This window comes from Spirochaetota bacterium (assembly GCA_040756435.1).
GTDB lineage: Bacteria > Spirochaetota > UBA4802 > UBA4802 > UB4802 > UBA4802.
In genome coordinates this window covers 1-42,779 of record JBFLZD010000033.1, presented here as the reverse complement: position 1 = coordinate 42,779, position 42,779 = coordinate 1, and the positions used below count along the sequence as shown (strand labels likewise).

The window sequence follows — 42,779 nt, the reverse complement described above, 5'->3', positions numbered from 1 at the left end:
CTACAGACTCCCCGTAGGAAAACTTCCCCGCTAATAGGGGATTGAGACTTTTTATCAAGCTTATTAATCTTGTCTTTGCTACCATTTATGGTAGGAAAACTTCCCCGCTAATAGGGGATTGAGACCAACCCTGCTTCTAACATACATATTTCTGGATATTGCGTTATCGTAGGAAAACTTCCCCGCTAATAGGGGATTGAGACCGATAATTCATTTTACAACCTCCGTTAGTTTAGTATGGTAGGAAAACTTCCCCGCTAATAGGGGATTGAGACTTTTCTTGTTTAAATTTATGATATAAATATAATAAAATTGGTAGGAAAACTTCCCCGCTAATAGGGGATTGAGACAAACCCTTTTTAGTGAATTCCAACTTATAAACATAATCGTAGGAAAACTTCCCCGCTAATAGGGGATTGAGACACCTTACCCCTTACTCCACCCTTTCCAGGAACAAAATTACTAGTAGGAAAACTTCCCCGCTAATAGGGGATTGAGACTTAGATTTATCCAGTCCATTTATCTTTGCTACATTGCCTTTGAGTAGGAAAACTTCCCCGCTAATAGGGGATTGAGACTGCGTCCAGTCATTCTCACATATGGTTTGCTCTCATAAAAATGTAGGAAAACTTCCCCGCTAATAGGGGATTGAGACTTGGTATTAACGTCGGTCACTATCGTACCGACTACAGACTCCCCGTAGGAAAACTTCCCCGCTAATAGGGGATTGAGACTTTTTATCAAGCTTATTAATCTTGTCTTTGCTACCATTTATGGTAGGAAAACTTCCCCGCTAATAGGGGATTGAGACCAGGGATAAGAAAGAGGACGTTGAGGACGGTTTACTCACTCGTAGGAAAACTTCCCCGCTAATAGGGGATTGAGACCTCTTACTTTAATAAAGAAGTTTTTCATATTATCTTTATCGTGTAGGAAAACTTCCCCGCTAATAGGGGATTGAGACGAAATCTTTTTTTACCTTTTTCACTTTCAGAAATTACAAAAGTAGGAAAACTTCCCCGCTAATAGGGGATTGAGACCTCTTACTTTAATAAAGAAGTTTTTCATATTATCTTTATCGTGTAGGAAAACTTCCCCGCTAATAGGGGATTGAGACGAAATCTTTTTTTACCTTTTTCACTTTCAGAAATTACAAAAGTAGGAAAACTTCCCCGCTAATAGGGGATTGAGACGTTGATAGCATATTCACAGAGTTTTTAAACTTTGAAAATTCTGGTAGGAAAACTTCCCCGCTAATAGGGGGTTTACAATAATGTCACCCCGCTGGGGTTCAGTGGGGTGGTGATTTTCCGCTAGGTGGTTACAATAATGTCATCCCCTCCAGGGATTTTGTTGTATTTCACTACTACGGGGATTTACAATAATGCCACCCCTCCGGAGTTGTGATGGTGTGTCATTCCGCTAGGTAGTTACAATAATTACACCCCTCTGGGGTTGTGACGCTTTTAACAATCGAGTTCGATGGTGGCGCAAAGGGGATGGAAAATAATGCTATCACTTGGGGGTTCGGTGATGAATAGCAATGGATGAGGTTGCTGAGCACGTTGATGGGATGGAGTAAGCGCTAGTCAAAGCACCCCGCTGATAGGGGGTTTACAATAATGCCACCCCTCCGGGGTTCAGTGGGGTGGTGATATTCCGCTAGGTGGTTACAATAATGTCATCCCTTCCAGGGATTATGTTATGTTTCACTACTGCTGGGATTATAATAATGCCACCCCTCCGGGGTTCAGTGGGGTGGTGATATTTTGCTGGTGTTTAAAATAATGTCACCCACTCTGTGGGTTTTTTATTTTGGCGGGTGAATGTCTTGAAAATAATGTCACACCGTTGGGGTTGGTGGGTTTGTGATGTTGTTGGCAGCGGTGTATGAAGAAAAATTTGACTTCATTATCAATTTATAGTCATAAGCATTACTATTTAACTATGTGATCTATTAATTTAATATAATGTATAATAATAAAAGAACACAGGGAGTAAATTTACCTGTGTTTTTTTATAAATATATGCACCACAAACAATCTATTTAACCAAGCCTATCACTTTTACCAAAAATTCTAAAGCATTCTGATTTAAGAAAATGACAATAAAAAATAACGCTGCAAAATAAATACTGAATTTTTTATCCAAATGCTCAATTCGTAAATTAATTTCAGCTTTATCCTTTTCTGTTTTGTGATACAATGCATCAAATTTTCCCAGCAATTCAGCTTTATCTTGCTTCATAATACCTAAAAGTTCTTCTCTGGTTTGTTGGAGTGCTCCTACAAGCTCAGCCTTATCCTGCTTCATTATGCCAAGTAGTTCAGCTTTATCCCTTTCTGTTTTTTGATATAATGCATCTAATTTTCCTAAAAGTTCAATACGTACCTGTTCCAAATCTTGCTTGGTAGCATAATGACTTAAAACTTCTGCCTTTAGTTCCTCTTTTGTTTTATACCAGGTGTCATGTACTGTATCCACTATAACCTCTTCCAGTGCGTATAATACCTTTTTGGCATATTCTTTACCATGAAACGCCTTTTCAAAGATGTCATATACATCGGCTGAGAAATGTTGGCCCATTTTTTTATCTCCTTCCATATATTAAGTGTAACACATAGGTAATGAAATGTCAAGATGATATTTGCCATACCGTGTAGCATAAAATAAAAATGCTATTGTAGTACACATACATACATCTTGCATTTCATCACAGTGTTTTATATCTATACAACGCTTTTGGAATAAAAAAATTAAAAAATTTTTAAAATTTTTGAAAAAATTTTATAATAAAACCATTAATGTGAGGGTAACAATAATAAAACATTACTTGTTACTGTATATTATTTTACGAAACACTCAAGTTAGCCTTAAGACAATAATGTCACCCACTCCGTGGGTTTGATGATGTGTTACTCAGTTAGGTGGTTACAATAATATCATCCCCGCTGAGGATGGATGAGATGGTTGTTTAGTGCTGTTACAATAGTGTCACCCACTCCGTGGATTGGGTGGTGTGTTACTCAGCTTGTGGTTATAATAATGTCATCCTCCAAGGGATTGATTAGATGGTTGTATATAGCTGTTACAGTAATGTCATCCCGCTGGGGGTTGTATAGGTGATTATATTGAGCTGTTACAATAGTGTCACCCACTCCGTGGGTTGGGTGGTGTGGAGATATGTAGCTTGTGGACAATAATGACACCACTATGTGGATTTAGATATGGTGGTTATATTGATTACGGTGCAATAATGCCTTCCCATCAGTGGGATAGATAGGAGTTTGCTATATAGTGCTTGCGGTTTATTTATGTCATTTTATCCGGGGATTGATGGACTGGTGTTAATTTAATTAAGAAAAAAGAATGTAGAGTATACCTATATTTTTATGCCTTTCTGAGTCTAAAAATACAACGACATTTATTTATTAAAAAAGGAAGGTATAAAAACCATGCTAAACAATAAATTATTTTTATTAGTAGTACTATTTTCTTTTATTTCTATGCCATTAATAGCACGGGAGGGGAACTCTCAATTAAATGGAAATCTTTATCTGGGTGCTTCTGGTGCAGATTTTACATCGTGGAGCGGAAGTACTCTTGGTATAGTTCTTGATGGTGATCCAACATTATGGCGGGATCCTTCTAGTGATCCAGGTGGTGCAGGTGGTATTGGTGTTGTCTATCGTTATTTTGTTAATGATAATGTTGCGTTAAATACCGGCCTTGCTGCTATATACAAAAGTTTTAGCATTAATTATCCTGCATATACTGCAATTGATGATATAACATTTGATTTTGGTACAACATATTTAATCATACCAGTTGGTATAAGATTATATTTTGAATACTTTTTTTTAGGTGCTGGAGCATATTACGGTATGGTGGGTGATACAGAAGTAGAAATAACTTATACAACAATATATGGGACAGCAACTGAAAAAGAAACAATTGATTTTGATGATGATTTTGGATTATATATTGACCTGGGACTGGATATACCATTAAGTGATCAATTTAGTTTGGAATTAGGAATGCGGTATGAATGTGGGTTGTCAACAGTATATAAAGATGAAGACGCAATTATCACTGATGTTAAAACTAGAGCGTTGTTGTTTAATATAGGTTTATGTGTTATTATATAACGCATTTTAAAACAGGGGCAATAGTGGTGTCCGTGTTTTTTGTTTGACAAAAAAATGTCATATTATAATATTAGATAAAAAGTATAGTTTAATTTTTTTACAAGTTATAAAAAATATAATATATAAAATACCAATCATGTGGGATATTTTACGTAATTTACATATATATGCTTTAAAAGTTAACTGTGAAGTTGTTACACAAATAACATTCCCAAATTTCCCAGGAATTGCGCTAAGAGGTGGTTTTGGTGTTGCATTGAAGAATTCTGTATGTATTATGAAACAACATAAGTATTGTATAGAATGCCCCCTGGTAACTATGTGTGTTTATGCCATAATTTTTGAAACTCCCAATATAAAACCTTCTGAAAAGATGAGCCAATCTGAATATATACCCCATCCTTTTGCATTGACTCCTTTATTTGATTACCCTGTTCAATTTGAAAAGGGTGATACTTTTACCTTTAAGTTTTCACTTTTTGGTGATGCATTTAAATATTTTCCAAATATTCTCCATGCGTTCATGGAATTGGGTGAAAAAGGCATAGGCATTAAAAGAGGAAGATTTACAATAAAAAGCATACATGATTATGCAAGCAATTCCATAATATATAATGGAGAAACCATCCAATTAAGTGATCTTAAAGCATTTTCATGTTGCAATAATGATTACATTTCTGATACATTAGAAATTTCATTTTTAACGCCATGTAAAATCAAATCAAATGGTAAATATCAGAAATACGTTGATATTGAAACTATTATAAAAAATATTAGAAGAAAAATTGAAATTATTTCCTATTTTTTTGAGAACAATCCCGTCATAGTAGATATAAGCAACATTGATTTTAATTCAATACATTGTGTATCACAGGATATTAGATTAGAATTTATTGAAAGATATTCTAAAAGAAGGAATCAAAAAATGCCATTAAGTGGGTATAAAGGTAAAGCAATCTTTTCTGGGAATGTTGAATCAATATATCCATTATTAAAGATTGGAGAAATTATTAATATTGGGAATAACACATCATTTGGATTTGGAGCTATACAGGTTGTATGACCTATTATCGTTTTATTAGGTGTGATATATGAAAAAAGAGTATTATGAAATTATAATTGCTTCATTATTTCATGACATAGGAAAATTTAAAGAAAGAGCTTATGAAGGCAAAGAACATGCAGCTTTTCCAAGGGAAATTGAAGCTATTGTACTTCCTTCACATAGTAGCGGTAGATATTCACATCGTCATGCTTTATGGACATATGACTTTTTTGAAAATGACTGTAAAACAATAAATCTGCCAAGAGAACTTGATTGGATAAAAGTAAAGAATCTTGCTGCAAAACATCATAATGCAAGTACTCCTGATGAAAGCATTATAGATTTAGCCGATAACATATCTGCTGCAAGTGACCGCAGTGATGAAACAGATTACGTTAAGGGTGGTCATTTTAAACGTCACTTGCGATCAGTATTTACCCGAATATCATTAAGTAAAAGTATTAATACACTTTATGGGTATAATTTAAAACCTTTAACTCCTGAAAACGTATATCCTTTTGAAATAAAAGAAGAGACTACAATATTAGCGGATCAATATAAAACATTATGGGGTGCATTTGTTAAAGATTTAGAAAAATCTATACAACAATATAAACCAGTATATGGTTTAAATCACTTTGTTAATAATATTATTTCATTATTGCAAAAATATTGCTGGTGTATCCCATCAGCAACAAATGACAAATATTGTGACATTTCTTTATATGATCATGCTATAACGACAGCAGCAATAGCATTAGTATTAAAAGTACTTCACGATGAAGGGAGCACTACAGATAAACCATTTCTATTTTTTGCAGGTGACCTATCAGGTATCCAGCAATTTATTTTTCAGCATCAACAAAAAGCATTTCCTGGTTCATCAAAGATAATAAGAGGGCGATCATTATATGTTGCTATGATAGCTCAGGCATACTGCTATGCTCTTTGTGATACATTAGGAATACCACCCTTTGTTCAATTGATGAATGCAGGTGGAAAATTTACTCTTATTTTGCCAAATTTACCACACATAAAAGATACAATAAGGAAATTTACTCAAGAGGCAGATAAATGGTTTTTCAATACATTCCATGGCGATTTCACCGTAGTTTATGATTATAGTTTAGAAGCCTCTCAGGATGAGATGAAATTAAAATCATTTGGTAATGTTATCAAAACAATAAATTACAAATTGGCTATAGCTAAATCGCGTAAATTTTATAATATATTAAAAAATGGAGATTGTATTATTGATATAAATTATGACGAAGGTGAATTATGCAAATCTTGTGGTAGGTATTCACCTGTGCCGGGTCATGAAGAAGAAAGATGCAATTCATGTGATGAAATGTTTAAAATAGGTTCTAAAATTACTAAAAATAGTATTGTTCTTTTTAGTAAAAGGCGTGGAGATGTAAACTATTTTAATGAAAAAATATCAATGAGCATTGTAGATACATTAAATTCTAATGAAAACATTATTAGTGCTTTTAGTTTTGATAATGATTCAAACCTACCATTTCTAATGTATAATAATTATGTTCCTCAAAAGGATAATAAAACATTAGAATTTAAAGAAATAGCAGAATCAGCTATAATATATTATAATGATAAAGATAATAATAAAAAAAGAGGTGTAGGCTCTGCTTTTTTAGCATACATCAAACTTGATGTAGATAACATGGGTAGTATATTTAGCCAGGGCATACAGGATCTTTCGGTATCACGGTATGTTACACTATCACGGATGTTCAATGTTTTTTTTAATCTTGTAATAAAAGATGTTTTACAAAAAGAATTTTCCAATATCTATACAGTATTTTCTGGTGGAGATGATTTATTTGTTATAGCTCCATGGAATCAAGTAATAGATTTCATGGATACTGTTGAAAGAAAATTTAAAGAATTTGTATGTAACCATCCGGATTTGCATTTCTCAACCGGAACATATATTCAAAAACCTGATTATCCTATGAGCAAAAGTGCACTCATGGCAGAAGAAAAATTAAAAGAAGCGAAAGATGGTGGTAGGAATAGAATACATTATTTTAATGTAATTTCATATGATCAATTACGTGATATACATCAAAAAGCCCAATGGTTTATTGAGCAAAATAATAGTGTTGAATCAAAAATTAACCATTCTTTTTTATACAGATTGCTGAAGTATTCACGTATGGCAAAAAAGGTATATAGAAATAAGTTTAAACCATCAGAGGATTTAATATATATTCCATATTTTAAATATGACGTTAGCAGGAATATAATAATTAAAAAAGATGGCCAATTGGTAAATAAAGAAGAGTTGCAATATCTTGAGCAGTGTTTTGAAGATTATTCACGTTTAAAGCCATATATTCTGGAAACAATTATTTCATTAGCATTATATGAAACACGAGAAAAAGAAATAAATCATAAGGAGGCATAACAATGATAGAATTAACCGAATCATATGTAACAAAAGATGCTGAGAAAAAAGCAGCGGATTTTATCAATATTGATAAAAACCAGATACGGAAGTTCTATGATGATTTTAAGATTATTGAGCGGAAAATAGATGAAAATCAAGATGCAAATGATGCGTGGTTTGAAAAAGAAATTTTACCCCATATTAAATTTATAAAATCAAAGATTGCCTACAGTGCAGGTAGAAAATCAAATAATAAGTTTTTGGTATCAAATGATTATAAAGAATATATGGATGAAGAAATAGATAAGATAAAAACAATTTCTGATTTTAAAATATTTTTGATGCATTACCAGGCAATAATAGCGTATTATACATATATTTCAGAAGTTGAAGGTAAAACAAAAACTCAAAAATTCCAGAAATGAATCAGATAAGGAGGAAAATATATGGAAATAGCAAATTTAACAATTAAAAAAATTAAAGGAAAGATATATTTAAAGACAGGACTTCATATTGGCGGAGGTACTGAAGGTATTGAAATTGGTGGTATTGATAACCCTGTAATTAAGGACCCTAAAACTGGTTATCCTTATATACCTGGTTCTTCACTTAAAGGTAAAATACGTAGTCTCTTGGAACTTCATATGGATAAGTTTGATAAGGAAAAAGGGGGACCATGTAATTGTGGGAAGTGTCATATTTGTAAAACATTTGGTAATACCAATAAAGATTCAGAAGTTGGTATTACACGAGCAATTTTCAGGGATGCTTTTCTAGATGACGAATCAATTGAATTGCTCAAACAACGCAATATATTGGCCACCGAAGCAAAAACAGAAAATACTATAGATAGAATAAAAGGTAGAGCTTTAAATCCTCGTCAGTCAGAACGAGTTATAGCAGGATTATCATTTAATTTTGAAATTTCTCTACGAATATTCAAAGAAGATGGGGATGGGAAGGAAATAACTGATTTATTGCGAGAAGGGCTCAAACTCCTTGAAAAGGATGCATTAGGTGGGAGTGGAAGCAGAGGTTATGGTAAGATTCAGTTTAAAGATTTATATCTTGACGATGAACCATTATCATAGGTTATACAAAGATGAAACGGCAATATAAATATATTTTAAAACCACTTTCACTGTTTTCTGATATATTTTCTGCTGATACAATTTTTGGGACTGTATGTTGGTATATTCGATTTCTATATGGCGAAAATACACTAATATCCTTTCTTAAAGAATATGATAACAATTCAATTCCAATTATTATTTCTTCACTTATACCGCAAGGTTATATGTACAAGCCACAATTAACCTTTACATTAAAGGATTCAATTTCAGAAATAGAAAGTGATAAAAAACTAAAAAATTTGAAATGTATCTCGCTAGAATTATTTGAAAAATATCAAAAAGATTATAATCAAGATTTATTGATACAAGAGCTTAACCTTCCAGAAATAGAAAAAATTGAACCAGGTCAGATAGATATCACAAGAAACTCAATAAGCCGTATTACGGGTATGGTAAGGAAAGGGGTATTATTTACTAATAGTTATTATTATAATAACGTGGATGGCATGTGTTACAATGTATACGTAACTGAATTTGATGACAGTTATTCTGATATTTTTAAAAATGCATTTTTTACAGCTTGTCAGATGGGATTTGGTAGTGATGCTTCTACTGGTAAAGGGATATTTGATGTCAAAATTGATGAATTAGATGTAATTGAAAAAAACATTTTTGGGTACCAGGGAAAGTATTTTGTTACGTTAAGTGATTGTGCTGGTCAAAACCTTCAACCGTTATGTTATACTACAATAACAAAGTATGGCAAATTAGGTGGAGAATTTAGTCAAAAAGGTATAAATGGGCAGTTGCTTTTTAATAAAAAGCCCATAGTATTGTATAAAGCTGGGTCAACGTTTTTTACAACTAATGGTAAAAATGGTAAATTACTAAACAATGTCCACACAGATTATAGAATACGGCAATATGCTTATGCCTATCCTGTATATTTTGATTATTCTAATGATGTTGGTATAACAACATGATTGATGTTGCTATTTATAGAATTAATGAGTAGTAGTAGGGGTATTATTATATGAAATCATATACCGTTAAAATACATATCATTACACCACTTATCATACATAGCGGCGAATTTTATAGTATATTTGAATTATTGCCAACTAAAGATGGAAAGTCCATAATGCTTATTGATTTTAATAAAGCTTTTAATTTCATGAGCCAGAAAGAAAGAGAACAATTTTTCAGCATTATGGATACCCTTGTTGCTGATATAAAAAAAGATAAAGAAAAGCTTTTGAGGGCACGGTCTATCCTGCAAAATGTTGCACTGCAAAATTTAGATGTTATTATACAAAGAGTTCAGGCACATCCCCAATTTATTCAAGGGGTCGATAGCAATCCATACGCAATAATTTATAAGATTTTTAAAGATGAACTCAGCATGAAACCTTATATTCCAGGTTCAACATTGAAAGGAGCATTAAGGACAGCATTGCTGGAATCATTAAGAAAAAAAAATAATATGTATCCCAATGTTAAATTATTTAAAAATAATAAACCAAAAAATTTTCAATCAACTGATTTCGAAATGCAAATAATGAAAAAAGATACTAATGCAATATTTGATATAGGACTTGATCCTTTCAGGTTTATGAAAGTATCAGATTTAATGTTTAAAAACCAAACGGTTCTTTTAGATACCGTGAGGATAATTGGAAAAGGTAAGCAGCAAAAAGGAATACCCATCTATACTGAGATGTCAGCTAGCCACTATATAAATAAAGATGAATGCATTGCTGAAGGAGAAATTACCATTGATGAAGATGGATTAAAAAAGTTTGTTAATAATTATAAATTAGGGGATTTTCTTAATATTGAATTCATAATGAAGAGTTTGATGGATTTTAACCTGGAAATATTAAATAATAAAAAACATCCAATAGATCCAAAAGTAAAAGAAAATATAACTACTGTATGTAATTCAAATGAATTAATACCTTTGCGGTTAGGCCGTTTTACACAGATTGAATCAAAAACATTTAAAATTAAACAAAAAAAAGCCATCCCTCCAGAGGTTAACCTATATGGTGGTGTTTCACGTTCGTTGATTCGTGGAGAAATACCTGCTGGGTGGTGTGGTTTGAAAATACAAAATTAAAATATTTTTTATTGCATGATAAGAATAGAAAATGCAGGCATTGCTTCCTGAGCGGTTGTATAATAATTTATCCATTATACCAAACAAATTTTTATGAAAACTCAATACGTACCTGCTCTAGATTTTGTATGGTGTCATAATACATGAATACTTCTGCATTTAGCATTTCTCTTGTTTATATCAGGTATTATGCACGGTATCAACTATTACATCTTTTTATGTGTAAAGTGCATTTTGGCTTAATCGTTACGAAAAACCTTTTATAAAAGGTGTTGGGGTCAGAGCCAATAAAAGCTAAACAAAAAAATTATTGAAAATTTAATACATAAAGGTAACATACAGCCTAATATAAGCGTCTATATATAATGGCTTATCGGTGATTACAATAATAGCAATCCAGACAATAAAAGTGATTATAATAATCTGATATGCAATTTTTTTCGCTGTAATATAGGCAATCAAGGTAGGTTTTAATCTTAATTTTTTAATACATAAAAGTGAAATATTCGTTACGGAGGCATGGGTATAATGAAATTTAACGTCATAATATTTATTGTTATAATAGTGATATGTGCTGTTGTTTTAAGTATTGCATATTCGCAAGAAAAAAATCAAAAGAATGAAATAACTTTCTTGTATACCAATTCACTCAATGGCATACTGGAAGCCTGCCAGTGTAGTGCTGATCCAAAGGGTGGACTTGTTAAGCGCGGGTATGCTATAGCTCAGTTAAAGAAAAAATATCCCGGTGCGCTACTTCTAGAAAGTGGTGACTTCTGTAGTTACTATCCTGATACATTGCTTACCAAATATTTAATCAAGGGCTATAAACACATTGGATATACAGCTGTTGGTATTGGTGATCAGGAGTTTGCTGCAGGCATTGATACATTGTACCAGTATCAAAATGAGTTGCCATTTGTGTGTGCCAATCTTCAGTATTTTGCAGGTGGCAAATGGCAATCGCCAAAGAAACATGTAACAGTAACTATCGGTAAAAAAACAATTGGAATTACAGCACTTATTGATAATGATGCATTTAAGTATTATCCAAACGAGATTGTGTCAAAAATAAAAATTTCCAATCCCAAAGAAGCTTTGCAACAAGAGATAAAATTTTTAACTGGCAATTTTATTGTTGTTATTTCGCATTTAGGTTTTGAAAAGGATAAAGAGCTGGCAGTTTTGTTTCCGCAAATTGCGCTTATTGTTGGCGGGCATTCACAAACGCTTGTTAAAAAGCCTGTTAAAGTGGGCAATACATTAATTGTGCAGGCAGGGCCAAACGGTTCACGCATTGGAATTTTACGGGCGATAGTTACTGATGCAAAAATCACAAGCTATGAACATTCTTTTGAATTGCCAAAGTGGGAAGATCCTGATGATCCAGCCATTGAAAAAATGATTACCGAATATAATGAAGAAAATGCCAAACGCTTTCCGCGTTGATTATTTAAACACATTGCTTTCTGCAGGGAATATATGTTCCTTTACTTCTTTACAGTAATCCTGTATTGCCTGCTGTGATGTGGTATAAAGGTCGGCATAGCGCTTTAAAAATTTTGGATTGAATCCTTTGTTTAGGCCCAGCATATCGTTAATAACAAGAACCTGTCCATTGCAGTAGCGACCTGCTCCTATGCCAATGGTGGGTATATCAAGCGCTTCAGTTATTTCTTGTGCAAGCTGCTCGGGAACCATTTCAAGCACCAGTGCAAATGCACCAGCTTTTTGTAACAATAGTGCATCCTCCATTATGATTTTGCGCTGTTCTTCGTCCTTTCCCTGTACAGAGTATCCACCTAATTTATGCACCGATTGCGGTGTTAGCCCTAAATGCCCCATTACAGGAATTGATGCTTTTGTAAGTGCTTCTACAACTGGCACAAAGTCTCTTCCGCCTTCAAGTTTCACTGCATTGGTGTTACATTCTTTCATGATGCGCCCACAGTTACGCATGGTATCTTCAATGGATACATGATAGCTCATAAATGGAAGGTCGGTTACTATAAAATGATTGGGCGCACCGCGGCGTACCATGCTGGTGTGATAAATCATCTGGTCAAGGGTTACCGGTATGGTGGTGTCATAGCCTGCCACAACCATCCCCAAAGAATCGCCAACCAGTATGACATCTATATCAGTTTCGCTTACCACACGCGCAAATGCATAATCATAACAGGTTATCATGGCTATAGGCTGGGCTGATTGCTTCATCTTTGCAAAATCTTTGATGTTTTTTATTGATGGCATAGCACTACCTCCCGTAATGGTTTGTGTGAAATTGGATCAATGATGTCTGGATCAATTTCAAATAAAAGCTGTGCGGCAAAGGGGCGTGTGTATATTTGCGGATGAGGAAGGGTAAGTGTTGGTGTTGAACAAATCATATCATTGTAAAGCAATATATCGCAGTCAATAGTGCGGGGTCCTTTGGGAATGGTTCGTTCCCTTCCCAGTGCATGCTCAATTTCTTGAAGCTTTTCAAGCAATGTGTGTGGTGGCAGTTGCGTTTGCAGTGCTATAACTGTATTTACAAAATCGGGCTGCATGATAAATTCTAAGGGTTTGGTTACTATTACACTGCTTTGTGTTACAATTTTTGTTTTTTCCAGTGTGGACAGTTTTTCAATGGCTGTGGCAATATATTGGTAACTATCGCCCATATTGCTTCCCAATAATATGTATGCACACGCTACCATTATAATTTTTCCCTGTAATCAGGACCTGTTAGCTCTAAAATAGTACACATTTCTTTAATGCGCGATAACACCCGTCCCCCGGCAATATCGGCAAGTGCACTTTTGGGGTCAACGTTAGAAGTGAATATAGTAAATTTTTCGGCCTCGTAGCGTGCATCAACTAAATTATACAAAGTTTCCTGCTCCCAGGGGGAATCGCGCTGGACACCAAAGTCATCTACCACAAGTACATCAGCGTTTTCCAGTTCATACTCAATTTCCTGCGCGGTACCGTAAGTGGCAGAACCTTCGGCAAAGGTTGCACGCAGTTTGTTAAAAAATGTGCGGGAAATTTTTATAAAGCGTCCTTCAATGGCATGGCGTATGATGAGCTCTGTTAAAATAATAGAAGAAAGCAGTGTTTTGCCAGTTCCAGGATTTCCCCATAAAAAAAGTCCTTTGCGCACATCCGGAAATTTTGAAACGATATCGTATGCTACATTTTTTGCGTTGGAGGCTAATTTTGAATTGGCTTCAAAGGAATTAAAAAAGCGCCACTGATATTTTTTGTCAATGCCACACCGTGAGTAAATTGCTTTAATGCGATTAATCTTCATTCTAATTTCACGACAATAGCAATCAGATATTGTGCCGTCTTTTTCTATGTAATACGGAGGTTGTCCACCACACTGGCATTTATTCAACACACAGCGCGGGCAGGGTACTAACGGCTCCTGACCTATCTCTTCAAAATGGGGATTTCGCACAATGCCGGTATGTTCACAGAATGCGCAGAATTGGGTTTTGGTATCATTTTTTTGAGTCTTTGTTGGCATTATAACCTCTTGTTAAATCAATGTTCAACGTTTACCTGTACTTTCACACTACAAACAGTCTATATAATTTCAATGATAATTTCAAATATTTTATGTGTTATACAAACGGTATGTAAATTTAAAATTATGAAATAGTATTTACTATATAACTTTTTTCATGCTATAAATTATCTATTGCTCTGGCTACCAATTGCAATAGGGTATTAATTCATTGCTTTATACTAAAAAATTTTTTGGAATTATTGCTTGTTTTGAATATAAAAAATTCTTGAAAAATGTTATAATATTATGTTAGGTTGATCCATATATAAAGAAAGGGGTGCTATCTATTGTAAGGAATTATTGATGAATATAATATCCCCTAAAAATATGTGCAATAGCAAAAGTTTTCTCAAAACCTTCTTTAATAATATAAACATGCTTAAAACAGTACTTAAAATAAGAAAAAAGCAATTACATGAGCGTATAATAATTACAGTTTTGGTATGCCAACCTTATAAAAATGATACAGTAATTGTTTTCTTTAAAAGGAGGTGAATTGAATGCAAATTGGTAAAAAGTTTATCTGGAAACTAACATTACGCATTGAAATTTACATTAATTTTATTGTTGTCCCTCTGGTAAATGTTTTTGGTAAATTAACCGGACATTATGATGAAGAAGCTGTAAAAGCTTTAAATGTGTTTTCACTTATTTTTTCAGTATTGTTTTTGATTATTGGAACGTATATTCGTTTTTTTATTTTAAAAAGGCTTTTCAAAAAGATTAATGATGGTGTTGATTTAGAAAAAGTTAAGTTAAAATTGCTTAATTATCCACGAATTGAAGCACTCATTATTTCTTTGCGATGGTTTTGTGGATTAGTGGCTATATTCTTCTGTATGTATTCCCTGGACTATGTTGAATTTGGAAGAATTAAGATATACCTGATAGATGTATTTATGAGTGCTACCGTGAATGCAGTAATATCATATTTCACCACCGAAAACATGCTCTCACAGGTATTAAAAATACCTTCATTAGCTCAGATAAATTTTTCACGAAAACAATATTCCCTGGTTAGTTTGCCTATCAGGCTATTTTTAACGGTAATGGCAACGTTGACTATTCCGCTGGTTATTATGACATTGATGATTATTCTTTTGCAAGCACAACTGATTCAAGTAGAAAAAATTACAGGGTATATACTATTTGTTACGGTTATGTCATTAATTACCATGATAGTATTGTTATATGAATCAACACAGGGAATACGAAAAGGCATGAGAATGACTATCAATAATTTACAAAAGCTGGCAGAAGGAGATTTTCATATTGAGCAAATACCAATGCTTGACAGGAGTGAAATAGGTGCTGTTACACAATATGTTAATATTCTGGCTTTATATTTACAGAATTTTGTAAATCAGGGGAAAGAATTAAATAAAAAGCTTCTGGACCTGACTGTGAAATTAAAAGATAATGCGCAGGTACTATTTACAAATACACGTGATGAAGCGGCAACGATGGAAGAAATTACTTCAACAACAGAGGAAATTGCAGCAAATGCTGAATCAATTGCAGAAACTGGAGAAGACCAGTCAAAAGCGGTTGATGCTCTTATGCAGCAATTACAGGAGTTGTCGCAAGCTATAGTGGTTGTACGAAAAAGAGTGGAAGATGCTATCACGATATCATCAAATGTTAAGCAGACAACTGATTCAAGTGTAGCCAAACTCCAGACTATGATTGATAGTTTACGCACAGTATCACAAAGTTCAGCCGAGATGACAAATATTATAGAGATAATTAATGATATATCTGATAAGATCAATTTGCTATCACTTAATGCATCAATAGAAGCTGCACGCGCCGGAGAAGCAGGTAAAGGGTTTATGGTAGTTGCAAATGAGGTGTCCAAACTTGCAGATATGACAGCAAACAGCATCAAGGATATTAGTGGACTGGTTCAGCGCAATATCAGTGAAATTGATAGTGCAATGGTTGAGGTTGACCAGACAGTAAAGGCAATTAATGAAATTGCTAATCTAATAGATTCTATAAATAATCAAATCAAAGATATAAACAATCAGATGCATTCGCAGGATATGATAAAAAGTAAAGTGGAAAATGAAGCTGATAATATGCGGCAAAAGTCCGAGATGGTCGTGATATCAATTCGTGAACAAAAGGTTGGTCTGGAGCAAATTACCAAAGCTATATCTAATATCAATGAATCAATACAGAGAACTGTTGATTCTGCTGAAAAATTACTGGAAAGTGCAAAGCAGGTAGATGCAATGGCAGCAGAATTGGTGGAACAATAAGCCTGTTATTGTATTATAGTAATTAATGATTGTACAAGCGTAACTATTTCTGGTGCTGTTACCTGTGACAGGAGAATGATATTCTGCACAATATCCTGATGGGTATTGTGTTGTGCTGTGTCACTTATATATTTTATTGCATAGCATTGTTTTGAAAATTTTTGGCTTGCTCGCGCTATTCCTGCAAGTTCCATGTCAACAATATCTGCAATCGGTGCATGCTGCTTTCGCTCTTCACTGGTGCGCAGCGGTTTGGTTACACTCACACAGGTTAGCCGTGTTATAGTATCTATTGGGGTCAGAGCATAGGTAAAAGGCTTTTCGGTATCAAAGTCAAATCGAGTGGTATCATATACTGATGTAACAGTGCCAATCGTTCCCGGTGAAAGGCTATGGGCAAGAGCTCCTGCGGCTCCTATATTAATTATTTTGTCAGCATTGAGTATAGTGTACACGTAGGTAGCAGCAATAGCAGCGGAGGTGATTCCTATACCGCCAATGATTGCATACAATGAACTATCGCCCCTGTATAATACAAAAGGTTTTTGTTGCAATGGTGATAGCCGTAATGTTTCAATAATGGGCTTTGCCTCAAGTTGTGTTGCAAATTGCAAAACTACAATATTCCGCGACATTGTGCCATTTCCTTTAGTGTTTGCAGCGCTTTCATACCAGTAGTCCCCAGCGACAAACTGAAATCATTTACATAAAGGTCGATGTGCTGCTGTATCACTGTATCATCCAACTCCTGTGCAAGTGAACGGATATATTCTTTTGATACATCAGGATTTTTACGGGCGTACAGTATTGATTGACGGATGGATTCTTCAATCAGAGGTTTACTGTGTGCATGTCTTTTATGAATGGCAATACATCCTAATGGAATGGGCATACCTGTAACATCCTCCCACCATTTACCTAAGTCAATCAGCATGTCACAATTATACTGGTGATAGATAAACCGTCCTTCATGAATTATAACGCCGGCATCAAATAGGCCATTATTGATGCCTGGCAATATTTCATCAAAGCGTACATGAGTAATGTTACACAAATTGCCAAACCGTAGCAAAAATAAAAGATGTGCAGTGGTATATTGACCCGGTATGGCAATTGTTGCATTAAGAAGATTGGTAAGCCCTTTACGTGTTACCACCAAAGGGCCACAGCCAAATCCCAGTGCTGCACCAGCGTCAAGAAGGTCATAGTATTGTTGCACATACAGATAGCCATGAAATGACAGTTTGGTTATATCATAGCGTTGTGTCAGGGCTGCATGATTTAATGACTCAACATCATCAATGTGTACATCAAATTCAAAATCATGGGTATCAATACATTTATGAACAGTGGCATGAAAAATAAAGGTATCGTTGGGGCAGGATGAAAACGCTAATGATAACATAGTTGATTAAGCAATCTTTGGAGTGGTTTCTGAAATACGCTTCTGGTATTCCTGTAATGTGGCCTGTGTCAATGGCACAATAATTGAGGCTATAGTTTTTTCATAATCAGAGTCAATAATAAAATTGGATTGAGTCAATCCCATGCCTTTCAGCATCATGGTAATTAAAACCAGGCCCAATCCGGCACCTTCTTTATAGTCATCTTCCTGAGCCTGAATAAAATAATCGGTTATGTCCTGGCATTGTTGGGCAATCTTTAATTTTTTTGCAACTGCGTCTCGTTCGGTTTCATTCATAGGGGTGGGATTTTCCACATCAATACATAATTTTTTATCAATCACAGTTATACTTGTCAGTGCATACAGATTATTTTTGCGTGCTAAGGTGTCTAAATATTTTGCATCACTTCGCGTCATTTCTAACCTGAACAGCTGGAGTGCTTTCTCACTGTCAAAGAACACAGACTCATATGATTTTTTGCCTTCAAAATATATAAACTTCTGGTTGGCTTTTACAGCATTCACAACAAGTTCCTTCACAGCGGTGTATAGTGGGATAAGAAGTACCTGGCAATGGTGTTTTTGTAAAATCTTAGTCAAAACCAGTTTGATATAATGTTCAATAGATTCGCTAACCGAATATGCTTTAATAATAATGGGTTTATTAAGGTTTATTGCTTCATCAATAGTCATAGTCTATACCTTTTAATCCGCTATCGATAAAATAACATTGTAATGGTAGGATGTCAAGCATTTTATATTATTTGGTTGTATTACAAGGGCAGGGTGAAGTGTCAAAGGAACCATCAGGATTTCTTTGCTGGATGCCGTATTCACCGTTCATGAATTTCTGATTCATTATAATGTACCAGTTTTCAATACCAATTTCTTTAATTTTCAATAGATTGTCTATCACTATGTGGCGATAGTGCGCAAATTTTTCATTGGGGTGATAGTTACTGAAAGTTTTAAGGCGCTGACAGGGAAAAAGGTCGCATTCAAAACAAAATTCCATCCCACCAATACGAACACAACAGTCGTAGATTTCACAGGCGTCATGAAATGTGTCTGCACGGCATCCCTTACAAATGCCATATTTGTAAAACCGGGGGCATGCAGCACAAAAAATTCCACAGGGAGATGCTAGAGCTTTTTTATTCATACCAGTTGTAGCCAATTTTATTAATAAAAGCGTATCATTTTTTTTAGTCTTTGCAAAAAAATTGCTACACTAATTTAAGAAGAATCTGTAATACTTATGTAACTATGTTTGGCGATAGTTCATGGCAAAGCGCATCACTGTGTAAAGTTGCTTTAGTAGTATAAGGAAGATGATAGTTATGGTAAACAAAGCGTAACTTAGTAATCTATGTTGTGATTCATCTATAAGAAAATGGTGGTTGAATCCTATATGAGAGGAGGAATACATATAATGAAAAAAAGAATACCATATATAGTAGCAATAAGTATAGTGCTGTTAGGCACGTATACCATCTATAGTCAGATAAAGTGGTATGATTTTAACTCAGGTATTGCAGCGGTAAAAAATTCCAAAAAGCCAGCTGTCATTGATTTTTATGCAGACTGGTGTATCTGGTGCAAAACAATGGATAAGGAAACCTTTGCCAATCCTGCAGTTGAAAAAAAATTAAGCAAGGATTATATAGCAATACGCATCAATGTTGAAAAGAATGATACCATTACATTTGAAAATAAAACCTACAGTGCGCAGGAATTTGCCGCATACTGCGGAGTAGAAGGCCTGCCAACACTGGTATTCATGGATAAAGAAGGGAAGCTCGTTACTCGCATACCAGGCTATATAAAGGCTGATGTATTTTTATCATTGCTTGATTATATGAAGGATGAATGTTACAAAAAGAAAGTATCTTTTCATGAATATATGCAGCAAAAAGACTGTGGGAAATAGTGAGGTGTATAATGGAATTTATAGAATGGGGTGAACATTTAAGTGTAGGGGTTACAGTGTTTGACAATGAACACAAACAGCTGATTTCATTAGTCAATAAATTAAATCATGCCTTGCTTTCAGGCAGCGCAAAGAAAACAATGGAAGAAATATTGCAAAATCTGGTGAATTATACAAAAATTCATTTTAAGCATGAAGAAGATTATATGGTGCTCTATGATTATCCAGAATATGAAAAACATAAAAAAGAACATAATGCATTGACAGATCAGGTTATGGACTTTTATACGCGATACCAGGAAGGGAAAACCGTTTTTTCATTAGAGTTAATGAATTTTTTAAAAGATTGGCTGACAAATCATATTTTAATTAGCGATAAAAAATACAAAAGTTTTTTTCAGTCAAAAAATGTTGAATAATTATGCCTTTGTCATAGCCTGAACCAATGTATATAGGTTCTGAGCAATGTCTTTGATAGTTGATGCTACATTGGATACTGTATTGACAATATCCGTTAGATTTTGCGCAGCATCTGACACATATACAATAGTCTTTGATGCCTCTTCGTTAGCAATACGCTGCTCGCTGGTTGATGTTTCAATTGTTTCAATTGCATTATAAATCTGAGTATTTAAATTGGCGATAGCTCTAATAGATACATTGACATCCTGAATCAGCGTATTGGTATGAGATATCTCCTTCATTATTGTGCGTATTTCCTCATTAAGTTTTGATAAAAATTGTGATGTATCAGTTATACTGGTATTGCTTGAACGCATCAGGTTTTGTGTTTGTTCAATAATTTTTCCTATCTGCGATGCATTCTGTGCGGTGGCATCAGCTAATTTTGATATTTCATCAGCTACCACGGCAAAGCCTCTGCCGGCATCACCTGCACGTGCAGCTTCAATAGAAGCATTCAGTGATAGTAAATTGACCTGGTCAGCTATCTGGTTAATAACTTCAACAAATGAGGACATATTATTGCTAAAGGTAATAAGATCCTGAAATTGCTTAAGGGTATCATCCATTTTTTGTATTGAGTCATTGGATAAAGATGTAATGGTTTCAATGGCATGAGCTATGGTCCCGGCGCTTTTTGTAATTTCTTCAAATACTTTTTTCAGGTCAGTTACTGATTCGTTTGCAATCTGCATTTCCTGGTACAGTGAACGTGCGGTGTTACTGATATTTTCAGCATTGCTGGTAAGTTCTTCCACTGATGCTGAAATTTCTTCAAGTGATGCAGCCTGTTTATTTGCTAGATCATTAATGGTATCTACTACGGTAGCCTGCTCAATAGATTTTTCATTCAAAACTCCAACTGAATGTTCAACATTCTGGGCAATGACAGCAATGCGTTCATGCTTATTGTTGGCCTCATCAGCTTTATCAAGTGCCAGATCTAAAAGCATACGAGTTGCTTTTGTGCCAAAAACTGCCGAAATACCAACCCATATATAGATTAAAAACCTTACACCAATGATGCTACCCACCGGACCTTCGGGTATTAATTGAGGACGCAGTATAAAAAGGAGTATTTGAGATATTACTACCATAATAAATGCAAAAATAGCTACCTGCGTGTTGAAATAAAATACTGATAAGGCAAGTACTATATAATGAGTAGCAAATAATTCTCTTGAGCCATATATTATATATTGGAAAATGAAAAGTGATAACATGACAGTAAATATTGAAATATAGGGCGATAGTCGTTCATATCGTAATTTTTTTACAAAATAAAAGCCCGTTGATAACACGACAGCAGCAAGAAAACCTGTTAGGATAATATCAAATAGGGTTAAATAGTGTGAACCAGTTCTGGTAATGTATATTATAAACGTTGCAGTTAATGCTAACACAGTAATACTGGCAAATGCTTTAAATAAACGCTTATGGTTATTGTAGATAATTTCGTTAAATAATTCTGTTCGGGTATTATTATTTACCATAATAATCACCACCTGAATAATGAATAGTTATACATACTCATGGCATTATTATATGTATTGATAAAACTGTCAATAAATAATTGACTTTTTAAATTATTATGTCATGTATAATTTATGTATATAAAATAATATATACATGAATTATATTTCAGTATTCCGATGTAATCAATCTGCAAGAGGGAATATAAGCCATCCAAGACCATCAAATAAAATTTATATCAAAATGTCATCTTGGAAATCCCTCTTTAGCGGAATGAAAAAAATCTATACGCTTTTAAAAATATAGATTTTTCTCTCTATTTCATTGGAATGAGAATGAAAATTATTACTTAAATTTTCAGCAATTTGCCTGTTTCTATCATGATTATGTGGAACTCTTTGCAAATATTTCATATCCTGAATACATATTAATTTGTTTTGATGTCCAGAATACTGTGAGTAGTGGTTGTTAGTTTACCCTATAATATAAAAAAAGAATTTTGCATTAAATCTGCTTCCATAAAAACTTAAGGGTCTGTAGTAAATTCCCTGGTTGCTCATTATCCTCTGAAAAGAGAGATAATGTATCGCATCAGGTTAAAACCATCCATGGGTAAAGGGTCTATAGATTCAAATAGACCTGAACATATAACAATGATCTGAGCTATACGAGCATGAAATTCGGCATCTAAATCGGTTTTTCGACGTTGTGGGAGGTCTTCTCGAGCCTCATCTATTATTGTTTTATACAATTCTAGATGTCGGCGTATAAACTCTTTTAGGCGGATCATTATCTTTTCATCTTCATATGCATAAAGAACGAGATTGATAAATATCTTTGCAGTACCTGGATCCAGGAAAAAACGTTCAACACCGTACATTGCTGAAATACTTGCTTTAGCTTTAGAATGGAGATTTCCTTTTAAAACATTTCTGTGGTCATTATTAATTTCATTGAAGAGGTATTCCATAAATTCAATGTACATCTCTTCCTTGGTAGGGAAGTAATGAAGCAAACCTCCTTTAGAAAAGCCTGCTTCATCAGCAACACTTTGAACTGTTATGCGTGAATAAACATCATTTTGTAATAAACGTTTCAGTGCTTCAAGTATTATCGTTTTCTTTTTTTGTATTTTTTCCTGTTTGTCCATAAAAATAAACTATATCATAAAATTATGATTAAAAAAATTGCCACAATAACGGCACAATTACAAAAAACTATAAGCTGATAGTATTTAAACAAAGGCCAATTCAAAGGTCAAGTATTTTTCATAGGCTATCGACTTTTTTATATGATTTATCCTTAAATTTGTAATAATACTTTAAGTGTAGTATTAATAATTCCGAAATATACTAGTAGGATGATTTCTGCCGTAATTATCATCTTTTGCAAGGTATTAAATCTATTGTAATAAAAATTTTGGAATGACAAGGATATATTTCTTAATGGGTAAGAGGACAATAATTATAAAAATTATTATCTCACTATGTGTGCTGTTTTCTTGTTTTTATTATGTTTATGCCCAATTCTTATTGGAAGATTATAAAAAAACTGAAGTCAAACCAAAACCGGGATTGCCAGTCCATATTGCACGAAATATAAAAGCAGAATTAATTAATGAGGTTGAAGGAGCTATAAAAATTACCTTCAGTGTTGATCCAGACGCAAAGAATGATTTTCTTATAGGAAGAACAACCGTAGTTCCTTCATCAGCTGAGGTTGCGTTACAGGCAGCAACAGTAAAAATTGTACTGGCAGGTGCTGAACCGGTAGCTATCGATTCAAATCTTCCACCGGGGCAATATTATTACGTAGTATTAGCACGAGATAAAATACTTGAAAAGGATATATCATTATATCCTGATGTCAATTATACAAGTGCTCCGATAGTAATTAAAAAAAAGATTCCTGAAGTTCCACAAAAACGCTTACCTGAACAAATTACATTATTGTATGCACGGGTGGTAAATAAGACTCAAGTCCTGTTGACGTGGAAGGGTGTACAGCAACCCAACATTGTGTATAATGTTTACAGAGCTACAGAGCCATTAAACAGTCCCGAACGTATTAAAAATGCAAAACTAATTGGACAGGTTCAGGCAGATAGTGAAAGCTTTATTGATCGCACAATTACACAGTCAGGGAAATATTTTTATGCTGTCACAGTACGGGATATCGAGGGCAATGAGGATGTTCAATTAATACCTGATCAAAGTTATACTGCTAACCCGGTTTCGGTTATTATACGCCGTGATGTCTTTGTCACTAATATCAGGGCTGATGTGGATGAAGGTTCCCTGAAGATAACCTGGAGCAAACCTGATATTGATGTAAAGTCTTTTGTGGTTTACAGACATACACAACCCATTGTTGATGCCCAGACACTGGCTATGGCAACAAAAGTAGCCACAGTAGAATCAAACAAATTGGAGTATGTAGATAAAAAGCCGGTACCGGGATCACACTTTTTTGCAGTGTTGGCCATACTTGAAGACGGTTCCATTGATACAACGTTAAAGGCAGATAGCAATTATACAACAAAACCTGTTGTTATTGGAGCTCCTATACGGTTAAAGTTGATTGAAGCGTCCGAACATAATGGCCTGGTAAAAATTTCCTGGTCATATACAGGTTCATCTGGCAGCCGATATTTTAAATTATTCAGATCGACAACTGCACCAACTACATCACAGGATATCAATGATGCATTTCTTGTAGATGTGGTGAATGTAACAGCTAATGAGTATACTGACAGTGATATACCTACAGGTACTTATTATTATACTCTTGTTCCTGAAACCTATGATATAGATCCCGAATTCAAGATTATCAAGGGTATTAATTGTACTGCAGAACCAGTCAAGGTAACACGGCAAGTAGCAGCAAAGGTTACGCCAGTTCTTCCTGAACCTGAAAAAGAAGAAATTAAAAAACCTGAAGTTGAGCTTGAAAAAGAAGAGCCCCGGAAAGAAGTTGAGAAGGAAAAACCGCAGCAAAAATTGCTATCAACCTCTAATGTAAATAAAATAATAGCAGCTACATTCTACAAAGGAAAGTATGAATCAAGTATAGATAGCCTCACGGCATTTGTGCAGAATGCCGAAAGACCTGAAGAGGTTGCAAAAGCCTATCTTTTTATAGGCAGAAGTTATATTGAATTGAAGCAATATAAAGTGGCTCTTAAATATATTATGAAAAGTGATGTGGCAAAGTATTATCCCAAAGAAGCTAAATTCTGGAGGGACTTTGCATTATCAAGAGTACAATAATTTATGAATAGAAGTCAAGAGGTATTTATGAAAACAAAAACATTAACAGGGGCATTGCTTATACTTATTGGTGTATGTTTGCTTATATACTATGTACAGGTTATACAGCCCAGAAATGAAGCAAAAAAACTGTTGACCGAAGCAACTCTTATTTATGAAAGAGGAGATAAGGAATCTATTAGCCAGGCAGTTTCAATACTTACTAAAATTATAGCCCGCTATCCGGATACTACAACTGCTGTTGAGGCTTATTATTATATAGGTCAGTGTTATGAAAAATTAAATTTAAACAGGTTAGCGTATCTTAAATATGTTTATCTGGTAAAGAATAACAGAAAAGACCTTTCAGAGGATCTCTATAAAAATATTTTAGCACGTATAGCCCACATCAACTGGTTGCAAAATTACAATGAAGAAAGTGCTCATCAGTTGTTGACATTACTTAATGCTTCAATGGATAAGCCGTACCGAAGTAAGATATATTCTGAACTTGGTCATCTTTATCTTAAAACCGGGGAAGTAATGAAAGCAAAGAGGATGTTTGATATAGCGGTAAATGAGGACAGCAGCAATGAAGAAGCAATTTTAGGACGTGCACGTGCACTGAAGCATTTGGGTATGGATAATGAAGCATATAATCATTATGATTACTTTTTACGGTATTTTGGTGCCGTAAGTCAATATACCAGCGATGTTAAAAATGCTTACAAAATTCAGGCATACAAAAGTGGACTCAACGCTTTCAGGAATGGTCGGTACAATGAAGCTATAGGATTCTTTAACCGTGTATTGACGTATTTTGGAGGGGATAGATTGTCTGAGAATGCATTATACTGGACTGGTGAATCATATTTTGCAATGAGGCAATTTGACAGAGCTATCGCCTATTTTAATAAAGCCCTTACTAATGATTTTAACCACAAAAATCAGGATGCTCAGATAAAGAAAGGATATGCATATTTTATGCAGAAAAAGTTTGACTTAGCGGCGCGAGAATTCCAGAGATATCTGCGTGAATATCCAAATGGTAAATATGTAGCTGTTGCAAAAGAGTGGAAAAATATGAGCACAACAGAATTGCAGAATATAATAGAAGGGAAAAAATCATTGGAAGAGGGAAGTGTTGAAGAAGAAGTCAAACCACAGCCACAACAACAAAAGAAGAAAACAAAAGATGAGGAATTAGGACTTGAAGAAGATGAAGAGGTTAGTGGTTCAGTTACAGGTGAATTTGATGATGTTAACGTAGCTGAATTTTAATGTAAATGTGATAGTATTATTACTATAAAAGCGAACTTGTGTTCGCTTTTATAGTATAAACAATTTCCACACCATTAATATGATTTGACAAAAAAAGCATAATAACTATACTACAAATAAGTTATTTTTTGGGAGAAGCAAATAATGTTAAAAGAATATTTTTCAACGTTGCAGCAACGTTTGGGTGTTCAGGAATCAAAAGGTAACAAAAAAACTGCAAAGAAGGTACATGCTAAAGAAGAATTTAATGCTAAAAAGATTATAAACCTTTTACAGGATATTGTTCCTAATGATTTTGTTATATCGGATAAAAAACCGGTTGATGCAAGTGGTTATGTCCCCAAAACGGTGGATTTCATTGCGTATTTTAAAAAATGGAATATTGTTGAACAGATGATGAATGGCCATATCCCATCTGAATTAGTATATGGGACTTTTCATGTGGTTGACTGCATAAATTCACAGCAACTTCCTGAAATATTGAATAATGTTGCATTGACAAAAAAACTTAATAAATTTGCAGAACTGGAAGAATCAGTTCTTATACCTGCATTTGTCATTGCAGGCTCCAGTGAAATTGAAATGCCTCAATTAAAAAATACAATACTGGATTACTATATTGAGCGCAGTATAGATAATACTCTTGAATTTGATATCATGATGATTGTGGGAAAGGGCATAATTATTAAAGACTGGAGAGAAAAACGAAAATTCGTGGCATTGGAGACGGAAGAAGATACCCTATTGTGGTTTTTTATTTTGATGAATGAGTATCTTGATGTTGACAAAAAGCATTCTCTTGACTTGCGGAATTATGTAAAAGAAACACGGCGGTACAGAGAGTATTAAAATATTTATAAAATAAAAATTAATTTTACTTGACTAATGATTTTTTATCATTTAGCTTTTAACTCAAGATATATTGAATTTCCCTGATAGATAAAATTTATATAGTATAAGGAGTTCGCCTTGAAAGCAAAATATACAATATTCAATTTAATAATTGTTTTTGCTCTTTGTATTGGTTTGTGCAATGCAGGCGCATTTGCAAAATCAAAGGATTTGCTCCTTGTTATTGACACATCATTATCCATGGCTGGCTTTGGTGGCAAAAATATTATGCCGCTGGTAAAGAGGAGCTTACCCAAATTTATTGATCAGCTTGATGATAATGACAGCCTGACACTTGTTACATTTGATACTGAAGTTAAAATCTATCCAACTGTTTATATTAAGCATAAAAGCAATAAGGACATACTGAATAAATATATATCCATGGTTGAAGCTGGTGGCAAGTGGACATATACCATGGCTATGATGACAGCCGTATTTGATAAGGCAAAGAAGCTGCAGGCTGAAGACCCTGACAGGGAGCAGGTTATTATTGTTATAACTGATGCCATAGATGATCCGCCACCATATGCACGGGCACATCGTTATGATGTCAAAAAAATTGCAAAACAATATTCGGGTAATGAATGGTTTATCTTCTTTGTTAATTTGGGCCAGATGCAAAAGGACAGCCATATAGCCAGGGTCCAAAAAGAGGTTAAGGAAAGCATATCACAGTATACCAAAGTGATTGATGCACGTGAAGGGCTTGATAAGGTAATTACACAGGACCTTAAAAAGGATATCGATACCATGGCAAAGGTAAAGGAAATTAATACTCGCCCGTTCTATATGCACCCTATTTTTATTATAGTAGTGGCGATAGTTCTTTTAATTATTTTATTGCTGTTGTTACGCCGTGTAGCTCAGCTTAAGGTAAGAGGTGCACTTGAATACTGGAATAATGAGCTTCTTGAGCCGACGATTGAAAAAGTAAACCTTACCGCAAAAAACTCCAGAACCATATCTATAGGGAAAGATAGCCATAATCTAATCAGAATTCACGATTTTGCACTGCGCACGCCAATATTGCTTAAAGCGGTATGGTTCAATAAAGCTATTAAATGCCAGCTTATTGCACCAGAAAATGCAGTGCAGTTTGTCAACAAGGATGCTGGTGATATGTTAAACGATGGAGATATTTTCAAAATTGCTAACTATACCTTTAAATATTATGAGGGATAAGAGGCTGTAATAATTAAAATTTTTTGATAAATTTTTAAATAAAGCGTTGACAAGCAAAATGATATTAATTTAAATATTACATTCAAACGTTTTTTGCCAATGGTAGAGTATTTCAACATAGCATACGGTGCATCAGTAAGTATAACTATATATTATGCATCTTTGACAAAAATGTATTTAATCAAGGAGGTCAATAAATGTCAATAGCTCAATTCCCAAAAAGCCCTAATAAAGTACATCCAACCGAACCAAGTGCGGTTGGTTCACGAAATTCATTAGCTCAGGAAGGCCGCGATAAGGTTGCTGAAGCAAGACTTATTCTGGATGAAACGGTAGATAAGCTTGTAAACCATGTGCAGAACAAGCTTCCTGAAGAAGTTTTGAAAAAATTGGATGTGATGGGTGGCTTAAAAGAAAAGCTGTACAATTATGTCAACCAGACATACGTAAACATGTTCAACCGGTATACGGTAACCATGGAAGATGAATTTATCAAGAAAGTTCGTGACTTTGTGGATAGGGAAGAAGCAAAAGGCCTTGCACGCTACACCCCTCGAGAAATAATGGAGCTTCTTGATAAGATAGGCGGTTCGGATAAGTTTAATACTGGTGAAATTGAAAAGTCTATCGTGAATATGTATGGGCACCTGCAGGGGCATATCCAGAGAGGAATGAATGACCTGGAAAATGAAACAAATGCAATACTGCGCCAGAAAACTGATGTTGGTGCATTCATCCGTGGTGAAAATGCATATGCAATCATCAAGTGCGTATTCAAGGACAATGAACTCAGGCCAAAATATGTGTATGATGTGAAGCTTTCGGTTAACATCCTTGATAGTGAATTAATAAGCCCCATTTATCACTATCAGGTAACCGTAGAATCGTTGTTGAAGGATGCTATCCAGAAACACATTCATGAGTTGATTGATAAGCAGATCCAGATACTTAAAGAAGAGCTGCTTGATCAGGGCAAGAGTGAGTTGACGGGTACAGAAGTGATGTTTGAAAAGATTAAACGTATCGAAAACTTCACTGATGATGAAAAAGAAGATGAAAAATCAAAACGCTACACCATTCTTGCCAAGAAGTTCCTTGACAAGATTGAAGGACTACGCGCAGAAATCGACATTGAAGAATATGATCCACTAAATATTCGTGAAAATATCAAATACATCATTGATGAAGAAAATATCCGTAACCGCGGGTACAACACAGCAGTAAATGCTATCACTTCAATACTTGATACTTCCAAATTAGGGTATCAGGTATGTGATAACATGAAAAACGCCCGTATATGCCAGATTCGTGAATACGAGGAACTGGATAAAACAGTTCTTCCGGATGAGCGCTATGCAATACGTCTTGCATACTATGATCAAAACCAACTGCGTGAAGCAAAGAAGGAATTTGACCGCCAGATGGATGCTTTTACTCGTGAAATACTGAGGGTATGGGATGTGGTGCATGCACACTATGAATCAAAGAAACGCTTCCGTTCACTCCGTGACTTTGATGACCTGGCAAATAGATTAATGTCAAGAGATTGGAGAAGGAACAAACGCGAAGAGGATGCTGATCCAAATTCAGTATTGTGGAATGAAATTGGTGAAATGTATAATGAAAATTCTTTTGTTGAAAAGAATAACAGAACATATGAAGACAGAATCCACAATTTGAAGAACAAGCTTAAATATCTGCGCGAAATGCTGCAGAAGATGCACGGCTTCCAGAACCCAATTGAAAGAGTTATTCTGGATGAGCGCATTAACTTCCTTGAAAGAAGATTCAATGAGTTTACCTATAAGATTAACCCACATCATATCCAGCCGGGTCTTGTACTGGATGTTGATGTTACAACCATTAAGCGTAAGCAGTATATGCTTAAAGGTATGGCAAACGTATTGAATGAATTCCTCTACAGTGTATCACGAGGATTCCAGGATGCAGCATTTGCAACATTCAAACGCAGAAGATCAACAGTCCGCGAAGATATTGACCAGTCATTTGCTCAGGCAGAAATGAAAGAAGATATTTTTGAAGCAGCATACAAGGCGCAGTCTGAAGGTGAAATAAAAGGATCTGTTGACCTTTCATCATCAAAGAGCAAGCCCAAAAGAGGTTTGAAAGAGCTGTAAAAGAGAATAAACACAAAATCACATAAAAAGGGGAGGCCATCTCCCCTTTTTTTATTTAAAAAATAATTATAATAAAAAAATAAAACCTGTAAAACTTTCTCCAAAGTTATTCCATTAGATATAATTTAAAATCAATTGGTATTTTCAGTAACTATCTCATAATAGTATTTTATGGAAAGTGTTAAGTACACCCTTACTATTATATGGATAGGCGGTGTGCTCTCATTAAAAAAATAGTATGCAATAATCTTTGAAGTGACATAATATTTTAGTAATATTTTTTTCAGAACCTATCGATAATTCATATGAACTATCGCAAAAATTTTACATTTTTGAATGGCAGAATATGAAATTAAAAAATACAAATCTTAACCTGTATAGAAATGCTCGAATCATTACTCATAATTTATTTCATAGTTTGATATTCAGAATTTTTGCTGTTTGTTTTTTGGTTCTGTTCATATTTTCAACAGCCATTTTTTATATTGAAAAGGGATATACGCGGACAATTACCAGGCATGGGCAAAGTGAAATTGTAGAGAGTAACATTAACTCAATTGAAGATTCAATTTGGTGGGCAATAGTTACATCAACAACGGTTGGGTATGGGGATAAGTACCCAATTTCGAGATTGGGAAGAATTATTGGGATACTTACAATGTTTTTTGGAATGGCGCTGGTTGGTGTAATTACCGGTAATATTGCTTCTACGCTTGTAGAAAAACAATTGAAAGAAGACAGAGGGCTAAAACCTGTGAAAATTAAAAATCATTATGTAATATGCGGCTGGAAAAAAGATATGGCAATGGTGCTTTCAAATATTGCTATGCGAAAAGAGGATTTTGCGGGGTATGATGTGGTGCTGGTATGTATGGCTGAATCTGAGCAGATAGAAAACCTGAAAAGCAATATTCTTTTTTCCAATATACATTATGTATATGGTGACCACATTGATGAACATGTATTAAACAGGGCAAATATTCGATATGCCAGAAAGGTGCTGGTACTTGCCGATGAGTTGGGGAAGTCAGGGCAGGATGCAGATTCCCGTACGGTTATGTCGGTAATGTCAATCAAGGCAATTTCAAAAAGTGTATATGTATGCGCTGAAATTATTGATCAAAAATATGAGCGGTATCTGCGTTTGTCGGGATGTGATGAGGTAATACTGACAAACAATTACAGCAAAAATATTATAGCTGATGTATTTGCAAAAAGTGGCCTTGCCCATGTTATTGGTGAACTTATAGATGTCAGTACTCCCGTATCATTGACAACTGACGAAATTCCTGCTCATTTTATCAATAAACCATTTGGTGAGTTGGTTGAGTATTTTGCCAAAAAAAATAAAATACTCATAGGGCTGCTTGAAAACACAGGAAATTTTTATGATCGTAAAAGATTGGCATTGCAGGAAGCACAGAAAACACCTGATATATCGAAGCTTGTAGATAATTTGCGCATAGTAAAGACTATGATTCCCAATTACCCTGTTTTAAATCCTGATAAAAATTACATAATAAAAAATTTTTCCAAAGCGGTGTTGATAGAAGGTTCAAGTGAAATTGTTTGAGGCAAAATCATGACGATACAAATTGATGAAACATTAATTAAAAAGTTACAGAAACTATCGCTTTTTAAAGGTCTGGATTTAGATGTTATCAAAGATTTAGCAGAATTATGCAGTTATAAAAAGATAAAAAAATCCAGGATAGTCATTAAAGAAGGTGATATTGGTGATGAACTGTATATCATAGTAAATGGAGAAATAGAAATACAGAAACGGACATTACAGAATGAGCCATATACGGTGGTGGCAATGAATGCTGATGAAACGCCACTTTATGTGGGTGAACTAGCCATGATTGATAGGGACAAACGTTCGGCAACTGTAGTTGCAAAACGTGATTGTGATTGCCTGGTGTTAAAACGCAAAGACTTTATTGCCTATGGTGATGCCAATCCCCGTGTAGGGTTGATTTTAACAAGAGCTATCGCCCTGCAACTTGCACAAAGACTACGAAGAACCAATGATGATGTCATTACATTGTTCAGTGCACTTGTTGAAGAGATATCTGGTGAGGCCAAAGGAATATAATTGATGCTGAAGGAGTGTACAATGAAAAATATTATAACGATTATACTGTTGCTTGTTGCTCTACCATTAGCTGCTCAGGAAAAACGAACAATGCAGCAGGAAGCAGATGACAAAAAATTTCAGCAGGGACTTTTTTTTGTTTCAATTAATGAACATCAGAAGGCTCTAAATGAATTTTATGAATATTTAGATATTTATGTTGACGGATTGCACAGAGCAAAAGCATATCGATTTATAGCAGCTATTTATTTTGATAATTCACAATATACTAAAGCTGTTAGTATTTACAAGCGCCTTTTTGAAGAATTCCCTTTGACGGATGATGGCATGTATGGCCTTTTCCAGATTGGGATATGTTACAATAAAATGGGTTTTGAGGATGATGCAGTAAAAGCGTTTACACAACTTATAAAAGAATACCCTGATTCAAACTATGCTAAAGATGCCTCAACAATGATTGAACTTTTAAAGATTACTAATAATTAACGAATGCCAAAAAACAATTACTTGAAATTAGCACGACTGGCTTTGATGATGAATAACCAGTCGTCTTCGTCAATACCTGTTACAGTAACGCTGCTTAAGGTTTTTGATTCAGTGTTATCTCCACAGGAGGTTGACTTTTTGCTTTCTATGGGGAAAGATGCTGCCACCCGTGATGCAATATTTAAAAAAGTCAACATGCCCTCTGACACAGCACGTGAGGTTTTTTCATCACTCATTGCCAAGGGTATGATCTGGTCCAGGGTGCATGGAGAGCAGGAATTGTTTACTGTCTCACCTATAATGTTAGGATGGTTTGAGGTGTATCTGTGTAATGGCAGCACCACATCAGAAAAAAGGCAATTTGCACGCTGGCTTACCAGGCTTTTTAATTCATGGAAAAAATACAATGTTACGCCTATCAGGCAACTTAGAAACTGGAGCAATAAAAACACTGCTCCTCACAATGTTATCAAACCGGCCAGCCCAGGTAAAAAGATAGTTTTAAATAAGGCGATAGTTCCTGAAAAAAGCCAGGTTCTACCATCAACATCTATAAATGAACTGATTGCTCGTTACGGCGATGAAGGATTGATTGCTGTGGTGCATTGTTTTTGCAGACAGTGGAAAACGATGGAGGGTATAGAGTGCAGATTGAAAATGCCACTGGAAGCCTGCATAGTGTTGGGGAAGTTCAGTCAGCATGCAGTCAAATATGGTTTTGGGCGATTTATTTCCAGAGAAGAAGCAGTAACGATTATAGATGAAACAAAGAAGAAAGGTGGTGTGCATATCGTATGGCATGACAAAGATCGGATTGATAACGAGGAGATTGCAATCTGTAATTGTTGCTGGGATTGCTGCGGTGTGTTGGGTTCATATAACAGGGGAATAAATTCATTACATTTTAAAACATTTTATTATGCATATATTGTGGAACTAGAAAAATGTACTGGTTGTGGTTTATGTGTTACATATTGCCCTGTTAGAGCGATCACATTGCAGGATAATAAACCAGTAATTGATAAAAATTTATGTATTGGTTGCTTGCAGTGCTACAACAAATGCAAAAAAGATGTTATTGCAATACAACATGAAGAAAGAGAAGTGTTTTTACCTCTTCTGAAATCTTCAAGGATTCGTTTGCCATAGTAAATGAGAAATAATAAATTTTTGTTTCATTGCAGTAATAATTCCTTAAAAAATTTCATAATGAATATAGTGTACACCCGGGGTTGTCTCAAAAGACATCTTCTGCAATGACTTTTGCCATACTGTCATTGCGAGGAACGAAGTGACGAAGCAATCTTGTCTTCTGTGCTATTTAGATTGCTTCACTTCGACAAGCTCAGTACAAGCGCTGCGCTCGCAATGACTTTGCACCCGCGTCATTGAGAACTCCACGGATTGTTTTGGGACACCGCCCCGTGTACACAATTTTATATTTTGTTAAAATTTCCACGTTTAGGAATAATTAATGGTTTTACTGTTACTTTATGATACATTTTTCTTGACATAAAATAAGTGCAAAATAAAATGTTTACAAATTTGTGCTATAATAGTTGTATTCAAAAATAGTAGTATCCAAATAATTGTATTAGCCCAGGTGGTGGAACTGGTAGACACGCATGCTTGAGGGGCATGTGGGAATCTCCCGTATGGGTTCAAGTCCCGTCCTGGGCAAAAAAAGAGGCTGCTCGTAAAGCAGTCTCTTTTGTTATGAATATATGCTCTGACCCCTTACAATAATATCACCCCCTCCAGGGGTTTTTAGTGAATAGCAGCATGTTATCCTGAACCATGTCCTGAATTTATTTCAGGATTGATTCAGTGCAGTCATCCTGAACTCGATTCAGGATCCACAATGGTGAGGATAAAGATTCCGGGTCAAGCCCTGAATGACGGTATTACTCTGTCATTTCGAAGGAACGAAGTGACTAAGAAATCTTAAAGGGGGAAGCAAAGATTTCTCGCTACGCTCGAAATGACATAAAGGATTGCTCGAAATGACAAAAAGAGATGACCGGAATGACGTATAGGCAACAAGTCATCCTATCCATTAAGTATCTGCCTCAAAATCCTACTATCTCTCCAATAACTCAGCGTACTCTGCGTACTCTGCGTGATGCATCAGTTTGTCTCACACAGAGACCGCAGAGATGGAGAGGGTGAAGCTCTGACATCTTACAATAATATCACCCCTTCGGGGTTTTGTAATGAATAACAGTGTGTCATCCTGAACCATGTCCTGAATTTATTTCAGGATTGATTCAGTGCAGTCATCCTGAACTCGATTCAGGATCCACAATGGTGAGGATAAAGATTCTGGGTCAAGCCCGGAATGACGGTATTACTCTGTCATTTCGAAGGAACGAAGTGACTGAGAAATCTTAAAGAGTGAAGCAAAGATTTCTCGCTACGCTCGAAATGACAAAAAGAGATGACCGGAATGACGTATATGCAACAAGTCATCCTATCCATTAAGTATCTGCCCCAAAATCCAGCTATCTCTCCAATAACTCAGCGCACTCTGCGTACTCTGCGTGATGCATCAGATTGTCTCACACAGAGACCGCAGAGATGGATAAAGCAATTTACAATTTAATAAATATGTACATATCAGTTTTAAGACGATAAAATATATTTTTTCGTATGTTTGAAATAAATTATACAAAAAAATATATTTTCATTATTGACAGAAAAATACCGTATTGTAGCGTAACAATGTATTTGTGTGTATGTGCATTAAATCTTAACATACACCTGAATGTGTAATATTTTAACATTTGTTATAATTTAAAAGCAGGAGGTTTTTTATGGCGTTAAATCCACTGGTTGATTCAAGGGATGTGCGCTTTGTCCTCTATGAAATGATGGATGTATTGCAGCTGACAAAGCTTCCAAAGTACTCTTCATTTGACAAGGATATGTTTGAGGACATGCTTAATCTGGCAGAAACCATGGCAGTTGAGCAGATTTATCCTACGTTTGCTGAAGGGGACAAAGAAGGTTGCCATTATGATGGAGCAACCAAAAAGGTTTCTATTCCCAAATGCTATCATGCAGCACTTGATGCATTTTATGAAGCAGGTTTTGGTGGAATGGATGTATCTGATGAGTGGGGTGGTATGGGTATACCCCAGGTAATTTCATGGGCATGTAATGAATATTTCTGTGCTGCTAACTACCCATTATTGATGTATCCTGGATTAACCCATGGTGCTGCAGAGCTTATTGAGGCATTTGGCACCGAAGAACAGAAGCATATGTACCTTGCAAATATGTATTCAGGGAAATGGGGCGGAACCATGTGTTTAACTGAACCTGATGCAGGTTCTGATGTTGGAGCATTAAAGACTAAAGCCGTTCGCCAGCCTGATGGTACATTCAAGATCTATGGACAGAAAATATTCATTTCTTCTGGCGACAATGACTATTATGAGAATATGATTCACCCGGTATTAGCACGAATTGAAGGAGACCCACCCGGAACAAAAGGAATTTCTATTTTTATAGTTCCAAAATACAGAGTAAATCCTGATGGTTCATTGGGTGAATTCAATGACGTAACATGTGCTGGTATTGAGCATAAGATGGGTATCAAAGGATCAGCAACATGTACATTGAGCTTTGGTGATAACAATAACTGTATAGGCTGGTTGCTGGGGCAGGAACGCCAGGGTATGAAGATCATGTTCAAAATGATGAACTATGCTCGTATGGGTGTTGGTCTACAGGCTCACGGATGTGCTTCAGCAGCATACATGCATGCAGTTACCTATTGTAAGAATCGTGTACAGGGCGTTCATGTAACACAGATGCTTAATCCCGAGGCAAAAGGTGTAACCATCATCAATCATCCTGATGTCAAGAGAATGCTTCTATGGATGAAGTCATATCTAGAAGGCCAGAGAGCTATGATTTACTATCTGTACCTCAATTATGAGCTGGCACAGCTTTTGGAAGGTGAAGCAGCAAAAGAAGCACAGGCTCTGGTTGAGATAATTACACCAATAGAAAAAGCTGGTTGTTCAGATATGTCAGTATTGATAACTTCAGAAGCTATGCAGTGTTATGGTGGATATGGATTTGTTGCTGACTATCCAGTTGAACAGATGATGAGAAATTCAAAGATAACTGCAATATATGAAGGAACAAACGGCATCCAGTCAATGGACCTTACCATGCGTAAGATTTTGATGAATCCTGAGCAGTACAATTATACAGTGCTTAAGAAACGCATGCAACAGACCATTGATAAGGCAAAGGGTGTTGTTGAAGACAAATATGTTGCTATTGTTGAGCGTGGAATTCAGAAGCTGGATGAAGTTATAGAAATGATGAAACAGCAGATGGCATCAGGACAGTTCCTCCACCTGTTTGCAAATGCAACACCATTACAGCAGGCAATGTATATGCTGGTTATTGCATGGATGCATCTGTGGAGCTTGAGTATAACAATGCCAAAGATGAAAGAGCTTGTTGGTGACAAAAAAGGTGAAGAACGAGCAGCATTGCTTAAAGATAATGCTGAAGCTGCATTCTATAGTGGAAAAGTATTATCGTCACAGTTCTATTTAGGTGCTGAATTTCCAAAATACTTTGGCAAAATTGAAGCGCTCCTCAGTGGTGAATCTGCTGTTATTAAAGCAAGTGAAGAAATATTTACCGGGGCGTTAAACGAATAAGAGATGGTATATACAGTCTTACCAAAAAAAGGCGGGTTTTCACCTGCCTTTTTTTATAGCTTGTTAATGCAATGAGGTGTAGTGGCAATCCGGTTTCATTGTTTGATGGTTGTTTTTATTAATTTGTTATTATAAAAAAAACAAAATTTACTGTTAAAGAACATTATTTATATGACAACAAATTATTGACAAAATAAATAAAAAAAATATTGTGAAATCAGGAATTATGGTATTTAACATAATACCACCAAATATATATTAAAATTGTAATACAGGAGGTCTTTTTATGGCAACTGGAGTAATGTCGCTAAACCCATTGGTGGACACACGGGATACGCGATTTGTTTTGTTTGAAGTATTAGGTGTTGATACATTAACTCAATACCCGCGGTTTGCTGATTTTGATAAAGATACATTTGAAGATGTATTGAATCTTGCAGAAACAATAGCTGTTGAGCAAGTATATCCGGCAAATATGGAAGGGGATAAAATTGGTGTTAAGTACGAACCTGATACAAAAAAAGTAATATTACCTGAATGTTATAAACCAGCATTGCAGGCAATGTATGATGCGGGGTTTATTGGATTGGTAAATGATCCTGAAATTGGTGGCATGGGAATGCCACAGGCAATTGGCCAATGTTGTACGGAGTTTTTTACAGCTGCAAGTGTAGCCTTTTCAATGTATCCAGCATTAACCATTGGTGCCCTCAACTTAATAAAAAACTTTGGTACTCAGGAGATGAAAGACCTGTATATACCAAAGATGATTACAGGGCAATGGACAGGCACTATGTGTTTGACCGAGCCTGATGCAGGTTCTGACGTTGGGAATCTTAAAACAAAAGCTATCAGGCAGAGTGATGGTACCTATAAAATTATAGGGCAGAAGATATTTATTAGTGGTGGCGATTATGACATGCCTGAAAATATCATTCACCCTGTCCTTGCACGTATAGAAGGAGACCCACCCGGAACAAAAGGAATATCTATTTTTATTGTACCTAAATACCGTGTGAAACCCAATGGATCACTGGAATTCAATGATGTAATATGTTCTGGTATTGAGCATAAGATGGGTATAAAAGCTTCTGCTACCTGTACATTGAACTTTGGTGACAATGGTGATTGTATAGGCTGGTTGCTGGGGCAGGAACGACAGGGTATGAAGATCATGTTCCAGATGATGAATGAAGCACGTCTATATGTTGGTTTGCAGGGATTGGCTGTTTCAAGTGCTGCATATATGCATGCAATAAAATATGCACGCAACCGAATTCAGGGTGTTGATGTAACACAGATGCTCAACCCGGATGCACCCAAAGTTACAATAATTAAACATCCCGATGTTAAGCGAATGTTACTGTGGATGAAATCGTATGTTGAAGGTATGAGGCTTTTAACATATTACGTTGGCTATCAGGAAGACCTTGTCCATGTGCTTGATGGCGAAGGAAAGAAAGAAGCTCAGGCAATGATTGAGTTCTTGATCCCAATAACGAAAGCGGGCAATACCGACAATGCATGGAAAGTTACCGCCGAGGCTATCCAGGTATACGGTGGTTATGGCTTCTGTTCTGATTATCCTGTTGAGCAGTTTGCACGTGATGCTAAAATACTTTCCATTTACGAAGGTACCAATGGTATTCAGTCAATGGACTTAACAATGCGTAAAATACTGATGAATCCTGAACAGTATAATTATACTGTATTCAAGAAGCGAGTACAGGAAACTATTGATAAGGCAAAAGGCATAGTAGACGATAAATATGTCGCTATAGTCCAGAAGGGACTTGAAAAAGTTGATACAGTAGTCAACTATCTTAAAGACCAGATGGCTGCTGGCAAATTTTTGCATATCTTTGCCAATGCCACACCATTACAGCAGGCACTGTCAATGTTTACATTGGGATGGCTGCATTTATGGATGCTTTCAATTACACAGCCAAAGATGAAAGAAATAGTGGGTGACAAGAAGGGTGATGACCTCACAGCATTATTGGCAGATAATAGTGAAGCTGCGTATTACACCGGTAAGGTCCTGTCATCACAATTCTTCCTTGGTGCTGAGTTCAAGAAATTCTTTGGTATGGTTGACTACATCCTTGATGGGGAAGCAGCAGTAGTTAAAGCCAATGAATATATTTTTACCGGTGTACCATTAGAATAAAATTAAACATCATAGCAATAAAGAGCGCATCATATATCATGATATGATGCGCTTTTTTTATAAGAATTTGGGTCAGAGCATAAAACTTCATCAAAGCTTAACTATTTGCCAGCAAGATACTATTCTACAAATTATCATTATTTTTTCTTGAAATATTCTTTTGTAACTGTTACAATTATATAACAACTATAACAAAAAAGTTTTATTCAATGAACTATCGCCAATATATTTACATTTTTAAAAAATTCATTTGAATTATTATATGTTTATTATATTGTATCAAACAATGTTTGCCAGTGCTGGATGTGTATGAAAAATCACAAACAAAAAAAATTTGCATTCTTTGATTATATCAAGCAGCCCGTTATTGTTTTTACAAAGCAGGGGGCGATAGTTACTGCTAATACATCCTTTGCAAGCATTGTAGCCATACCTATTAATAAGCTTATTGGCTCCACCGTTGACGCAATGTTTGCTGATGCACAGAAGATACATAAAACAGCACAGAAGCTTGATTACACAAAAGAGATAGTAACAGTTACAGAAATTGCACTGCATAATTCAGAAAGAATAAATGTTTCCATTGTGCATATTGATGATGAGCATTACTGCCTTATTGTTGAAGAAAAATTTGCAGACATTGAAAAACATTATAAACTGTTACAATCAATTCTTGATAATATACCCCGTCAGATAGTTGTACTGGACAAAAACGGTGCTATTGTACTTGCCAATAAGGTGTGGATGCAATTTATAAATACCATGGTTGGGACAAATTTTAAGCCTATACAGGTTATAGAAAAGAATTTCTTTGATTTTTGTAACCAGCTTGAATGTTTTGACCAAAACTTTCATACATTATTACATTCAGCTATTGAAAAAATTATTCACCACGAAGCTGAAAGCATATCGCTTGAAAATACTATAAACCTTGCGGGTATTCCACACTGGTTTAAGTTCGTCATTTCACGTTACACCTTAAATGGTACATCATATTGTGTACTGCTGTTTAACGATATAACCCAACAGAAACAGTTTCAGGACCAGATAAAAGAACAGCGCGATACCTTTCAGAAGTATTTAGACATCTCACCCTATATGATGGTGATACTCAATGAAAAGGGAACCATTACCTTAACAAATAAAAAAGCCTGCGAAATTTTAGGATATGCATATGATGAACTCATAGGCAAAGATTGGTTTGATACGTGTGTGCCTCAGGATATGCGTGAAGGTGTGCGCAACGTTTACTTTGAATTAATGAAAGGCAATATAAAACCGGTTGAATTTTATGAAAACCCGGTTATGACAAAGTATGGGAACTTGCGTTTCATTGCATGGCATAACACTGTGTTGACTGATGCTCATGGCAACATTATTGGTACAATGAGTTCCGGTGAGGATATTACTGAACAAAAAAGGATGGAGATAGAGCTCTTAAAAAGTACCACTAATTTAAAAGCCATAGTAAAAGCCTTTCCCGATTTGTATGTCATTGCTGATAAAGAAGGAATGATTTATGATTATCAGTTTGGCGAAGAGATGAAGCTCTATGCAACACCGCAAGAAGTAATAGGTAAGCGTTTTTATGAGATAGTACCTGAACATATTGCAACACTCTATAGAAATGCATTGAAAGAAGCTCTGGCTACCAATAAAGTTATTGGCATTGAATATCCTATAGAAATAGAGGGGCAAACCAGGTGGCGCGAGGCCAGACTTGTTCCAATGCTTAAAGATAGGGTACTTGCTGTCATAAGGGATGTGACACAGCGAAAAGAAGCCGAACGTGCACTGGTAGAATCCGAGCGTCGTTATCGCCACCTGGTAAACCGTATTCCTGCTGCAGTAGTAGAAATGGATAGGGCAGGAAACATTATTTTTGTGAATACTTATTTTGAAGAGCTCACAGGATATACATTGGAAAATCTTGGGGGCACTCACTGGTTTAGAAGTATCCTTCATCCCAATGAAGATAAAAGAAAAATTCGCCAGTTTGTTGATATGATACAGAATGGTGGTGTCAATAACTTTGAAATACGGATTTTAAACAGGCAGGGGAAGGATACTCATATCAGCATCACTACTTCTAATGTTTATAATGCAGTGGGTAAGCTTGAACGGGTGGTATGCATTGCAACTGACATTACACCACTCATTGTAATGCGTGAGCAGTTAAAAGAGCTGGCAATTAAAGATGAGCTAACGGGTCTGTATAATCGTCGTGGATTTACCATGTTAGCTGAGCAGCAATTAAAATTAAGCAAACGCACAGGGAAAGGCATAGCGCTTTTTTATGTGGATATGGACAATATGAAGATAATCAACGATACTATGGGACACCATGAAGGTGATAAGGCGTTGATTGATGTTGCCGGAATTTTGCGCTTAAGCTTCAGGGACTCGGATATTATTGGAAGGTTAGGTGGTGATGAATTTGCGGTACTTGCTATTGACTGTGAAAAACATTTCATTGAAATGATGCAGCAACGCCTTACAGAAAATACTAATGAGTTTAATAAAAAAAGTCTTCGTCAGTACACTATTTCACTCAGCGTGGGGAGTGTATTTCTTGGTGATAGCTCTTCAAATTTAGATGAAGTGCTATCATTGGCTGATTCAATAATGTATAAAAATAAGATGCAGAAAAAGCAACAACGCTTGTAGCTGTTCTTTACTTTTTCCATGATTTTTCTTTAATTTACT

Annotated in this window: 33 protein-coding genes, 1 tRNA gene and 1 CRISPR repeat array; of the genes, 24 read left to right on the top strand and 10 right to left on the bottom strand. The window is 35.3% G+C overall.

Annotation, left to right across the window (positions count from 1 at the left end):
* Nucleotides 1–13: 13 nt before the first annotated feature.
* Nucleotides 14–1,271: direct repeats of the CRISPR family, unit length 35 nt; unit sequence GTAGGAAAACTTCCCCGCTAATAGGGGATTGAGAC.
* A 772-nt stretch (nucleotides 1,272–2,043) separates the two neighbouring features.
* Nucleotides 2,044–2,586 (bottom strand): hypothetical protein, encoded by a 543-nt coding sequence (locus AB1444_10495; protein ID MEW6527084.1) that lies wholly within the window; start codon nucleotides 2,584–2,586, stop codon nucleotides 2,044–2,046.
* Nucleotides 2,587–3,455: 869 nt separating this feature from the next.
* Here AB1444_10495 and AB1444_10490 point away from each other — a divergent pair.
* From AB1444_10490 to AB1444_10455, 8 genes are all read left to right on the top strand, one after another.
* A complete protein-coding gene (locus AB1444_10490; GenBank protein ID MEW6527083.1) occupies nucleotides 3,456–4,148 on the top strand; it encodes an outer membrane beta-barrel protein in 693 nt (230 codons plus the stop codon).
* Nucleotides 4,149–4,425: 277 nt separating this feature from the next.
* Entirely contained in the window at nucleotides 4,426–5,211 is a 786-nt protein-coding gene (gene cas6, locus AB1444_10485) for a CRISPR system precrRNA processing endoribonuclease RAMP protein Cas6 (GenBank protein ID MEW6527082.1), read from the top strand.
* Between the two features lie 28 nt (nucleotides 5,212–5,239).
* Nucleotides 5,240–7,624, top strand: a complete 2,385-nt coding sequence (cas10, locus tag AB1444_10480; protein ID MEW6527081.1) for a type III-A CRISPR-associated protein Cas10/Csm1 — start codon at nucleotides 5,240–5,242, stop codon at nucleotides 7,622–7,624.
* 2 nt (nucleotides 7,625–7,626) lie between these two features.
* On the top strand, nucleotides 7,627–8,031 hold the full coding sequence (gene csm2, locus AB1444_10475; GenBank protein MEW6527080.1) for a type III-A CRISPR-associated protein Csm2: 405 nt from the start codon (nucleotides 7,627–7,629) through the stop codon (nucleotides 8,029–8,031).
* Nucleotides 8,032–8,052: 21 nt separating this feature from the next.
* Nucleotides 8,053–8,697, top strand: coding sequence for a type III-A CRISPR-associated RAMP protein Csm3 (csm3, locus tag AB1444_10470; GenBank protein ID MEW6527079.1), 645 nt, complete (start codon nucleotides 8,053–8,055; stop codon nucleotides 8,695–8,697).
* An 11-nt stretch (nucleotides 8,698–8,708) separates the two neighbouring features.
* Nucleotides 8,709–9,662, top strand: coding sequence for a hypothetical protein (locus AB1444_10465; protein ID MEW6527078.1), 954 nt, complete (start codon nucleotides 8,709–8,711; stop codon nucleotides 9,660–9,662).
* A gap of 50 nt (nucleotides 9,663–9,712) precedes the next feature.
* Complete coding sequence (gene csm5, locus AB1444_10460; GenBank protein MEW6527077.1) at nucleotides 9,713–10,798, top strand: type III-A CRISPR-associated RAMP protein Csm5; 1,086 nt, start codon at nucleotides 9,713–9,715, stop codon at nucleotides 10,796–10,798.
* Between the two features lie 528 nt (nucleotides 10,799–11,326).
* Nucleotides 11,327–12,247, top strand: a complete 921-nt coding sequence (locus AB1444_10455; GenBank protein ID MEW6527076.1) for a hypothetical protein — start codon at nucleotides 11,327–11,329, stop codon at nucleotides 12,245–12,247.
* On the opposite strand, the gene panB is transcribed toward AB1444_10455, so the two are convergent.
* Genes panB through zapE form a run of 3 tightly spaced genes read right to left on the bottom strand, consistent with a single transcriptional unit; the run spans nucleotide 12,248 to nucleotide 14,315 of the window.
* Nucleotides 12,248–13,051, bottom strand: a complete 804-nt coding sequence (panB, locus tag AB1444_10450) for a 3-methyl-2-oxobutanoate hydroxymethyltransferase (GenBank protein ID MEW6527075.1) — start codon at nucleotides 13,049–13,051, stop codon at nucleotides 12,248–12,250.
* Complete coding sequence (folK, locus tag AB1444_10445) at nucleotides 13,039–13,500, bottom strand: 2-amino-4-hydroxy-6-hydroxymethyldihydropteridine diphosphokinase (protein MEW6527074.1); 462 nt, start codon at nucleotides 13,498–13,500, stop codon at nucleotides 13,039–13,041. The genes panB and folK overlap by 13 nt, the downstream gene beginning before the upstream one ends.
* Nucleotides 13,500–14,315 carry an AFG1/ZapE family ATPase gene (zapE, locus tag AB1444_10440; protein ID MEW6527073.1) on the bottom strand — a complete coding sequence of 272 codons (816 nt, stop codon included), beginning with the start codon at nucleotides 14,313–14,315 and terminating at the stop codon, nucleotides 13,500–13,502. Before zapE ends, folK begins: the two co-directional genes overlap by 1 nt.
* 542 nt (nucleotides 14,316–14,857) lie before the next feature.
* Between zapE and AB1444_10435 the strand changes: the two genes are divergently transcribed.
* The gene (locus tag AB1444_10435; GenBank protein MEW6527072.1) at nucleotides 14,858–16,621 is read left to right on the top strand and encodes a methyl-accepting chemotaxis protein; all 1,764 of its coding nucleotides are present in this window, start codon (nucleotides 14,858–14,860) and stop codon (nucleotides 16,619–16,621) included.
* 5 nt (nucleotides 16,622–16,626) lie between these two features.
* Here AB1444_10435 and AB1444_10430 read toward each other — a convergent pair whose 3' ends face one another.
* From AB1444_10430 to AB1444_10415, 4 genes are all read right to left on the bottom strand, one after another.
* Complete coding sequence (locus AB1444_10430; protein ID MEW6527071.1) at nucleotides 16,627–17,256, bottom strand: hypothetical protein; 630 nt, start codon at nucleotides 17,254–17,256, stop codon at nucleotides 16,627–16,629.
* Entirely contained in the window at nucleotides 17,238–18,026 is a 789-nt protein-coding gene (locus AB1444_10425) for a 1,4-dihydroxy-6-naphthoate synthase (protein ID MEW6527070.1), read from the bottom strand. Before AB1444_10425 ends, AB1444_10430 begins: the two co-directional genes overlap by 19 nt.
* Nucleotides 18,027–18,032: 6 nt before the next feature.
* Nucleotides 18,033–18,719, bottom strand: coding sequence for a hypothetical protein (locus AB1444_10420; protein MEW6527069.1), 687 nt, complete (start codon nucleotides 18,717–18,719; stop codon nucleotides 18,033–18,035).
* A gap of 67 nt (nucleotides 18,720–18,786) precedes the next feature.
* A complete protein-coding gene (locus AB1444_10415; protein ID MEW6527068.1) occupies nucleotides 18,787–19,188 on the bottom strand; it encodes a DUF3795 domain-containing protein in 402 nt (133 codons plus the stop codon).
* 270 nt (nucleotides 19,189–19,458) lie between these two features.
* On the opposite strand from AB1444_10415, the gene AB1444_10410 reads away from it, so the two are divergent.
* Together AB1444_10410 and AB1444_10405 are read left to right on the top strand one after the other, a co-directional pair.
* Entirely contained in the window at nucleotides 19,459–19,956 is a 498-nt protein-coding gene (locus tag AB1444_10410; GenBank protein ID MEW6527067.1) for a thioredoxin fold domain-containing protein, read from the top strand.
* An 11-nt stretch (nucleotides 19,957–19,967) separates the two neighbouring features.
* Nucleotides 19,968–20,375, top strand: coding sequence for a bacteriohemerythrin (locus AB1444_10405; GenBank protein ID MEW6527066.1), 408 nt, complete (start codon nucleotides 19,968–19,970; stop codon nucleotides 20,373–20,375).
* Here the strand turns inward: AB1444_10405 and AB1444_10400 are convergent, their stop codons facing one another.
* Nucleotides 20,376–21,911: a methyl-accepting chemotaxis protein gene (locus AB1444_10400; GenBank protein ID MEW6527065.1), complete on the bottom strand. Its 1,536-nt coding sequence runs from the start codon at nucleotides 21,909–21,911 to the stop codon at nucleotides 20,376–20,378.
* Between the two features lie 539 nt (nucleotides 21,912–22,450).
* Entirely contained in the window at nucleotides 22,451–23,041 is a 591-nt protein-coding gene (locus tag AB1444_10395) for a TetR/AcrR family transcriptional regulator (GenBank protein MEW6527064.1), read from the bottom strand.
* Between the two features lie 295 nt (nucleotides 23,042–23,336).
* Here AB1444_10395 and AB1444_10390 point away from each other — a divergent pair, with 295 nt between their 5' ends.
* The 13 genes from AB1444_10390 (at nucleotide 23,337) to AB1444_10330 (ending at nucleotide 42,740) form a co-directional block, all read left to right on the top strand.
* The gene (locus AB1444_10390) at nucleotides 23,337–25,160 is read left to right on the top strand and encodes a hypothetical protein (protein ID MEW6527063.1); all 1,824 of its coding nucleotides are present in this window, start codon (nucleotides 23,337–23,339) and stop codon (nucleotides 25,158–25,160) included.
* 27 nt (nucleotides 25,161–25,187) lie between these two features.
* Nucleotides 25,188–26,420, top strand: coding sequence for a tetratricopeptide repeat protein (locus tag AB1444_10385; GenBank protein MEW6527062.1), 1,233 nt, complete (start codon nucleotides 25,188–25,190; stop codon nucleotides 26,418–26,420).
* A gap of 144 nt (nucleotides 26,421–26,564) precedes the next feature.
* Complete coding sequence (locus tag AB1444_10380) at nucleotides 26,565–27,269, top strand: hypothetical protein (GenBank protein ID MEW6527061.1); 705 nt, start codon at nucleotides 26,565–26,567, stop codon at nucleotides 27,267–27,269.
* Nucleotides 27,270–27,389: 120 nt separating this feature from the next.
* Nucleotides 27,390–28,496, top strand: coding sequence for a vWA domain-containing protein (locus AB1444_10375; GenBank protein MEW6527060.1), 1,107 nt, complete (start codon nucleotides 27,390–27,392; stop codon nucleotides 28,494–28,496).
* A gap of 197 nt (nucleotides 28,497–28,693) precedes the next feature.
* A complete protein-coding gene (cfpA, locus tag AB1444_10370; protein MEW6527059.1) occupies nucleotides 28,694–30,634 on the top strand; it encodes a cytoplasmic filament protein CfpA in 1,941 nt (646 codons plus the stop codon).
* Nucleotides 30,635–30,980: 346 nt separating this feature from the next.
* Nucleotides 30,981–32,207, top strand: a complete 1,227-nt coding sequence (locus AB1444_10365; GenBank protein MEW6527058.1) for an ion channel — start codon at nucleotides 30,981–30,983, stop codon at nucleotides 32,205–32,207.
* 9 nt (nucleotides 32,208–32,216) lie between these two features.
* Nucleotides 32,217–32,732, top strand: a complete 516-nt coding sequence (locus AB1444_10360) for a cyclic nucleotide-binding domain-containing protein (protein MEW6527057.1) — start codon at nucleotides 32,217–32,219, stop codon at nucleotides 32,730–32,732.
* 21 nt (nucleotides 32,733–32,753) lie between these two features.
* A complete protein-coding gene (locus tag AB1444_10355) occupies nucleotides 32,754–33,218 on the top strand; it encodes a tetratricopeptide repeat protein (protein ID MEW6527056.1) in 465 nt (154 codons plus the stop codon).
* Between the two features lie 45 nt (nucleotides 33,219–33,263).
* The gene (locus AB1444_10350; GenBank protein MEW6527055.1) at nucleotides 33,264–34,367 is read left to right on the top strand and encodes a 4Fe-4S binding protein; all 1,104 of its coding nucleotides are present in this window, start codon (nucleotides 33,264–33,266) and stop codon (nucleotides 34,365–34,367) included.
* A gap of 448 nt (nucleotides 34,368–34,815) precedes the next feature.
* A tRNA-Leu gene (locus AB1444_10345) sits at nucleotides 34,816–34,898 on the top strand.
* Nucleotides 34,899–36,031: 1,133 nt separating this feature from the next.
* Nucleotides 36,032–37,903 (top strand): acyl-CoA dehydrogenase, encoded by a 1,872-nt coding sequence (locus tag AB1444_10340; GenBank protein ID MEW6527054.1) that lies wholly within the window; start codon nucleotides 36,032–36,034, stop codon nucleotides 37,901–37,903.
* 286 nt (nucleotides 37,904–38,189) lie between these two features.
* Nucleotides 38,190–40,073: an acyl-CoA dehydrogenase gene (locus AB1444_10335; protein MEW6527053.1), complete on the top strand. Its 1,884-nt coding sequence runs from the start codon at nucleotides 38,190–38,192 to the stop codon at nucleotides 40,071–40,073.
* A 309-nt stretch (nucleotides 40,074–40,382) separates the two neighbouring features.
* Complete coding sequence (locus AB1444_10330; protein MEW6527052.1) at nucleotides 40,383–42,740, top strand: PAS domain S-box protein; 2,358 nt, start codon at nucleotides 40,383–40,385, stop codon at nucleotides 42,738–42,740.
* The last annotated feature ends 39 nt before the right edge of the window (nucleotides 42,741–42,779 follow it).

Excerpts from the sequence above, each read along its gene's own strand:
- zapE (MEW6527073.1), bottom strand. The coding sequence starts at position 14,315 with ATGCCAACAAAGACTCAAAAAAATGATACCAAAACCCAATTCTGCGCA.
- AB1444_10365 (MEW6527058.1), top strand. The coding sequence starts at position 30,981 with ATGAAATTAAAAAATACAAATCTTAACCTGTATAGAAATGCTCGAATC.
- AB1444_10340 (MEW6527054.1), top strand. The coding sequence starts at position 36,032 with ATGGCGTTAAATCCACTGGTTGATTCAAGGGATGTGCGCTTTGTCCTC.
- AB1444_10435 (MEW6527072.1), top strand. The coding sequence starts at position 14,858 with ATGCAAATTGGTAAAAAGTTTATCTGGAAACTAACATTACGCATTGAA.
- AB1444_10455 (MEW6527076.1), top strand. The coding sequence starts at position 11,327 with ATGAAATTTAACGTCATAATATTTATTGTTATAATAGTGATATGTGCT.
- csm5 (MEW6527077.1), top strand. The coding sequence starts at position 9,713 with ATGAAATCATATACCGTTAAAATACATATCATTACACCACTTATCATA.
- AB1444_10390 (MEW6527063.1), top strand. The coding sequence starts at position 23,337 with ATGGGTAAGAGGACAATAATTATAAAAATTATTATCTCACTATGTGTG.
- AB1444_10355 (MEW6527056.1), top strand. The coding sequence starts at position 32,754 with ATGAAAAATATTATAACGATTATACTGTTGCTTGTTGCTCTACCATTA.
- AB1444_10495 (MEW6527084.1), bottom strand. The coding sequence starts at position 2,586 with ATGGGCCAACATTTCTCAGCCGATGTATATGACATCTTTGAAAAGGCG.
- AB1444_10380 (MEW6527061.1), top strand. The coding sequence starts at position 26,565 with ATGTTAAAAGAATATTTTTCAACGTTGCAGCAACGTTTGGGTGTTCAG.
- cas6 (MEW6527082.1), top strand. The coding sequence starts at position 4,426 with ATGAAACAACATAAGTATTGTATAGAATGCCCCCTGGTAACTATGTGT.
- csm2 (MEW6527080.1), top strand. The coding sequence starts at position 7,627 with ATGATAGAATTAACCGAATCATATGTAACAAAAGATGCTGAGAAAAAA.
- folK (MEW6527074.1), bottom strand. The coding sequence starts at position 13,500 with ATGGTAGCGTGTGCATACATATTATTGGGAAGCAATATGGGCGATAGT.
- AB1444_10490 (MEW6527083.1), top strand. The coding sequence starts at position 3,456 with ATGCTAAACAATAAATTATTTTTATTAGTAGTACTATTTTCTTTTATT.
- panB (MEW6527075.1), bottom strand. The coding sequence starts at position 13,051 with ATGCCATCAATAAAAAACATCAAAGATTTTGCAAAGATGAAGCAATCA.
- AB1444_10335 (MEW6527053.1), top strand. The coding sequence starts at position 38,190 with ATGGCAACTGGAGTAATGTCGCTAAACCCATTGGTGGACACACGGGAT.
- AB1444_10410 (MEW6527067.1), top strand. The coding sequence starts at position 19,459 with ATGAAAAAAAGAATACCATATATAGTAGCAATAAGTATAGTGCTGTTA.
- csm3 (MEW6527079.1), top strand. The coding sequence starts at position 8,053 with ATGGAAATAGCAAATTTAACAATTAAAAAAATTAAAGGAAAGATATAT.
- cas10 (MEW6527081.1), top strand. The coding sequence starts at position 5,240 with ATGAAAAAAGAGTATTATGAAATTATAATTGCTTCATTATTTCATGAC.
- AB1444_10360 (MEW6527057.1), top strand. The coding sequence starts at position 32,217 with ATGACGATACAAATTGATGAAACATTAATTAAAAAGTTACAGAAACTA.
- AB1444_10405 (MEW6527066.1), top strand. The coding sequence starts at position 19,968 with ATGGAATTTATAGAATGGGGTGAACATTTAAGTGTAGGGGTTACAGTG.
- AB1444_10415 (MEW6527068.1), bottom strand. The coding sequence starts at position 19,188 with ATGAATAAAAAAGCTCTAGCATCTCCCTGTGGAATTTTTTGTGCTGCA.
- AB1444_10425 (MEW6527070.1), bottom strand. The coding sequence starts at position 18,026 with ATGTTATCATTAGCGTTTTCATCCTGCCCCAACGATACCTTTATTTTT.
- AB1444_10400 (MEW6527065.1), bottom strand. The coding sequence starts at position 21,911 with ATGGTAAATAATAATACCCGAACAGAATTATTTAACGAAATTATCTAC.
- AB1444_10395 (MEW6527064.1), bottom strand. The coding sequence starts at position 23,041 with ATGGACAAACAGGAAAAAATACAAAAAAAGAAAACGATAATACTTGAA.
- cfpA (MEW6527059.1), top strand. The coding sequence starts at position 28,694 with ATGTCAATAGCTCAATTCCCAAAAAGCCCTAATAAAGTACATCCAACC.
- AB1444_10430 (MEW6527071.1), bottom strand. The coding sequence starts at position 17,256 with ATGTCGCGGAATATTGTAGTTTTGCAATTTGCAACACAACTTGAGGCA.
- AB1444_10350 (MEW6527055.1), top strand. The coding sequence starts at position 33,264 with ATGATGAATAACCAGTCGTCTTCGTCAATACCTGTTACAGTAACGCTG.
- AB1444_10330 (MEW6527052.1), top strand. The coding sequence starts at position 40,383 with ATGAAAAATCACAAACAAAAAAAATTTGCATTCTTTGATTATATCAAG.
- AB1444_10385 (MEW6527062.1), top strand. The coding sequence starts at position 25,188 with ATGAAAACAAAAACATTAACAGGGGCATTGCTTATACTTATTGGTGTA.
- AB1444_10465 (MEW6527078.1), top strand. The coding sequence starts at position 8,709 with ATGAAACGGCAATATAAATATATTTTAAAACCACTTTCACTGTTTTCT.
- AB1444_10420 (MEW6527069.1), bottom strand. The coding sequence starts at position 18,719 with ATGACTATTGATGAAGCAATAAACCTTAATAAACCCATTATTATTAAA.